At 48.3% G+C, this 57,198-nt stretch carries 58 protein-coding genes; 9 read left to right on the plus strand and 49 right to left on the minus strand.

Going from position 1 to position 57,198, the window contains the following annotated elements:
* Positions 1-125: 125 nt before the first annotated feature.
* The 3 genes from H6A27_RS07625 to H6A27_RS07635 form a co-directional block, all read right to left on the minus strand.
* A complete protein-coding gene (locus tag H6A27_RS07625) occupies positions 126-1,115 on the minus strand; it encodes a hypothetical protein (protein WP_204508188.1) in 990 nt (329 codons plus the stop codon).
* A gap of 110 nt (positions 1,116-1,225) precedes the next feature.
* Positions 1,226-2,332, minus strand: coding sequence for a tyrosine-type recombinase/integrase (locus H6A27_RS07630; RefSeq protein ID WP_204508190.1), 1,107 nt, complete (start codon positions 2,330-2,332; stop codon positions 1,226-1,228).
* 131 nt (positions 2,333-2,463) lie between these two features.
* On the minus strand, positions 2,464-3,075 hold the full coding sequence (locus tag H6A27_RS07635; protein ID WP_087397883.1) for a TetR/AcrR family transcriptional regulator: 612 nt from the start codon (positions 3,073-3,075) through the stop codon (positions 2,464-2,466).
* Positions 3,076-3,286: 211 nt separating this feature from the next.
* Between H6A27_RS07635 and H6A27_RS07640 the strand changes: the two genes are divergently transcribed.
* The 3 genes from H6A27_RS07640 (at position 3,287) to H6A27_RS07650 (ending at position 4,389) form a co-directional block, all read left to right on the plus strand.
* The gene (locus tag H6A27_RS07640; protein ID WP_204443188.1) at positions 3,287-3,457 is read left to right on the plus strand and encodes a hypothetical protein; all 171 of its coding nucleotides are present in this window, start codon (positions 3,287-3,289) and stop codon (positions 3,455-3,457) included.
* 162 nt (positions 3,458-3,619) lie between these two features.
* On the plus strand, positions 3,620-3,787 hold the full coding sequence (locus H6A27_RS07645) for a hypothetical protein (protein ID WP_013616539.1): 168 nt from the start codon (positions 3,620-3,622) through the stop codon (positions 3,785-3,787).
* Positions 3,788-3,789: 2 nt separating this feature from the next.
* Entirely contained in the window at positions 3,790-4,389 is a 600-nt protein-coding gene (locus tag H6A27_RS07650; RefSeq protein WP_204508192.1) for a GNAT family N-acetyltransferase, read from the plus strand.
* A 59-nt stretch (positions 4,390-4,448) separates the two neighbouring features.
* On the opposite strand, the gene H6A27_RS07655 is transcribed toward H6A27_RS07650, so the two are convergent.
* From H6A27_RS07655 to H6A27_RS07805, 31 genes are all read right to left on the minus strand, one after another.
* Positions 4,449-4,985, minus strand: a complete 537-nt coding sequence (locus tag H6A27_RS07655; protein ID WP_072545029.1) for a glycoside hydrolase family protein — start codon at positions 4,983-4,985, stop codon at positions 4,449-4,451.
* Positions 4,982-7,168 carry a type IV secretory system conjugative DNA transfer family protein gene (locus tag H6A27_RS07660; RefSeq protein ID WP_013616542.1) on the minus strand — a complete coding sequence of 729 codons (2,187 nt, stop codon included), beginning with the start codon at positions 7,166-7,168 and terminating at the stop codon, positions 4,982-4,984. Before H6A27_RS07660 ends, H6A27_RS07655 begins: the two co-directional genes overlap by 4 nt.
* A 15-nt stretch (positions 7,169-7,183) precedes the next feature.
* A complete protein-coding gene (locus tag H6A27_RS07665; protein WP_087397879.1) occupies positions 7,184-7,915 on the minus strand; it encodes a DNA-directed RNA polymerase subunit alpha C-terminal domain-containing protein in 732 nt (243 codons plus the stop codon).
* Between the two features lie 13 nt (positions 7,916-7,928).
* Positions 7,929-8,591, minus strand: coding sequence for an Lcl C-terminal domain-containing protein (locus H6A27_RS07670; RefSeq protein WP_013616544.1), 663 nt, complete (start codon positions 8,589-8,591; stop codon positions 7,929-7,931).
* Positions 8,592-8,625: 34 nt separating this feature from the next.
* Complete coding sequence (locus H6A27_RS07675; protein ID WP_013616545.1) at positions 8,626-9,165, minus strand: hypothetical protein; 540 nt, start codon at positions 9,163-9,165, stop codon at positions 8,626-8,628.
* 43 nt (positions 9,166-9,208) lie between these two features.
* Positions 9,209-10,045 carry a conjugative transposon protein TraN gene (traN, locus tag H6A27_RS07680; protein ID WP_418793546.1) on the minus strand — a complete coding sequence of 279 codons (837 nt, stop codon included), beginning with the start codon at positions 10,043-10,045 and terminating at the stop codon, positions 9,209-9,211.
* 27 nt (positions 10,046-10,072) lie between these two features.
* Entirely contained in the window at positions 10,073-10,861 is a 789-nt protein-coding gene (locus H6A27_RS07685; RefSeq protein ID WP_072545033.1) for a DNA-methyltransferase, read from the minus strand.
* An 11-nt stretch (positions 10,862-10,872) separates the two neighbouring features.
* A complete protein-coding gene (gene traM, locus H6A27_RS07690) occupies positions 10,873-12,018 on the minus strand; it encodes a conjugative transposon protein TraM (RefSeq protein ID WP_204508194.1) in 1,146 nt (381 codons plus the stop codon).
* Positions 12,019-12,020: 2 nt separating this feature from the next.
* Positions 12,021-12,377: a hypothetical protein gene (locus H6A27_RS07695; protein ID WP_072545037.1), complete on the minus strand. Its 357-nt coding sequence runs from the start codon at positions 12,375-12,377 to the stop codon at positions 12,021-12,023.
* A 13-nt stretch (positions 12,378-12,390) separates the two neighbouring features.
* Positions 12,391-13,005, minus strand: a complete 615-nt coding sequence (traK, locus tag H6A27_RS07700; RefSeq protein WP_013616550.1) for a conjugative transposon protein TraK — start codon at positions 13,003-13,005, stop codon at positions 12,391-12,393.
* The gene (locus H6A27_RS07705; RefSeq protein WP_013616551.1) at positions 12,996-13,406 is read right to left on the minus strand and encodes a hypothetical protein; all 411 of its coding nucleotides are present in this window, start codon (positions 13,404-13,406) and stop codon (positions 12,996-12,998) included. The genes traK and H6A27_RS07705 overlap by 10 nt, the downstream gene beginning before the upstream one ends.
* Positions 13,407-13,456: 50 nt before the next feature.
* Positions 13,457-14,590 carry a hypothetical protein gene (locus H6A27_RS07710; protein WP_087397877.1) on the minus strand — a complete coding sequence of 378 codons (1,134 nt, stop codon included), beginning with the start codon at positions 14,588-14,590 and terminating at the stop codon, positions 13,457-13,459.
* Positions 14,591-14,603: 13 nt separating this feature from the next.
* A complete protein-coding gene (locus H6A27_RS07715; protein WP_041584190.1) occupies positions 14,604-15,368 on the minus strand; it encodes a DUF5045 domain-containing protein in 765 nt (254 codons plus the stop codon).
* A gap of 24 nt (positions 15,369-15,392) precedes the next feature.
* Positions 15,393-16,118 (minus strand): hypothetical protein, encoded by a 726-nt coding sequence (locus H6A27_RS07720; RefSeq protein ID WP_072545041.1) that lies wholly within the window; start codon positions 16,116-16,118, stop codon positions 15,393-15,395.
* Positions 16,115-18,652 (minus strand): hypothetical protein, encoded by a 2,538-nt coding sequence (locus tag H6A27_RS07725; protein WP_204508256.1) that lies wholly within the window; start codon positions 18,650-18,652, stop codon positions 16,115-16,117. Before H6A27_RS07725 ends, H6A27_RS07720 begins: the two co-directional genes overlap by 4 nt.
* A gap of 6 nt (positions 18,653-18,658) precedes the next feature.
* Positions 18,659-21,379, minus strand: coding sequence for a TraG/VirB4 family ATPase (locus tag H6A27_RS07730; protein ID WP_087397875.1), 2,721 nt, complete (start codon positions 21,377-21,379; stop codon positions 18,659-18,661).
* Positions 21,380-21,489: 110 nt separating this feature from the next.
* Positions 21,490-21,786 carry a DUF4133 domain-containing protein gene (locus tag H6A27_RS07735; RefSeq protein WP_022040909.1) on the minus strand — a complete coding sequence of 99 codons (297 nt, stop codon included), beginning with the start codon at positions 21,784-21,786 and terminating at the stop codon, positions 21,490-21,492.
* A 12-nt stretch (positions 21,787-21,798) separates the two neighbouring features.
* The gene (locus tag H6A27_RS07740) at positions 21,799-22,107 is read right to left on the minus strand and encodes a DUF4134 domain-containing protein (RefSeq protein WP_371325555.1); all 309 of its coding nucleotides are present in this window, start codon (positions 22,105-22,107) and stop codon (positions 21,799-21,801) included.
* A 108-nt stretch (positions 22,108-22,215) separates the two neighbouring features.
* Positions 22,216-22,542 (minus strand): DUF4134 domain-containing protein, encoded by a 327-nt coding sequence (locus H6A27_RS07745; RefSeq protein ID WP_013616559.1) that lies wholly within the window; start codon positions 22,540-22,542, stop codon positions 22,216-22,218.
* Between the two features lie 2 nt (positions 22,543-22,544).
* Positions 22,545-22,985 carry a hypothetical protein gene (locus H6A27_RS07750; protein ID WP_022040908.1) on the minus strand — a complete coding sequence of 147 codons (441 nt, stop codon included), beginning with the start codon at positions 22,983-22,985 and terminating at the stop codon, positions 22,545-22,547.
* 243 nt (positions 22,986-23,228) lie between these two features.
* Positions 23,229-24,116, minus strand: a complete 888-nt coding sequence (locus tag H6A27_RS07755; protein ID WP_021947366.1) for a toprim domain-containing protein — start codon at positions 24,114-24,116, stop codon at positions 23,229-23,231.
* 59 nt (positions 24,117-24,175) lie between these two features.
* Positions 24,176-25,252, minus strand: a complete 1,077-nt coding sequence (locus H6A27_RS07760; protein WP_021947367.1) for an AAA family ATPase — start codon at positions 25,250-25,252, stop codon at positions 24,176-24,178.
* A complete protein-coding gene (locus H6A27_RS07765; RefSeq protein ID WP_021947368.1) occupies positions 25,233-25,691 on the minus strand; it encodes a helix-turn-helix domain-containing protein in 459 nt (152 codons plus the stop codon). Before H6A27_RS07765 ends, H6A27_RS07760 begins: the two co-directional genes overlap by 20 nt.
* Positions 25,688-26,092, minus strand: coding sequence for a helix-turn-helix domain-containing protein (locus tag H6A27_RS07770; protein ID WP_021947369.1), 405 nt, complete (start codon positions 26,090-26,092; stop codon positions 25,688-25,690). The genes H6A27_RS07765 and H6A27_RS07770 overlap by 4 nt, the downstream gene beginning before the upstream one ends.
* Positions 26,093-26,245: 153 nt before the next feature.
* Entirely contained in the window at positions 26,246-27,028 is a 783-nt protein-coding gene (locus H6A27_RS07775; RefSeq protein ID WP_022040906.1) for a hypothetical protein, read from the minus strand.
* A gap of 65 nt (positions 27,029-27,093) precedes the next feature.
* Positions 27,094-28,617 carry a hypothetical protein gene (locus H6A27_RS07780; RefSeq protein ID WP_021947371.1) on the minus strand — a complete coding sequence of 508 codons (1,524 nt, stop codon included), beginning with the start codon at positions 28,615-28,617 and terminating at the stop codon, positions 27,094-27,096.
* Positions 28,618-28,630: 13 nt separating this feature from the next.
* The gene (locus tag H6A27_RS07785) at positions 28,631-29,788 is read right to left on the minus strand and encodes a site-specific integrase (RefSeq protein WP_021947372.1); all 1,158 of its coding nucleotides are present in this window, start codon (positions 29,786-29,788) and stop codon (positions 28,631-28,633) included.
* Between the two features lie 228 nt (positions 29,789-30,016).
* Positions 30,017-31,453 (minus strand): tRNA uridine-5-carboxymethylaminomethyl(34) synthesis GTPase MnmE, encoded by a 1,437-nt coding sequence (gene mnmE / locus H6A27_RS07790; protein ID WP_204508196.1) that lies wholly within the window; start codon positions 31,451-31,453, stop codon positions 30,017-30,019.
* A 10-nt stretch (positions 31,454-31,463) separates the two neighbouring features.
* Complete coding sequence (locus H6A27_RS07795) at positions 31,464-31,949, minus strand: GAF domain-containing protein (protein ID WP_204508198.1); 486 nt, start codon at positions 31,947-31,949, stop codon at positions 31,464-31,466.
* A complete protein-coding gene (locus H6A27_RS07800; RefSeq protein WP_204508199.1) occupies positions 31,949-32,827 on the minus strand; it encodes a nucleoside phosphorylase in 879 nt (292 codons plus the stop codon). Before H6A27_RS07800 ends, H6A27_RS07795 begins: the two co-directional genes overlap by 1 nt.
* Positions 32,828-32,833: 6 nt before the next feature.
* Positions 32,834-34,255: a tetratricopeptide repeat protein gene (locus tag H6A27_RS07805; protein WP_204508201.1), complete on the minus strand. Its 1,422-nt coding sequence runs from the start codon at positions 34,253-34,255 to the stop codon at positions 32,834-32,836.
* A 209-nt stretch (positions 34,256-34,464) separates the two neighbouring features.
* On the opposite strand from H6A27_RS07805, the gene H6A27_RS07810 reads away from it, so the two are divergent.
* On the plus strand, positions 34,465-35,214 hold the full coding sequence (locus tag H6A27_RS07810; protein WP_204508203.1) for a PP-loop family protein: 750 nt from the start codon (positions 34,465-34,467) through the stop codon (positions 35,212-35,214).
* Positions 35,215-35,244: 30 nt separating this feature from the next.
* On the plus strand, positions 35,245-35,616 hold the full coding sequence (locus H6A27_RS07815; RefSeq protein WP_204402231.1) for a DMT family protein: 372 nt from the start codon (positions 35,245-35,247) through the stop codon (positions 35,614-35,616).
* Between the two features lie 85 nt (positions 35,617-35,701).
* On the opposite strand, the gene H6A27_RS07820 is transcribed toward H6A27_RS07815, so the two are convergent.
* The 6 genes from H6A27_RS07820 to H6A27_RS07845 all read right to left on the minus strand — a co-directional run bounded on the left by H6A27_RS07820 (position 35,702) and on the right by H6A27_RS07845 (position 44,665).
* Positions 35,702-36,787, minus strand: coding sequence for a DUF4858 domain-containing protein (locus H6A27_RS07820; RefSeq protein ID WP_239469613.1), 1,086 nt, complete (start codon positions 36,785-36,787; stop codon positions 35,702-35,704).
* 18 nt (positions 36,788-36,805) lie between these two features.
* Entirely contained in the window at positions 36,806-37,333 is a 528-nt protein-coding gene (locus tag H6A27_RS07825) for a C40 family peptidase (protein WP_204508205.1), read from the minus strand.
* Positions 37,334-37,526: 193 nt separating this feature from the next.
* On the minus strand, positions 37,527-40,337 hold the full coding sequence (locus H6A27_RS07830) for a M16 family metallopeptidase (RefSeq protein ID WP_204508206.1): 2,811 nt from the start codon (positions 40,335-40,337) through the stop codon (positions 37,527-37,529).
* Positions 40,338-40,357: 20 nt separating this feature from the next.
* Positions 40,358-41,293 (minus strand): thioredoxin-disulfide reductase, encoded by a 936-nt coding sequence (gene trxB, locus H6A27_RS07835; RefSeq protein WP_204508207.1) that lies wholly within the window; start codon positions 41,291-41,293, stop codon positions 40,358-40,360.
* Positions 41,294-41,382: 89 nt separating this feature from the next.
* Entirely contained in the window at positions 41,383-41,985 is a 603-nt protein-coding gene (gene lolA1, locus H6A27_RS07840) for an outer membrane lipoprotein periplasmic chaperone LolA1 (protein WP_204508209.1), read from the minus strand.
* A 22-nt stretch (positions 41,986-42,007) separates the two neighbouring features.
* Positions 42,008-44,665, minus strand: a complete 2,658-nt coding sequence (locus tag H6A27_RS07845; protein ID WP_204508214.1) for an FtsK/SpoIIIE family DNA translocase — start codon at positions 44,663-44,665, stop codon at positions 42,008-42,010.
* A gap of 169 nt (positions 44,666-44,834) precedes the next feature.
* On the opposite strand from H6A27_RS07845, the gene H6A27_RS07850 reads away from it, so the two are divergent.
* From H6A27_RS07850 to H6A27_RS07860, 3 genes are read left to right on the plus strand one after another with little or no spacing between them, the layout of a single operon-like run.
* Entirely contained in the window at positions 44,835-45,365 is a 531-nt protein-coding gene (locus tag H6A27_RS07850; RefSeq protein WP_204508215.1) for a DUF5063 domain-containing protein, read from the plus strand.
* Between the two features lie 12 nt (positions 45,366-45,377).
* Complete coding sequence (locus tag H6A27_RS07855) at positions 45,378-45,962, plus strand: 3'-5' exonuclease (RefSeq protein ID WP_204508216.1); 585 nt, start codon at positions 45,378-45,380, stop codon at positions 45,960-45,962.
* Positions 45,963-46,007: 45 nt separating this feature from the next.
* Positions 46,008-47,189 carry a class I SAM-dependent rRNA methyltransferase gene (locus H6A27_RS07860; protein WP_204508217.1) on the plus strand — a complete coding sequence of 394 codons (1,182 nt, stop codon included), beginning with the start codon at positions 46,008-46,010 and terminating at the stop codon, positions 47,187-47,189.
* A gap of 44 nt (positions 47,190-47,233) precedes the next feature.
* On the opposite strand, the gene H6A27_RS07865 is transcribed toward H6A27_RS07860, so the two are convergent.
* The 6 genes from H6A27_RS07865 to H6A27_RS07890 form a co-directional block, all read right to left on the minus strand.
* Positions 47,234-47,455 carry a hypothetical protein gene (locus H6A27_RS07865; RefSeq protein ID WP_204508218.1) on the minus strand — a complete coding sequence of 74 codons (222 nt, stop codon included), beginning with the start codon at positions 47,453-47,455 and terminating at the stop codon, positions 47,234-47,236.
* A gap of 4 nt (positions 47,456-47,459) precedes the next feature.
* Positions 47,460-47,942, minus strand: a complete 483-nt coding sequence (locus tag H6A27_RS07870; RefSeq protein WP_204508220.1) for a DUF3990 domain-containing protein — start codon at positions 47,940-47,942, stop codon at positions 47,460-47,462.
* Entirely contained in the window at positions 47,939-48,163 is a 225-nt protein-coding gene (locus tag H6A27_RS07875; protein WP_204508222.1) for a DUF3791 domain-containing protein, read from the minus strand. The genes H6A27_RS07870 and H6A27_RS07875 overlap by 4 nt, the downstream gene beginning before the upstream one ends.
* A 112-nt stretch (positions 48,164-48,275) precedes the next feature.
* Entirely contained in the window at positions 48,276-49,841 is a 1,566-nt protein-coding gene (locus H6A27_RS07880; RefSeq protein WP_204508224.1) for an ATP-binding protein, read from the minus strand.
* 153 nt (positions 49,842-49,994) lie between these two features.
* Complete coding sequence (locus H6A27_RS07885; protein ID WP_239469615.1) at positions 49,995-51,362, minus strand: DUF5723 family protein; 1,368 nt, start codon at positions 51,360-51,362, stop codon at positions 49,995-49,997.
* 21 nt (positions 51,363-51,383) lie between these two features.
* A complete protein-coding gene (locus H6A27_RS07890) occupies positions 51,384-53,108 on the minus strand; it encodes a hypothetical protein (RefSeq protein ID WP_204508226.1) in 1,725 nt (574 codons plus the stop codon).
* Between the two features lie 224 nt (positions 53,109-53,332).
* On the opposite strand from H6A27_RS07890, the gene H6A27_RS07895 reads away from it, so the two are divergent.
* A complete protein-coding gene (locus tag H6A27_RS07895; RefSeq protein ID WP_204508227.1) occupies positions 53,333-53,728 on the plus strand; it encodes a hypothetical protein in 396 nt (131 codons plus the stop codon).
* Between the two features lie 120 nt (positions 53,729-53,848).
* Here the strand turns inward: H6A27_RS07895 and H6A27_RS07900 are convergent, their stop codons facing one another.
* The 3 genes from H6A27_RS07900 to H6A27_RS07910 are packed head-to-tail and all read right to left on the minus strand — an operon-like array spanning position 53,849 to position 57,099.
* Positions 53,849-55,105, minus strand: coding sequence for a nucleotide sugar dehydrogenase (locus H6A27_RS07900; RefSeq protein ID WP_204508234.1), 1,257 nt, complete (start codon positions 55,103-55,105; stop codon positions 53,849-53,851).
* A 51-nt stretch (positions 55,106-55,156) separates the two neighbouring features.
* Positions 55,157-55,801 carry a hypothetical protein gene (locus H6A27_RS07905; RefSeq protein ID WP_204508235.1) on the minus strand — a complete coding sequence of 215 codons (645 nt, stop codon included), beginning with the start codon at positions 55,799-55,801 and terminating at the stop codon, positions 55,157-55,159.
* Positions 55,801-57,099 carry an AAA family ATPase gene (locus tag H6A27_RS07910; protein ID WP_204508237.1) on the minus strand — a complete coding sequence of 433 codons (1,299 nt, stop codon included), beginning with the start codon at positions 57,097-57,099 and terminating at the stop codon, positions 55,801-55,803. The genes H6A27_RS07905 and H6A27_RS07910 overlap by 1 nt, the downstream gene beginning before the upstream one ends.
* Positions 57,100-57,198: the final 99 nt, after the last annotated feature.

Raw genomic sequence — 57,198 nt, forward strand, 5'->3', positions numbered from 1 at the left:
CAGCGTAACAATCCGACATCATTTGAAAGTTAAATTCATCCCAATGGTTATGAACAAGTATTTCCTTTATTGCAGTAGGTATATTCATATATAATTGTATCTAATGGTTTGAAAAGGAACTCCGTTTAGGGGTTATCTTTTCTTGTTAGGTATCTGTAATTAAAACCTTTGTTCAAATTACATTTTTGTAGCATTCTATCCATTTTTTCATTTTCGACATTATTCTTTCTGAAATGGATATGGACTGATTGTATCTTAGGTAATTGAAGGAGCCTTTTAAAACTCTCAGTTGTTAGTCTCTGCAATTCCGTTGCACGGAAACAAACTAAATTATTCAATTCAAAGATTTGTTCAATACCATATTGTAAATTAGGACAACCATACAAATCTAATGCTTCTAAGTCTTTTAATATAGTCAGATTAGGAAGTGCTTGTATGTCATATATCCAATGTAATATCAATGCTTTCAAATAAATAAAACGAGAAATATATGAGAAGTCAGAGCATTTATTCTGCCTTTTCAGATAAAGGTATTCTATGTTAGGAAATTTATCGGGTAATACCTTTCCATTGATTAGTTTAGAATGTATCTCTAACATTCTAATATTAGCATTGTACTTCAATAATGAAGCGTCCAGTTCTTTGACAGACAGCACTTCTAATTTGGGTAATGTATTGATTATATCTGTTTGTCTCTTATTCAATCCAACGCTATCCCCAAGTCTGAGAAAACGTAAATTAGGTAAATTGCTGACAGCCTCTAATGATATGGTTTTAGCAAAATATCCCAAAATACTAAAGTGAGTTAGCAATTTTGTATTTGCCAAAAAATCCAAAGATTTTATTACCTGATAAGGTTGTTCATAGTTTACCACAAGAAGTTGTTTTATATTAGGCAAGTAAGTAATAATATCAAGATTATAAATCAACTTCTCATTTTTGCAGAAGTCGCTAAAATCACAATACAGAACAATCCTAAAATCCTTTGTTGAAAGTAATTCATTGATAGCTTCCAATTGGATTTTCTGATAACCTTGCTTACATGGGAAACAAAGTTCTGTCTCCGGTATAAGGCTTCTTAATTCAGTAATATCTTGTTCTCTAATTTCTATCATGACTTGAGATTTAATGATACCTAATTTGTTTATAAATACACCTGTAGGTATAGGATATTTCGATAACCGACACCCGGCAGGTGTGTTTCCTGATCTCTAATAGCCGCACCCTACGAATCATCCAGCGAATCAAGCGGATTTGGGATTTTAGCTTTGTGTGCATTCGATGTATGAAGATATATGGCTGTAGTCTTTATGTCGTTGTGTCCCAACAGTTCCTGTATCGTGTGCAAGTCTGTCCCTTGTTCCAAAAGGTGTGTGGCAAACGAGTGGCGGAGCATGTGTACATGCACTCGGTGCTTGATGCCCGCACGTTGTGCGGCTTCTTTCAGCACTTTCACCAATGCGCTTGCCGAGTACGGTTGTCCGGGCGTTTCGCCCTCAAACAGCCATTTCTTCGGTCGGTATTCATGGAAGTACCGCCGCAGCTCTTCCAGCAGTTTGGGCGAAAGCAGCGAGTAGCGGCATTTCTTGCCCTTACCCATGATACGCACGGACATCATTTCGCTGTTGATGTCTTTTGGTGTGAGGTTCAGCAATTCACTACGCCGCAATCCGGCTGAATAAACCAAGGAAATCATGCAGTGATGCTTGATGTTGGACAGTTGGTCGAGGATGCGTTTTATCTCGTTCTTGCTCAATACTTCCGGGACGGTCTTGTATTCTTTGGCTCGTGTGATGCCGCCGTAATACTGCCGTTTCCCGCCTTTCACCTGCTCGTAGTAGAACTTGATGGCGTTGATGCGCATATTCTGCTGTGAAACAGAAATTTTCTTTTCGTTTACAAGATAAAGAATGTACCTGTTGATGTCCGCCACTTTCAGGCGGTCGATGTTGCGCCCTTTGTGGTACTCCACGAAGTCGCTGAAATAAGCCCGGTAGGTCTTTATGGTGGATGGGCTGTAGCGTTTCTGTTCCAGCAGTTCCAGATAGCCTTCCGGCAGCGTGTATTCCCTCTTGGGTCTGGGATGCCGCACATATACCCGGCTGTAATCAATATAGGCATGGGGAGAATAGCGGTCGTAGAAATCCGACAGCTTGAAAACAGCAGCCGCCATGCAAGCGGAATCCTTGCCGGTCATTTCCACGCCTGTATCCTGGGCGAGCAGCAGGGGGATTGCCCCGTTTCCTGCATACTCTATCCGGACATAATCCACACCATCCTTTTCTTCCTTGTGAAGAACGATGCTTCCTCTTTGCCTCTGAGCCTTGTCCATGTCGTCGAAAGATTAATCATAAGCGCAAATATAGGAAAAGGATTGCAAAAACAAACCAGTTGGTCTGTTTTATTGTGTTAAAACACCTAATTTTAGATGATATGCGGGTGTGAGCGGGCGGAAAATCGGTTTCAGGCTTTCAACAAGGAGTAAATAAAATGCAGTTTCTTCCTCAGTTGCTTGATATTCAGACCTTGAAAAAATGATTGTTCAAAAGAGGTGCCGAAAAAGACTTGCCAGAACATTGAGGCCGTTTCTTCCACATCCAGGTCCTGACGCATTTCCCCGTTTTCTTTTGCCTTTTGGATGGCGGTTTCCCACAGCTGGAGATTCTGCTCGAATATGTTGGCCAGCTTTTTCTCTACATTCGGATAATATAATCGCACTTGCATCAGCAGATGGTAGTAGTAGAAATTGAAGCAGCACCCGTTGGGATTGTTGCCGTCGTTAAGCATGTGCACAAGGCGGTTCATGGTATTTTCCACACCCTCTACATATTGGTCGATAAACTCCGAAAACGAACCTCCCGTGAATTTGAACTTGTTTTCCAACTGCTGGGTGTTGAATACGTATTTGTCCACTACTGCAACAAACAGGTCAAGTTTGAGAGGGAAATAATAAATCAGTCCGGCTTTTGACAACCCACAGGCTTTGGCTATTTCCATTTGGCTTGCTTTTTCGTAATTCATTTTGGCGAATACCCGTAATGCATTTTCCAATACTTCTTCCTTGTTGGTAAACATACTTCTTCTGTTATTTTGCTTTCTGTAACAAAGATATGTATTTGAAACCATCTCACAATGGTTTTAATCTTTTTTTTGTATGGCTGATTATCGTTTTTTTGGAGTATGATTAAAAAAAAAGTCTCGGCACACATCTTTCTATTTGCAAAACTCGAATCTGCCTTTCGATATGCGGAGTAATGATAGTTGGCCCGCTCATGACAGTTTTCCCATGATTCTGGAAAATAGAAACAAACCGGATGTGGACGGATATTGTTCCCCCGATTTCCTTCCGGTTCAAAGATATGGAGGCTGCGGGTATGATAAGAAAAGAGGGAACAGAATATTTGCACCTCCACAGGAAGAAAAAGATGGTAATCCCATCATGCTGTCCATCCATTGATGGATAGGCAAACATATTCTTCATGTTCACATTCTTTTGTATAGTAATGAATTAAACAGATATGGCGCATTTTGTATTGAATCAAACGTTTAAACGGTTAAAGTCAGCATACTTTTTTGTGGAATAATAATAAAGTAGTACCTTTGCATAAAATATACGATTATGGCCATAACGATTAAGAACATCCCGGTTTTGGAAGGTGCTACGGCAGAGGATTTTGTGCGTAGTGCTGACAAGAATGCTGTAAAGGCAACGCCCCGTTTGTCGGCTACAGCCAAGAAACGGTTACAGAAAGTATTAGAGAAATCCCGTTCATTCCGTTTCAATTAAGCATGGACGAGATTTCCTTGTATGATGATTGCGTCATGCTTGCCTGCAATAAAGAGGTGCGTGATAATTGTCTCCCTTTCAGTTGTGGCGTGGACGACCTTGATGATTTTTTTTTCAATGATGCCGATTTGTATGCGGAAGAATTGTTGGGGAAGACTTATTGTTGGGTGACGACGGAAGCCCCGCACCGTATTGTGGCGTTGTTCACATTGTCGAATGACAGTATCAAGACCAAGCTGATGCCCTCCAATGACAAAAACCGCTTCCAACGCAACATCGTCAATCCCAAGAGAGGACGCAGCTACCCGGCCGTGTTGATTGGCAGATTGGGGGTTAATCGTGATTTTCAAAACTCACCGAGCCATGTCGGTCGACAGTTGATGTCTTTTATCAAGGACTGGTTCCGACATGAGGACAACAAGACCGGATGCCGCTTTATCGTGGTGGATGCCTACAATGAGGACAAGGTGCTTCGCTATTATGAAAAAAATGGCTTTGTCCCCCTGTACAAGGCAGAGGAAATAGAAAAGCAATACTATGATATTCCGCAGGACGAGCATCTGAAAACCCGCTTGCTGTATTTTGATTTGAAAAAGAAATAGAGCACCTTGGCGGATATGGTTTCCGATGTCCTTACTGGAAAAAGGTTTCAGCGACACGCCTATTTCTCAAAAAGCAGCATATATTCCACCTTCCTTCTTTTCTCTATGCTCGGAATTACCCGGCCTTTGTAACACCGGAAAGAAATGTACTCCTTGTAAATGTCCCTGTTCCCAGCCTCCAGCTTTTGTATGAGCCTGCTTTTGGGCAGGTCTTTGCTGCCTAACAGACGGTAGGCTCCCACTTGGTAGGCGAGGCAGGAAAGCAGGGTCGAATCACGCCCGAACCGGCGGAACAGGCGGCACAGCTTCATCAGGTCGGCCCGCAGGATGGAATCGCCCTGCGCCCGGGTGATGTTGTTGGTAAGCCGCTCGCCGGGGAGCACATGGTGTCCCCAGCCCACATAGGGCCAGTGCTTCTTCTCGCCATGCCAGCCTTCATGGTATTTCGTGCATAGGATGGCCCTCTCCAGCGGAGGAAGCCGGTACAGGGACAGAGCGGCGGATGGTGTTCCTCCTCCGTGCTTTCCCTGCCCGTACAGGGCCGCCGCTGCGCACAGGAGCAGCACGACGGCCGTTGTCGTTCTTGCATGTCTCATTTCGCCCCCCGTTTGTTCAACACGTCCTTTATCATCTCCTTTACGTCCTGGCCTACCTGCACGAAGTTCTTGTACAGGATGCGCTCCCGTTCCTCCCTCGACGGGAAGGTGTAGAACTTCGGCAGGGGCACATACCCGGCTTCCTCTTTCTTTATCTCCCTCATGTCGAAGTCGGTCTTGCAGAAGAATTTCGTGGTCTTGAACTCCTCCGCTTCCTGTATGTTCATCGAGCCGCCTGCACCGGTCTTGGTCTTGGTGAAGTCCCTCGCCGTCTGGCCGCAGATCCAGCCGGTTGCCATGTCGGAGATTTTCGAGGCGGGCACCAGGCTGTCCATGTTCTCGTTGAGATTGATGGAGGTCTTGTCGCGGTCTATGGTTACGCCCTTCTTTATCTGTACCACCTTGCCGAAGATGTCGTTGCTCAGCCATTCCAGGGTCTCCTTGCTTCGGGCAGAACCGCTCACCACGTTGCCTACGGTGGTGATGATTTTCTCCATGCCCACCTTGCCGTAGTCGGCTTCCAGCTGCGGCAGTTCCTGAAAGCCCAATGCCACGCTCACCTTGTTGCTTCGGGCCGTTCCTATCAGGCGGTCTATCTTGTGGAAGTACAGGGTCGGAAGCTCGTCCACGATGATGCTCACGGGGATGTTCTTGCCTTGTCCGGTGTTCACACGGGTTACAAGGCGGTTCAGGATAAGGGCGTTCAGGGCGCCGATGATGCTCTCCATTTCCGGGTCGTTGGCGATGAGCAGGTAGCTCGGATTCTTCGGGTCGCTCACTTTCAGGTCGAAGTCGTCACCGTCCTTGTGGAATATCCAGTACGATTCCTTGGTCGCCAGGCGCGAGGTATAGACACGCAACGTTCCAATCATACCTTCCAACTGTTCCATCGCTTTGTTCTTGAAGGCGGTCTGGAACGGACCGAGCAGCGGTGCCACCTCGTTGTCGGTCTCCAATACTTCGAAGATGGTCTGGTAGCTCTCATTCAGGAACGACAGGATGTGCGGCATGTCGCTGTACTTGCCCAACCAGTAGGCGGGTTCCACAATGTTCCCGTCCTTGCGGTCGCGCACTACGCCCGTCGGCTTCCAGAACTTCGTCTCCGGGTCCTGCCGCTTCTCCGCATACAGCTTGTTTCCGTCCTTGTCGTAAGGCTCTTTCTCGTAGTTCACGAAGAAGTAGATACATGCGGCGAGGAAGTTCACCGCCGAAGTCTGGAAGAACTGGTCGCTGCCGCCGCCTCCCTCTTTCTTGCCTTTCTGCAGGGATTCCAGCAGGGTTTCCGCCGTCTCGCTCGCCGCTGCAAGGTTGTTGATGTACTTCGACTGGATGGGGTTCACCCTCCGGCTGTATTCCACATCCACGAAGTTGATGATGTTGAACTTGCAGCCTTGTGGCAGCTTGCCCAGCTTCTGGTTCTTCCTGTAATGATAGTACAGCTTGGTCGCCAAAGTGGGGAACTTATAGTCATACACGACCATCACGAAGCCCTTGGCGGAATGTTGCCTGATGAACGGCTCGATGATGGAGAAGGTCTTTCCGCTTCCCGGCGTGCCGACCACCCATGTACCTCTGAAAGGGTTGCTGATGTTCACCCAACCCTTACGGAACTTGCCCTTGTAGTAATAGCGCATCGGAATGTTCACGCTGTAGTTGTTCTCCACTTTTTCCTCACATTGTTCGAAGCTCTCGTTCTCGAAGTTGAAGCGGTCTTTCATCAGCCCGTCCTTGATGTATTTCGAGATATTGTCAAGTGCCACATGAACCAGTATCACGCCTGCAAGGGAGGCTGCCATATAGAGGATGATGTGTACGGGCAGCGTGTACAGCTGCATCCCCATCGGGTGGCCGAACAGCCATACGGAGAGGACGAGCAGCGCAAGGCCCGCCGTCAGGGGCAGGACGACCTGACGCTTGGCGTTGAACTCCAGATGTTTCTTGTTCCGCGTGCCGATACAGGTGATGCAGATCAGCAGGACGGTCGCCAGCTTGCTGTACACGAGATGCCCGTCGCTGTATATCGCCCACCGCTTGATACGTCCGTGCAGGTCGGCGAGGATGCCGCCCCAGTCCCCGAATACGGAGGGGTCGAAGGCATACTCGAAAAACTCCAGCAGCACGGACACATAGACCGCCGCGCGGAATATCCGGTAAAATCCCTGTAACTCCTTGCTTTCTTCCATAAGCCTGTCTGTCTTTTAGTCCGTTTTTCTGCGATACCAGCGGTTATCCACCCGGATAACGTCCATGTCAAGATATGCGCCGTTCTCGTTCAGTTTGGTCTTTATCCGCTCGACGGTTGCCGGGCCGATTCCCCATATTTCCATGAGGTACTGCTCGTCACGACGCACCAGGTCGCCTACATATCTTAACCCGTATGCGGCGAGGTGGTTCTGCGCCGATGGCTGGATGCCCAAGCTGAATAGCGGCTGCGAGAGGTAAGGTATTTCTTCCGCCGGTTTGTTCTCCACGGCAATCTCCAAGCCTTCCTTGATTCTTCTCAGGGTGTCGATGCGCTGCTCCAGCTCGACGACGGCCTGTCCGTCCTGCACTATGGCATTCCGCAGGCGGGCTGCCTTCTCCGTCAGGTCGGCATTGCTCCGCATCAGTTCGTCGTGGGTTCTCGCCAGGGACAGGTTCTCCCGGTCAAGCTCGTCCCGTCTGTATTCCAGCGAATCGACGGTATCCTGCAGTTGCCCTGCACGGTATTGCAGGGCGGAACATTTTTCATTGTCGGAGGCTATTTCACCCGACAGGGTTTCCAATCTCCTGACCTGAAGCTCAAGGCTGTCGTGGATAGAAAGAAGTGTATCCGCAAGTTCGTTCATCCGCTGGCGGCGGGATTTTCCCCGTGCGCATCGGTAAAGGATGACCAGTGCCGATACCATCAGCACCAGTCCGATAAGCATAGTAATATCCAATGTTTCCATATTGTTGTTATTTTTAGTTGTTCAAGGTAATGATGGGCCTTATCCGGTGTGCCTGTGTCTTCGGGGTCTCCTGCATGGCTCCGCTGCCTATCGAGTAGAGCCACGCTTTGGCGGTCTGTTGCCCCTCTACTTCCGTCGAGGTCCAGTACCAGCAGTCGCCTGTGCTGTCTGTGGGCAAGATGTCTCCGCCGCATTTTTCCAGTACGGGATTGACGACCTCCCGTGCCGCATACAGCAGGCGCATCTCCGCCACCGAGGGGATGTATGCGCTCTGTCCGTAGCACCACAGGTCGAATACCGCTTCCGCCATCGGCGAGGCGGTCTCCCGGGTGTCATATAGGGCAAAGGTGTTCGTGTTCCCGTCGAACGCTTCCGTGTCGGCGGATGTTCCTTGCTCCACGCCCAGAGTGTCCGCAAAGGCTTTGGGAGCGATGTCCCACAGATAGACGGCACGACCGTTCTCTTCTGTGTCGCCGTGCTTGCCGGTGTCGAATACGATGGCCACGGCCCGCTTGCCGGAAGTTTGGTACAACTCGTAGGAAAGGACCGTGCCGTCGTCGCAGAGGACATGTCCGGGCCGTACCGTCATGTCCGGAGTCTCGATGTGTGCGTCGCAGGCGGCCAGAGTTAAGACTGCCGCCACCGCAATGATGATATGTATCTTGTTTATTGTCATCTGTTCATATTTTTATTTTCCCTCATTTCATCAGTTATTTTACCGGCAGTTTCACGCCGAGCACGACACCTGCCCGCAGCAGGTCGGCTCCCTTTATCATCACGTCGCCCTTCGCCTGCCAGAAGAACACCCATCCCGACCGCAGCACATAGTTGTGTTCGTAGCCGAGGTGGATGCCGCCGAGGAATCTCTTCGTGTCACTGCCGCCCGATGCCCCGATGCGCAGGTTGCCGTAGTGGTTCCTGCCGCGTACCACGCAGGGCTTGTAGGCCACGCCGAAGCCGTAGGTGCGGTAGTTCCGCCAGAACGATTCCGGGCAGATATGCCCGCACGTCTCACAGTCTTTCCATTGCAGGTAGCCGTTAGCGAAGAACTCCCAGGCATTGTTGTAGTTCGTCTCATGTTCGTAGGCAAGGGTCAGATCCATGCCGTTCCGGTACAGCAGCCCGGCTCCGAGCGAGAGCCGTCCGGTGTTCCGCTGTGCCGAAGCTGTTACAGACAAGGTGAACACGGCCACCGCCAAGGCAAGCAGTCTGTTTCTTGTCCTTCCCTTATTTTTCAATGCTTCACTCATCATTTCCAATTCTTAATTCGTCACTCTTAATTCTTCATTGACATCATTCCTCCTCCAATAGCGATTGGTCAAACGAATCGGCGGCAAGCACGTCCTCGTAGTCGATGTGCAGGCTGATGTTGCGCCCGCTGATCTGTTTCTCCGTCATCTCGATGGTCAGCACCTTGTCGTTGGGGAAGGTCATCTTCTTGACGACTATCACATTGCGGTAGCCCCGCTTGAATGATTTTCCCGGTTCCAGCACCATTGCCGGAGTCAGCTCAATGACCTGCGAATTGGTTGCTTTCGACACCTTCTTGTCAGCGAGCTTCACACGGATTTCATCGATGTCAAACCGGATATGGGTCTTGTTCTCTATCGAGAAGTCGATGAAGAAGTAGTCGCCGGCCGCATAGATGTTGTTCAGCCGCATGGTCAGGCGGTGTGCCTTGCTCGCCACGTTCCGTATCTTGGCCGGGGAGTTCCAGATGCGTCTGGCCAGTCCGGTCATCTCCGCTGTGGACATGGAGACGGTGGGATTGTGGTAGGCTTCCCGTTCCGCAGGCAGTATCTCCTTGTCGGTCACGGCTTCCTTCAGCCGGGTAGTATAGAGTAGCGCGTACTGCGTGCGGTAGCGTTCCGTCACGATGGTGACGATGGCGAGCACTTCGCCGTCCTCGTGTCCGGCCTCCTTGGGCTTCAGGCGGATAATGTTGTCCAATGGCTGGTCACCCGCCACCTTGTCGGTGGAGATGTCCACCAGTCGGACGGGTTCCGATGCCGTGATGACGGTCGTCACCTGCTCGTTCACGGTGAGCAGCTCCATTTCCTCGTAGGTTTTCTGGGCTTTTGCCTCGTATGCGGCGCACAGTCCGGCCGCAAGGAGAAACAGGCCCGTCATTCGATGTCTGTTCATGTCTATGCTTTTTTATTGTTTATTCCCGTTGTTCATTCTTTCCCTCTGTTCGCCTTCCTCCCGTATTCGCTGCTCGGCAATTTCGCAATAACTCTTGTCGATTTCGAAGCCGATGTAGTGCCGGCCTGTCCGCAGGGCGGCGATGGCGGTCGTCCCGGAGCCGATGCAGTTGTCCAACACGAGGTCGCCCTCGTCTGTGTAGGTCCGTATCAGGTATTCTATCAGGGCTACTGGCTTCTGTGTGGGGTGGTAGAAGGCTCCCTTGCAGTGTTCCTTGGGTACGGATACTACCGATGTCGGGTATTTGTCATCGGCTATGCGCACTGGGGCGAGCTTCATGCCACCGTAGCAGCGGTTGGTGAAACCTTCCGTCTTGCGGCGGTCATGGTTCCGTTTTTCGGGCGGGCACGGGGTCATCTGTGGGTGGTACACCGGCAGTTTCCGGTAGAACACCACGATGTCCTCATGCTGGCGCATGGGCATCCGGTTGGCGTTCAGGTGGCCGCTCACCCTGTCCTTGTGCCAGACGAGGTTGTATCTCCACAGCTTGGGCTGTGACAATACCAGTTCCGCCGTGAACATGCCTTGTGCGAACAGGATGATGGGGCTGTCCGGCTTGGTGATTCTCAGGTACTGCTCCCATAAGGGTGCAAGCGGGATTTTTTGGTCCCACCGGGCAGCCCCGTTCTGCCGGTTCAGCACGCCGTAAGGCAGATCCGCAATCACGGCATCGACGCTTCGGTCGGCTATCTGCTTCATCCCTTCCAGGCAGTCCATGTGGTATATCTTGTCTTGCTCCATTTTCGTCTTGTCTATTGTTTCTGGTTTCCGTTTACTAAATACACGAAGGTGCCGTACTTCAGTTTGACCTTGTTCTTCTTGATGGCCTTGCTGATGGCGTTGCTCGTTTTCTGGTAGGCGTTCTGCACGGCCTGCATTCCCCATTGGGCGAGGTTGTTGCCATAGCCGCCGGTGTTCATGCTCAGGTTGCCCGACATGGCGCTGCTGGCCACGTCCTTGCTCGTCTCCCGGAACTGGCTTTCCGGCACATACAGTCCTTCCAGCCCGTCGGTGTCGTACAGCGAGAGGCTGACCTTGACCAGCTTGTCACCCACGAGGATGCTGCTGATGCTGCCTTTCACCCTTCCGGAGGAAAAGCCGCTGACCGTGGCATACAGGTAGGTGCCCTTTCGGAGGGTGCTTCCGTCTATCTCCACATCGTCCAGCAGGCGCAGACGCACACGCGAGCCGTCCACGGCCTTGATGTCCTCGTCGATGATGGCCTGGATGAGCCTGGGCTCTTGGCTGCTCCGGTCAAGTGTGTGGAAGTAGTCCGAGGATGCCTTGGCTTTCTTCACCACCTCGCTGGCCTTGTCATTCTCACCGGGAGTTTTCACGGCACGGCTGTCCTCGTCGATGCGGCCCTCTGCCTGCGGTTCCACTGGTGGTACCTCTGTTTGGGCCGTGTCCTCTTTTGCCGGCGGGGTCACTTCCTGCTGTCCGCGCAGCCTGGCTTCGGCAAGGGCTTTCTCCAGTTCCGCGAGGGCTTCTTCTTCCCGTTTCTTGGCGTCGGCAGCTTCCGCCGCCATACTCTTTTCCTGTTCGAGTTCTCCGAGCAGGGCGATGTCGTCATCGGTGTATTTCGATTCATATTCTTCCTTGTTTTCATCGGGTTCGTCCCTTTCAATGTTGTCCACGGCGGTATAGTCCTGTATCCGGCCCCATGATTTTGTCATGTTCTCGTACTTGCTGCCTATGCCGTCCCCGTTCTTAAGGGTGGCTTCCGGAAGTTCCGGGTTCAGGAACTCGGTGGTCTGCAGCGTGGTGTCCTGCACTTCGGCCTTTTCGGTGCGGAACAGGTCGAAGATGAAGTACGACGCGCCGAGCAGCGGCAGGTAGAGGATGGCCGGAAGCATGTACTTCGGTTGCCTGAAATTGATTTTCTCCAATATGCTCATCGTCATTGTTCTTTTGGTGGTTGTACATACAGCTCGGATGACCGGTGCCTTTCCCGCAGGATGCTGTCCTGCATCTCGGTGGCTGTCCGCTTTACGGGTTGACGGTGGTACACGACGGTCAGCCGGTAGATGTTCCATGCCAGCCCTGCGGCGACGAAGGCAAATACGATGACAAGGAAAAGGGTGCGGTGCACGTTGGCAAAGCCCTGCACCTTGGCGGCCGCCTTGTCTATCCGGGTCGCCTTGGCGAACCTGCGCCCGGCATTCACCTCCCGCTCGTAGCGTTCCTTGTATTTCGGGTCGTTCCTGTCCGGCATCTTCTCGCCGAGCAGCATGCGTCTGAATCCTTTGATGTTCATGGTCGTTCCTCCTTTAATAGTTGTTCTTTGTCTTCTGCTCGATGTCCTTGTTCAGCAGCGTGCGCCAGTTCACGATGAGCAGCCCGTGCGGGTTGTTCTCCGTGCGCGGCACCCGTTTGAGCTGTCCGGCTGTGACCAGTTCGCGCATCAGGATGTTGCTCCGGCGTTCGATGCGCTGCCGTCCGTAGTAGGTGAACTCCATTTTGGCTGCATCGAATCGGATGCTGTCGCAGAAGATGGAGAACACCGCGCTCGTTCCGAGAATGTTGCTGTAGAAACCTTTCTCTTTGAGCGTATTATATTGTGCCAGTCCGGTCTCGTCCACCAGGTACATGGCCTTCTCCATCGTGTAACGGATGTACTTGTCATCCGGCGCAAGGGTGAAAAAGTAATGGTGGAACATTTCGACATGGCTCTTGGCCTCGACATCGAGCGTTTCGTCCATCGTGGTCTGGCTGACTAATATCGGCACGTTGCCGTCCAGCACATAGACTTTCTTGTGCGCGTCCGCGACCATTGTCCGGGCAGTCCAGATGCTCGACACGCTGATGATGACGCATCCCACAAGGAAAGCCGTGCAGACGATGCCTGTCAGCCTGATTTTGTTCTCCAGATTCTTTATGACCATTGCCTGCCTCTTTTTTCGCTGTTCAACCTACGTACATATTCGTCATGCAGCATGGGGATGATGCAGTCCTGCAGCTCGTCCAGCAGAGGGTCGAAATGTTCGGAGAAGACATGGGTGTAATGCCCCTGCATGAACACATGCACGAACACCCACCAGATGCCGCGTCTGCGCTTGTGCGGGTTCCTGCAAAGCCTTGCCAGATGCAGGCGGTAGGCGAGGTATTCCACAAGGGGCGAGATGTACCGGTCGTCACACTCGAAACCTTCGTCGAGTTCCTCGTACTTCCGGTCAAGCGTATGGTTCTCCGGCACTTCCGTAATCTCTTCCTGCATCCGTTTCTCGGCATACCGGCGGAAATTCTCGTCCGCCAGCCATTTCTCGATTCTTTTCTTGGTTTTCATATCCTTTTTGTTTTATGATTGATGATAGTTCTTAATGGGTCAGAGTTTCCTTATCGCGTCATGGTTCCGATGGCGCCCGTGGCTGTCATCTTCGCCTGTTGTGCCACGCCCTCACCGAAGTTACGGGTCGAGAAGGCGGTGTCTCCCTCCGGTATCATCCATGCGGCCAAATCCGGCACAAGGTTCAGGCATTTCAATGCCACGATGCTCGCCGCCATCAGGTAGCCGGCGGAGAAGAACGAGTTCTGCAGGTAGGCGGCCATCGTCTGCTCGCTCGCCGTTATCGCCGTCAGGTTCTCCACCTGGATGCACAGCACGATGTCGAACAGGAGCAATACGTAGAAGCCCACGAAGTAGAGCATCGCCCCGTAGAAGTGTACCGTCAGATACCTCGTGAGCCACTTCGCCCACGCGCCTTCCCATTTGGGCAGCAGGCTGAAAGCCCACTGTATTGGCCCGAATATCGTCAGCATCCCCAGCAGGATCTGCTGGCAGTATATCGTCGCCCACCACCCGATACGGAACACCACAAGGGCGATGAGCATGATGATTTTGTCGATGCCCACGACGATGCCGGAGGTCAGCGAGGTGAACCACAGCTTGGCCGCGTCTTTCTCCATGCTGGTCACTTCGTCCACGCCGGTCTGTTCCATCGTGGCCTCTATCAGGTTCGGGTCGGATGTTCCGGTATGGGCCACGTCCGCCTGCGCCTGTAGGCTGGTGTACATCGTGTCCCTGACAAAGATGAGTTCCTGCGCTTCCTCGAACTTGTCGCTGATTTGCGCGGCTTCCGCCTGATAGAGGTCGTGGGTGTACGAGCCGATGCAGTTCGGGATGTAGGACAGGAAGTCCAGGAAGCACCAGTTGCTGCCGCTGCCTGCCATGCCCGTATCTGCCGGAGGATACCACCAGCACAGCACAAGCGACACAGCCAGCGGTCTGAACAGTTTCATTATGTCCAGAGGCTCGTGCTTGACCATCATCTTGTAGGCCATGCCCGCCGTCATGATGATGGCGAACAGGGCGGCGAGTGCCATGCACATCTGCAGGATCCACCAGAACGGGCCTTGTGCACCGGTAAACGTGGCGTCGGTCAGAAACTCGTTGGTCTGAAAGATGACATCATCTATTTCCTCTTCCAGAAGGTCTATGCCGAAATTCGATAGGATATTTCCGTCTGCCATTTCCGTTTCTTTTTTAGTTCCTGTTCACGGTTTCTTCTCCGTCGCTTCCTCCGCTGCCGCCACCCGTCTGCGAGCCACGCACGGCAAACCGGGATTCGTTCCACCGCTCCACGGCATCGCGCAGGATGCTTCCTTTGTCGATAGGCTGTGCTTCTTCTGCGTTCAGCAGTCCCTCCGTCACGGTGGCGTTCTGTTTCCGTGCGAGGTAGAGGATGAGCGTCCCGTTCTGCCGGGCCACATCCTCGCTGATGCGCAGGTACTCTTTCTTCCGCTGGGCGTTGGGCATGTAGGCATCCTTGGTGGCGTTGATGGCGCACTGGTACACCTGATAATATTCTTCCCAGCGTTCCCGTTCGTCCGGCGTGCCGCCACACAGGAGAATGCGGTCGATGTTGCGCCGGAAGCGTTCCATCTGTCCGTTCACCTTGTCGCCCTCGGCAAGCCAGGCCAGGTCCACCTGCCTGTCGGCCACGTTCAATGCCTCGACAGCGGCCCGTTTGACCAGTGCCGAGTCGATGGCTTCCGCCTCGTCCGTCTGGTTGTAGAGGTTCACTCCGGCCAGCGTCCGGAACGACAGCTTGTTCTTCGCCGCCGCCGTCTTCTTGTACTTGTTGTGCAGCAGCGTGTAGTAGATTTCCGGGGTGAATGCCCCGGTGCCGGTTTCCATCACGGTAATCTGGTTCTGCTTGGGCGAGTCGTGGTTGTAGGTCACATACTGCGCATGGGCGGCATGTGCCGTCAGGACTGCCGCCGCAAGAAGTGTCATTGTTCGTTTCATGTGCATATCCTTTTCCTTTTTTCGTTAATAATCCAGTCTTCCGGCACCGCGCCAGCGGCCAAAGGCTCCGTCGATGATTTCCTGACGGCTGCGTGCCTGGTATATCTTTTCTTTCCAGTAGCCGATGCGTACCTGTATGTATCGCCATGTCTCCATATAGGCACGGTTCAGGTGCCGCTCGATGTCGTCGAGAGAGCCGTTGATGGCTTCCATGACCATCAGCAGGTCGGAAGTCGAGCAGGCAGCCGCTCCGGTGGCGTACAGCACAAGGTCGTTGAGCGACTTGTACAACTGTTCCCCGTCATTGGCGATGTCTTCTATCGCTTTCTTGTTTATCGTGAGTATCAGGAGGTCTTCCGGCTCGGCCTTTCCGCGCTTCAGCACCTTGTCGTTGAACTCGGTCAGCATCTCCTTGTAATCGCCGATGCGGTCGCTCACAGTCGTATAGGTGTCCTTGGCGTTCAGCACCGTCCGCAGGGACTGGTACATCACGTCGATGACATCAAAGGCGCGTGTGTACCGGTCAAGGTCCACGTTCAGCTCCTTGTATTCCACGGTAGCGTCCTTGCTGTACTCATGCAGCAGCTTGTTGCTGTATTCCAGGGTGGAACGTGCCAGCAGCAGGCTGCGCTGTTTCTTGTGGTCGTTGATGTAGGCTTCCACCGATACGATGTCGAAAGTCCATTGGGCTTTGGCGACATACGGCAGAAGAGCCAGCAGCAGGAAGGTCAAAGTCAGTCTCTGTCTCATCTTACGTCCTCCTTTCTGCCGTTCCCGTTGCGCAGGTTACGGGCATTTTCCACCCACCGTTCGTGGCATTCTTCCACAAGCGTGAGCCTGCGTCCTTCATCCGTGTCCAGTTCGGGCAGCACATCCTTCAACAGGTCGATGATGCTGTACTTGTAATGCATCATCTTCTCCAGCGACACGAGGTCGGCGTAGATTCTCGTGAGGCGGGTGTCCACCTCACGGGCGATTTCAAGGCGGTCGCTCGACCATAGCAGGTGGTACACATCGCCCGTAGGCGTGTCTTCCATCGGCGGCGTACTGGCATATTCGGTAGTAATCTTGCAGGAGGGGTATTCCCTCGCTATCTCCGCGATACGGTCGTTCACTTGCTTGGCCTTTTCCGCGTCCGACAGGTTCGGGTCGAGCGTCAGAACATCGGCCACATGGGTGTCGGTGTATTCCGTGGTCAGTTCCCATGTTATCTGCAGGATGGCACGGTGTATCTTGATGCCGAGGAAGTATTTGGGCTTCCTCGCGATCGGAAGGGTCGCCTTGAAGGTGATGACGCCGTTGATGTCCGTCATGGTGGCCTTGCGCACGAAGGTGTAACCGTTCCATGCTCCGCCGTCCTGCCACGTCAGGTTGTAGGCGGTCTTGCAGTCCTGCATGATGGCCGGGATGCGGTAGTAGTCGTCCGTCGCCACGGCATTGTCGCCGGCAGCCTCCGATTTTGCGTTTTCGTAGTCTGCCAGTTTTTGCTGCCACTCAGCCAATTCGCTCTTCAGTTCCTGTAGCCGGGTCTGGTTCGCATTATACTGCTGGCGGTAAGCGGCGGCATCTTCCACGCTCGATTCGGAGATTTTCTTCAATAGGGCGGCATTCTCATCCTCCAGAGCCTTTATCTGCGACTGGAGGGCGGCGACCTGGTTCTCGGCTTCCTGTACCATCCCGTCCAGTTCCGAGGTGTCCAGTTCATTGTCCGTCACGGTGGTCTGCATGGCGCAGTCTTTTGAATGGCTGTTCAGCGAACTGCCGCACTTGCGGCATTTGTATTGGGTCGAACCCTGTCCGAGGGTCGCGCCGTCGGAACAGGTCACGCTGATGGTCACGCTCTCACAGCCCTGCAGTTTGGCGGCGTCCGTCGCCTGGTAGTAGTTCCGGGCGTCGGAGGCGATGTAATAGGTATAGCCTTCCTCGTTCTCGTTGATTTCCGACAGGCGGGCGTTGAGCTGCGCCTTGAAGGTGTTCAGGTCCATCGAATAAGAGTCAAATACATCCTCATAGATGACTTCCTCCCGGTTCCAGCTCTGGGTCACGTGGATTTCGTAGGCGTATGCTTTTTTGGTCTGTTTCCCGCCACGGCTGATGATGTAGGCCTTCTGGCTGTAACGGATGGAGTAAGTGAAGCCGTCGTTTTGGTTGTTCAACTGCTGCACCCGGTCGCGCGACCATCCGGCATACCGCTCCGAGTTGGAGAGGGCCTGCTCGCGCTGCGAGGCGTTGGGATAGAACCCGGCGTCGGTGGTCTCGAAACGGGTCCATTCGCCGCCGTTCAGGATGCTGTTGTCGTCCGTGGGCGGATAATAGTCGCACAGCGACACGCTGCCTTGTTCCCGGCGGGCGATGTACCACCGCTGGGTGTAGTAATTCCCGGCGGCTTCGTCCATGTAGTCGGTAATCCACGAGGTCAGGTCGTAGTTGCTGAAGTCGAACAGCCCGGCCACATTCTCCGGACCGCCCACCATGTCGAGCAGGAGCCGTCCGGCATCCTGTTCCGCAGCTTCGTACAAGTAGCTGTAATGGTCATACAGGTGGAATATCTCTTCCACCTTGCCGTTCATCAGGTCATGGAACGAGCTGGTCTGCAGCAGGGCGTCGCCGATATTCCCGATGCCCGCCGTGGCCAGCCCCACACCCATGTTGTACAAATTGTCGAGGTCGCTCTGCAGGTTTTCTTTCGTGAAGTTGCCCGGTATGCGGGCCAGGTCGTCCAGCATCCGCTGCCAGTCAATGTTTCCCAGTTCGCTGAGCCGCAGCAGGGAGGCGAACTCTTCCTTGATTTCGAGAAAAGCCACGTCGGAAAAAGTCAGCGTGCTGTTGGTCACGATGCTCTCGAACTGCATGCACAGGCTCTTGGTGTCGTCGCACACTTTCATCAGGTAGCTGCCCCAGTAGAGGGCTGTCTGCGGGGATTGCAGCATCATCTTGGCCACCACCCAGATCTTCGGAATGATTTTCCGGGCAACCATGTTGTAGATGCGGCGATAATAGTAGTTCTCCGTGCTGCTGCTCCAGATGCCGAGTTCGGACAGGGCCTTGTGTTCAAGGAATTTCGACGAGAAGATGCCGGCGGCGGCGACCTCTGCAGCCGTGTAGTGCTTGAGGATGTCGTCCACCTGCTCCCGGTAATAGCTCTCGGCGACCGTCTCCGTACCGAAGGCGGCGGCCATCGCCGCCACGGTGCGTGTGTCGTAGTTCACGCTGTAATACTGGGCGTGGACATGCTGCACGGTGGCGAGCGACAAGAGCATTAGTATGAACGACAGCCGTTTCATGGTCATTTATTGCTGATTGTTTTTATCCCTCTTTTTCAGATTCAACACATGCCCCGCCGCATTCACCTTCTGGGCGAAAGGTAGGGACTTGCTTATGCCGCTGGCATCCCAGTCGCGGCAGTAGGCTTCGATGGCTTCCTGGTGGCTGCAACGGAGTTCTTTCTTGTACAGTTTCAACGCTTCCTTCTCCGCGCGTTCGGTGGTGTAGGTCATATAGCATTCGTGCGGCTCCTCCACGCCGTACACGCCGCTGGTCGAACCACGCCGGATGAAGACCTCGCGGAAGAAGCTGCGCCCTTCCTTGTTTTCCAACCTGTTGATGGTGAATATCTTCTTGCAGTCCACATCCGTCAGTCCGAGAATGGCCTTGATGCTGTCGAACCGTTCCTTGAACTTGCTCTGGTCGAGCAGCATCACCACATCGGAGTTGTTGATGATGGCTTCCTTTACTATCTCGCTGCCGATGATGTCCTGTATCTCCTGCGTCACCACGCCCACCGAGGCCCAGAACTTTCTTGCGGTCTTGTACATGAACTTGATGTATTCGGCCATGAGCGGCGAGGCGATGGCCTTCCACGCTTCCTCTATCACAAGGACTTTCCGGTTCTTCTTGATGCGCATCTTCTGCAGGAACACGTCCATGATGATAAGCGTTACGATGGGAAACAGTTTCTTATTTTCCTTGATGGCATCTACTTCGAAGACAATGAACGTTTCCGAGAACAGGGTAGTGTCCACGTTCTCGTTCAATATTTTGTCGTAGTTTCCGCCCTTGTAGAACGGCTGTATCATGTAGGTATATTTGTCGTAGTCTATCTCCGTGATGTTGTTTTCCAGACAGATAAGTTCCAACCGTTCACAGGAGTATTCATAGAAGGTATTGAACGACAGCGAGTTTACTTTCAAGGCTTTCCGCCGTTCCTCCAGCAGGCGTATCTTGCTGTCCACCTTTTGTTCCAGTTCCGGCAGGTTCTCTGCATTCCATCTGCCTTTCCGCTTCTCGGCGGCTATCAAGGTCTTGTGCAGGTTCTCGCGCTGCACGGGGTCGTAACCGTCGAAGCCGTAGAAGTAAGCGTCGTAATAGTCCGTCACCATCTGCTCTACGATGCGGAACTCCAGTTCCGTGATTTTCGTGTCCGACCCTTTCCATATCAGTAAAATCAAGTTTTTCAGGAAGTCTATCTTTTCGATATTCAGTTCTGCCTGGGTGATGTTGAAAGGGTTCATGGTGATGGGCTTTTCCTCTGTATAGCTGATGTACTTGCCGCCCAGATACTCGCATAATCCCTCGTATGAATTACCCGTATCAACCATCACCACGTCCGTGCCCTGCTCATGGAGCTGGCGCACCACGCTGTTCATGTGGAACGACTTGCCGCTGCCCGAAGGCCCCAGGCAAAAGAAGTTCGAGTTGTCCGTCAGCTTGTTCTTTCCCTCCTTTCCGGTGATGTCGATGGCCACCGGCACGCCTTGGCGGTCGGTGTAGTAGATTTTCAGCGGCGTTTCCTCGCTGTGCTGGATATGTTCCTTATACATCAGGCACATGGCTGCGTCGCTCAGGGTCAGGAAACGGTCGTAGTCCTCGTTCAGGGCATAGCAGTTGCCGGGAAAAGAGGCGACGAACAGTTCCAGTTGGTTATAGGCGTGCTTGCTGATGTGGATGCCCATGCGACCGAAGGCATTCTCCAGATAATTGGTGCATTTCTGTATGTCTGTGTCGGCAGATACCCCTACAACAAGATTGAAATGGCTGTACACGAGCATCTTGCTCTCCCTGGCAACTATCTCCTGCACACGCTTGATGTCCTCCACGGCCATCTGGTTGCCGGGATTGGGGATACTTGCGTGACGGTTCTTCTTTTTGTCAAGCGCCGCCAGTTCCCGCTTTTGGTTGGGCAGGAAGATGATCTGGTTATAGATCACCGTCTCGGCTTCCGGTATGCTGTCGATGACGGACAGCAGGTCAACGGGCATCTCCGCATTGTTCACCTCTATATTGGTATAGGGCCTGACGAGCGAAGGCAGCGCGGCACAGTCCACATCCACGAGGCTGTACACTTTGCAACGCTTGCCGCCCATCGAGACCGTCTCATCGTCCACCTTGAAGTTGGTCATCGAGACAATCCTGTCCTTGAAGTTCATGGCGAAGTAGCGGTCAACGAACGCATTCGCCTGGGGCTTATCCAGGAACTCCGCCTGTATGCCTGCATCGTGCAGTTGGTCATGCACCTTGCGTATCTTCACGAGGAAGTCGCGCCACTTCTTGCCGTCGAAAGAGAATAGGCTGCTTTTCTTTGATTCCTGCGTAATGGTCAGGTAGCATACGCTGTCCGTGTACATCCGGCCTTTGAAGTACCGGAAATAGGCGGAGGATAGGAACTCGTGCCGGTCGCCCGTCACATCCTCGAACTGCTTGCGCACGAACACGTCCTGCTTGTGTATCGCATAGCCTTCGCCCAGCGTCTGTGCGACGGCGGTGAGCAGGCTTGTGAACTCGTAGTAGCTGTCGATGTTGGCCGAATACTTCTGCACGGGGTTCTCCATCCGCAGGACGGCCGAGTATTCCCCGGTCTTGGTGTACAGCACCCCGATGCCGTTCACGTCCTCCACGGTGAAATAGATGTCCTGGAAGATGCGCTTGCGCTTGCCGCCCGTGCCAAAAGCATGGACCGAAATGGCCATGCCCGCACAGAGGGCGATGAAAATCAGTATGATGTACAGTGTCATTGTCGGTTGCTTTCTGCTTAAGTAAGGGCAGACTCGCCTGTTCCAAAGCGGGCCTGCCCGGGTTCAACATTCAATAGGCCACGCGCTCTCCGTCATGGCTTTTTCTTTTTTCATATCTTCTTCGAGCGGGCATAGACATACACTCCTTTCCGGTTCTTCTTGGTGTGAAGGCCTTTCCTTTGCTTGAGGATGATGAGCGAGATGCCCGCAGACAGGATGACGGCCAATACCACCAGTCCGGCCACGAAACCGGCAAGGCAGTAGGCAATGACGAAACCGACAATGGCTCCGCCTGCCGAACCCGCCGCCCAGTAGATATACCGTCCTTGTATGCCCATGAACTCAAGGGGCCGCTGAAGCCCCTTGAACAACGGGTAGTCCGGATAGCGTTCGTCCCTGCCTTTCATCGCGTCTCCTTTTTAGCCGCCGATACCGAAAAACAGCGGAAGTGCCTGTGCCGCCGCAATCAGGAAGATGCAGGCGCCCACGACCATCATGATTTTCTTCTTGACATCCTGCTCTTCGTTGTTCATCGCGATATAGACGCTGATGGCGCCCACGATGGCCACGACTCCGGCGATAGCATAGCACAGCTTCACCATGATGGGTACATACTTGGCGATTTCCTCCGCCACGGTGGTCAGGGCGTTGGTTCCGGCCGTGTAGTCGCCTGCGGTGTTCTGCGCCATCAGTGCGGCAGGCCCCGACACTAACAGAATGGCGAGCATCGCAACCTTGTACAATACTGCGCCTACGATTCTTTTCATTGCATTCTTTAACTTCTTCATTCTCGTTACTTTTAGTGATTACTATCATTGATATTCTGAATCTCTTTTCTATATGCGGTAGCCGAAAAAGGCCGGGAATACGATGGAGGCGCCTATGATGAACATGCATGCCCCGAACAGCATCAGGATGGATTTCACGATGCCGTCCTCTCCCGTGTTCCATTTGATATAGATCTGGAGCGCGGATATGACGGCCAGCACGGAGGCGACCGCATAACAGATGTAAAGGACGTACATCATCATCGTCACCACGAAGTCGTGCATGGTGGCAAGCGCATCCGCTCCCCATGAATAGTTTACGGCTCCGCTCTTGGCGAAGGCGAAGCAGGGAACCGTGAGCATCAGCAAGGCGCATACTGTCTTCTTCGTTTTCATCGCTAAATTTTGTCCATCGGTTTCCACGCCATTGCGGGACGGTTCTCCAGACGGCCGCCGGAAACTATCGCCTTGTACATATCGTCCGCTGTGAATGCCTCTGACAGGTAAGGGGTACTGTCCTCCATTTTCGCCTCGGCTTCGGCCTTCATACGGGCAAACCGCTCTTCGGCCGATTCCTTGTCTGTGTCTGCCGCGCCGTCCTGTATGGAAGTGCCGGAATTATCAAATGCGGTCTCGTACTTCTCCGTCCCGACGTTGAATCCGGTCTCGCTTTCCGTCACCGCCACGCTGTCCTGCCCGTTATCGGGGTCGATTTCAAAGACTTCCTCGTCCGTCCTGCCCTGGCTTCTCTTTCGGTACAGGTCCCTGGCGATGTTGGCCGCATAGTAAACGACGTAGATTGCCGTCAGAATGATTGCGAATATAAAGTATGATTTCATATCCTAATATGAATTTTATTTTGTATTCAAAATTTGATTTGCAAAGAAAATCCATCTGTTCTATATTAAGAAATAATTGAAATACAAATTGCTGCTTCCTTAATAAGATTTATGGTATTTCTAAAAATCATACTCTAAAATCATATTCTGACAGCTGTTTCATACTTGAAAATGCGCATTGGCAGACAAAAAAAAGAAGCCCTCCGTCAGGAGAGCTTCATAAATTCTGACACGCTGGCCGGGTCAGCGTCTTTTGCCTCTTAAATAGTCGTTCAGGTCTTTGTAGCCGTCGTACCGGTAGGCTTCGTTGTTGACTTTCCCGGTGAACAGCATGGCGATGGTTTCCACAGTTTTCTGTCCGGCAAGGTCATTGTCGAGGTAGCAATGGATGAACGGATATTCTTGCAAGTGTCCCAATGCCTTTTTAAGGTTGTTTACGGAGTTCATCACGAGATGGTCGCAAGGAACTTCAAGGCATATCTCCCTGTCTCCGGCCTGCCGCAGGGTCATATAGGAGAGAAAGTCCATGAATCCTTCGAAGACGCACACGTGGCCCTGCGTCTCGCCGTGCGTATGGCTTATCAGCGAAACATCCTTATTCTTCAGGCAGCCCTTGTAGTAAGGGTTGCGCACTTCATAGCCTCCTGACAGATTACAGAATGCCAGTCCGAAATAGTGTCGCTTGCGCAACTCATAATGCACTTCCTTGCAGAATATCTTTCCGATGTCGGCATCGATCATCCGGGAATGGAGGTACGACAGCAGCGCATGGTGTCGTAGCGGCACCACCCTTATATCCTTCATTTCCGCTTCCACCGGCCGGAGCATCACCGCCGGAAGCCGAACCCTCGGCAGTTCATTGGTTCCGGTGTGCCGTTCGATGCAGGCCAGCACCTCGCTTACACTGTCCGTTCCGTACAGGTGCTTGCCCAGTTCCACGAGGTCGCCCCCGGTAGCCGCCCCGAAGTCATACCATTCATTGAGCCGGTCGTTCACCTTGAACGACGGCGTCTTTTCTTCCCTGAAAGGGGAAAGATACCAGTATTGTCCCCCGCGCGCATTCTTCGGCTCATGGCCGAGAAGTCGCAGGTAGTCCACAATCCGTATTTGTTTCGCTTCCGATATGTTCATGTGCATCCTGTGTTTAGTATGGTTTCTTTATATATACCCGCAAACTAAACCGATACGGCTCAGATGCTGAAATTCTCGTTGTAACGGTATTCCCGGCCATTCTTTTGTATCGCGTTATGTTGAATCAGGAACTTACACAGATTGACCAGGGTATTTCTTCCTCTGGTGTAACCGATGCTGTCATATCCCTTTTTTAGTGCGTCAAGCAATGCCTGATAGCCAAATGAGGTGTTGTCGGAAAAGGCGACTTCCAAAGCAGAACGGTGTAGCTGTTCTGTCATGTCAAGGTATGAAGACAGCCTGTCTTTCTTGTTCATCTTAAATTGATAGTCTTTTACCAAATGGGGAAGCGAGTCTTCTCCGATTTCAAAGGCAAATGGTACAAACTCTTTATCCCTGATATGCATAGCTCTTACTTCACTGATTCTTCCGTTTTCTATATTTTTGGAGATTTGCAAGATGGTTTCAGCTTTATTATTCAATTCGGTACCGATATGCCCCCTGGTATTGTCATCTCCTTTATTCAGGTGGAGTACCGTATGGATGTGAAGCTCGTAATAGCTTGACCATCTCATCAGCTCATTAATAATATCAAGTGACTCGCTTGGACTGTTGATGTCATGGATTAAGTCGCGTATTCCATCTATGATAACCAGCCCGATATTTTTTTCTTCATGGAGGGCCCATTTGATGATGTCCCTGCGTTGGTCGGGAGTGTATTCGCGGAGAACAAAAAACTCAATGCGGTCATTCTCCTGGTCTATGGGCATACCTGCCAGTTTCAGTATTCTTTGAAGTACCTTATGACAGTGGCATTTGCTCTGTTCCGTATCAATATAAAGGATACGGTTCTTGCACGGAGGCAAGTCAGCTTTGTATTTCAATACCTCTCTTCCGGAAAGCGCCGATGCGACTATGGCGCTTACATTGAAGGTCTTTTTGCTTTTAGGTTTCCCCGTGGATGCACTGAAATTGCCTAATGTGGCTATGGTCACACCGTCAATCTGGACAATCTCTTGAGGGAAATCGTATTGTTCTGTGACATTGAGCCGGATATATTTCAGCAGCGACTTGTATTTCGCCTCGTCTATTCTGTGCGTATCCGGAAACATAAAATTAGATCTTTCCGTTTCCATCTCTTCTTGTTCTGCGTTTACGTTTGTTGTTGTTTTCAAGGCGATACGACATAACATTGGCCTGTTTGTCGATTTCTTCGTAGGAGAAACATGGATTACGTCTTATCCAGTCGTTCAGGTCGTCCCGGAGTACGAATATGTTCTTGCCGTTGGGCTTGTAAACGGTAAGTTCCTTGGTGGATGTCAGCTTATAGACAAAGCTCTTGGATACTTGCAGATACGCTGCAACTTCGTCTATGTTCAGAAAATCCTTTGCCGCATATGCTATCTTTTCCACGTTTTTCAGATGAGCCAGCAGTTCGTCCAGCTTGGCGAAACGTTGCAGGTAGTTCTCTACTCTTAATATTTCCCTCTGAAAGCCCTCCAATGTATTTCCCTCAATGAAGACACTTAGCCTTTCAATGCGGGATAGTATGATGTCCATGTCATTCTTTTTCATAATACGTTGTTTTTAATTGCCATTTCCTGATGGGGTTTCACTTGATTTCTCAAAGCCCAGTCGCACAACTCTTTCCTGTTGAAATAGACGAGTTTGCCGTTGGGCTTGTAATGGGGGATTTGTTTGGAGGCGGTCAGCTTGTAGATGTAGCTCTCTGACAGCCCCAGATAGGCGGATGCCTCGGAAATGGTCAGCACTTCTTTGGTAATCCACATGCGCTCCTTTATCTGACGGACAAAATTCTCTATATTGGGAATTTTATCGACTTCGCCGATTCGCTGCTCCAAGGATTGGATACGTTCGATGGGTTTCTCGGATGTCATTTTGGAAACCATGTTTTCCATCTGTCTGATATATCGGAAAACTGGACTGCTTCCACTGTTTGTTCTTCGTTGTTTCATTTATTGCTAAAATTAAATTTGACAATAGAAGGTTTGCCCTCCGCAGTTATTGATTACGGAGGGCAAAGTTATGGACAGCTTCCTGATGAGCATGTTGATAGTGTTGAGTGTCAACGTTTCTATCAACACGACTCTCAACAAATTTGCTTTCTTTTAGTCTATTTCTTTGTCTTTGATTAGCTTTATGTACCGGTCTATTGTCGCGAAGAATTTCTTTTCAGAGATACTCGGTTGTATGTCCTTTATCCTGTTAAGGGTAGAGGATAGGTCATGCTGATTGAGAAATTTCTTACCGGAAGAACTTCTGACAAGCTGCTTTTTGGCAATGACCGATTGCCAGTCATACGGTATGATGTCGTGCATGGCGAGTTTGTCAAGTAGCAACACCAACCGTGTGTTGTTTTTCGATGTGACCGGATTTAACATGGCTCTCTCATATCGGGTGATGACATCGTTCACATCCAGTTGTTCTATAAACAGGCCGACCTCATTGACAAGCTGTACAATGAGGCCGATTGTGTCTTTGTCAATCAATGGCTCATAGGAATCTGGCAAAGGGGGCTGTTCTGATTGACGGCTGTTTTGGAAACTTTGTATCCGGGATTTTGTTTGGAGATGTTCGGATGTATTGAATGTATCGAGCAATTTTTTAATTTGGGTTTCGTCTAAGGTGGACTGACTGAAGTATTGGCATACCAGCTTTTCATGGTTTTCCAATAGCTCTGAAACAATGCAATAATTCTTCTGATGTTCATTCTTGCTCCAAGCGTCAGTAGCATCGTGGTATTGCGTCGAATGAATAAAGTCAAGCATGAAGCGCCTGTAACATTTTCTGTGAGTTAGGACTTCAGCTTTATAAACTTCATGGGCTTGATAGACCAACCGGAATAACCCTTGTTCACCGGTTTGCGCAGGAGTCTTTCCGGCTCCGCGCATCGCTCTTTTCAAAAAGAGAGAGGAGCAAAGTTAAATTCTTTGTCATTGCTTGATTGAATTTGATGTTAGGTAATATATGCTTTAGCCTTTCTATCGGAGGCTGTTGCTTCCTTTTTTATTGTACAACTATTATACTCATCAGCAATTCTTTTCAATTCTATGTCATAGGTATCCAGTTTCCCTTTACTTATGATCGACCGGAAATTGCATCTTAGGCTTTCCCGGTTTATGGGCTTGCCTTCTCGAATTTGAAAGCAGTTGGCGCATTTTGTCCAAAAGTCAAAAGGATTATCTGCTCTGAATGACAAATAAACGAAGTACATGAGTGATACCTGACTTTTTATCCATAATACAGGCCGGGTAAATACCGTTTCATCAAAAATTCCCATGAATATATCAATTGAAGTGGTTGGCGAAATATATCCGCCATTGATGAGCCCTGAAAATACCGCTTGTTTCTTTTCTTCGCTTTTGTCTGAATAGAACACCTCTTTGCCAATGTGGATAATCCGCCCTTTATTTTCCACTTTTTCTTTTGCGGTTTCTTCAATATGGTTAAATTCTTCACAGATGGCTTTTAGTCTGGTGTCAAATCTATCCATCCACCCTAAGCGTTTAATCGAGCTGTAACCTGACTTAAAACATGCTATATGGGGAGCTTTTCCGTTGATTAGAAAACATTTTCCGCCTTTTACCCATAAATTCTTCTTGTTCCATTTGCCAAAAGCCAAATATAAAAAATATGCCAGCAAGCGTTGCTCCTTAATCCATTCGACAGGTTTTACAAACTTCGCTTTGTCAAAAATCCCATTAAAGACATCGAGCGTTGTATCAGGAGCAATATACTTGTATTTTATCAGCTCGTTGTACATCTTGGTTATATCTTCTGGACTTTGTGGGGTATAGAAGGTCTCAATCCCACACGATGACTCTAAGGGCGAAAAGTCCACTTCTGGATAAAGGGATTTCGCGTATTCGTAGAATTTGGTCCTGTATTTAGGGATACTGCATGTGCTGATTCTATACGAGGTAGTATGGCTCCATTGTTTCTCGAAATCTACATAAATTCGTGGAAATTTGCATATAGAAGATACTGCAAATGCAATGACTCTCAGTTGTAGTGTTTTTGTATCTGGAGTTGGCTGGAAATGATTGTCCAACAGTCCGGCATCAACGGCTCTTTGCAAAAGGGTTGCTACTTGCTCATTGGCCAGCGTCTCTACCAAATCCTTGTATTGGCCTTTTTCTTCACGCTGATACTGCCTGCATATTTCAAATAATGACTGTAACCTTTTAATAGAATCAATAAGTAGTGTCACGCAAGCAGTAGGAGTTATGTCTTCCTTGTGTTTTGCCAGATACTTTTTTATTTCGTCTGTATATCCTATGCTTGTAATTTGCCGTGCAAGGGAAGGGGATGGCTCTTGGCTTATATATTGCTGTATGTCTGCCGTCCATTCCGCTAACATTAATAACTGAGGTGTAAGAAAAGAAAAATCCAGAATAGTGTCTATGTCTATCCCATATTTTAATTCTCCCAGAATCTTGTTTATCTTGGCTACTTTTATAACGAAATCTTGTCTTGTCATAAATCAAATGCTGTTAACCGATTTCCGGAATAAGTGATACTGCGTTCTGCTTGTTCTTATCAAGAACCTTGGCATATATTTGTGTCGTGGAAAGTTCTTTGTGCCCGAGCAGTTTTGATACAGTATAGATGTCCGTGCCCAAGTCGAGCATCAGGACTGCGAAGGTATGGCGCCCGCAATGGAATGTTAAATTTTTCTTTATTCCTGCAGTCATGCTCCATCGTTGCAACTCTACGGATGTCCAGGAGCCGTATGTGAATCCGGTAAAAACAGGATCTTCTGGATTTCCTCTTTCTCCAAGATATTTTTCCGCTTGAGGTGAAATATCCAAATATTCCTGGCCGCCGGTCTTTTTCTGTTTGAAGATAATTCTTGTGAACTCACCAAATTTTTGCACGTCTCCCCACAAGAGTTTTTGGATGTCGGATTTACGCAATCCAGTCAGGCAGGAAAAGAGGAACGCACGTTTAAGTACGGGATAGCGGCACGGCGTTTCCGCTAATTTTCTGACTTCCTCTAATGTCAGATAATCACGCTTGACCTCTGCATCTTTGAACCCTTCAATTCCGCGTAATGGATTGACGGCAATAATCCTTTCATCATAAGCATGGTTGATACAGGCGCTAAGTTTTCTGAAATAGGACGCTTTCGAATTTTGAGACAGACCTTGAAACACATCACGTTCTCTGCGCGGCCCCCTGCGTTTGTGTGTGTCCTTTTCAACACTTTCTAAGAAATCTTTGAACCCCAAAATAAATTCTGGTGTAACATCTCTGAAAGTTGTTTTCTCATCGCAGTACAGCTCCAGATAACGCAAGCAACTTTGCCAGTTGCCATAGTTGCCTCTTGTATCTGGAGTATTCCGTTCTTTAACCATGTTACGGTAATATTCCAGGAATGGAGTATCCTCCTTGAATTGATGAGTGAATGTATATTCCCCGTTTTGAATCTCAATTAAACGCTTTGATTTAATTGCTTGAGCCGTTGCTAAAGTCTGTCGGTTCTGTTCCCGCTCGATAGGTGTTTTTGCTTCTATCAAGTATAATTTCAGGTATTCTTTGTGACGCTTCCCGTTTCTATATATGTCAAGATACAGGCTGATGTTTCCATTGCTCAGCTTCTTCTCACGGAGCTTGACCGGTTCCTTTTGTGCGATAGTTTTCTTTGCCATGACTGTTTCCTGCTTTATTGGTTATTAAATTTTCCCTTTGTCGGGGGACAGTTTTTTGTCCCTCATTAATGGTCTGGGGGACAAACTGGGGACAAAAATAAGGAAAAAATATGTAATAACGCAGAAAACATGAAGAAAAAGAGAAAATACATATATCTTGAAAAGTGCCTGATAATACGCATTTTACAGATATATATTTTCTCTTTTTATGATTTTCTTTTCTTTATATCACTTTCCGATGCAAAAATTCTTAAATATATTCCCAAGCACCTCATCGTTCGTTATCTCTCCGCCTACGATTTCAGCTAAGTGGAACAGACATTCACGTAAATCCTGGCTCACTAAGTCGCCGGATAAGCCTATTGACATGCCCTCCTGTACGCGGTGGATTGCTTCAAGAGCATGCGAGAGGGCTTCGTAGTGACGGACGTTGCTTACCACCACATCGTTTTGAGTCACTTCGGGCAGTGCGGCAGCTTTTACAAGGAGTTTCTGCAATTCTGTTATTCCTTCACGTTGCTTTGCGGCAATGGAAATCATTTCATAATTCATACCGGAATCTGCTGATGTTAAGATGGTTGCTCCGGACGGCTCCTTCAGACAATCAGACTGCTCAGCATTATTTACCATATCGCATTTGTTCATTACCAAGATGAGTTTTTTGCCCTCGCATCGTGGAATAACCTTGTCCTTCAACGCGTTTATCTGTGTCTCAGCTTCAGTGCTGTCTATCACCCACAGAACTATCGAAGCCTGGTCCAGTTTCTGGAAACTGCGTTCTATGCCTATGCTTTCTATGGTGTCCGATGTCTCGCGTATTCCGGCTGTATCAATAAAACGGAAAAGAATTCCTTTTATGTTCATCGTGTCTTCTATCACGTCGCGGGTAGTACCGTGAATGTCGCTCACTATAGCACGTTCTTCGTTCAGCAGCGCATTGAGCAGGGTAGATTTACCTGCATTAGTCTCGCCGATTATTGCCACAGGAATACCGTTCTTTATCGCGTTTCCCACGCTGAATGACTGTACAAGGCCGTTTATCACTCCTTCCACCTGTGACGCTATTTGGGACAATTCGCTACGGTCGGCAAATTCCAGTTCCTCATGGTCGCTGAAATCCAGTTCCAGTTCCATAAGGGAGGTGAGATGCAATAGTTTTTCCCTTAACTGCGACAGTTCACGGCTGAATCCTCCGCGCATCTGGTTCATTGCCATGCGGTGCGATGCTGCCGATGTTGATGCTATAAGGTCTGCTACGGCTTCTGCCTGGCTTAGGTCCATCTTGCCGTTCAGGAATGCCCTCTGTGTGAATTCTCCCGGTCCTGCGGCACGACAGCCGTTCTTTATCAACAGTTGCATTACCTGTTGCAGTATATATGATGAGCCATGACATGAAATTTCCGTTGAGTCTTCACCTGTATATGAATGTGGTCCGCGGAAAAGACTTACCAATACCTCATCTACTATCTCACTGTTTTCTCCGTTGATGTGTCCGAAAGTCAGTGTATATGGTTTGCGCCCGGATAGGGTAGGACCACTTGCCGGAGTGAATATCTTGTCCGTTATGGTTATTGCTTCCTTTCCTGACACTCTGATTGTCCCTATCGCTCCTCCCTGTGCCGTCGCTATGGCACATATTGTGTCATCTGTGTATAGAATGTTCATCTTTATTGAATCAGTATAAATTTTTTACTATCATTTCCACGACCTTTTCCAAGTATATGCGGTCTGTATCGTCGAAAGTGTTCAGTTCGTCACTGTCTATGTCCAGAACTCCTACTACGTTCCCGTCGCTTATCATCGGTACTACTATTTCCGAGCGCGACAGCGAGCTGCAGGCTATGTGTCCCGGAAACTTGTCCACGTCCGCCACCACCTGTGTCTTTGCTTCAGCCCATGCCGTACCGCAAACTCCTCTGCCTTTTCTGATGCGATAGCAAGCCACAGAGCCCTGAAACGGACCGAGATGGAGTTCTCCATTGTCTATAAGATAAAATCCTGTCCAGAAGAAGCCGAATGCCTCCTTAAGTGCCGCCGTAGTGTTGGCTAATACACTGATGATGTTTTTCTCGTCCTCTATCAGACGTGAGTATTGTTCAATGAAGCGTAAGTATTTTTCCTCTTTGCTGATATTCTTTTCCTGTACGAAACTTTCTTCCATTATATTCTTTCCAAAACAAGTTTAATCAAATCGTCTATCTGGTTTTTATATCCCGTGTCGGCTTCCTTTGCTACGCGGTTGGCTATCACCATACATACTGTCGTGGCTTTGTGTCCCATGAGTCTTGCCAGTCCTGCAAGTGCCGAGCTTTCCATCTCGAAATTGGTTATCCTGCGTCCGTCGTATTCGAAACTTTCTATTTTCTCGTTCTGGTGCGGATCTGCCAGCGGTACACGCAGTTTCCTTCCCTGCGGACCGAAGAAACCGCCGCAAGCCACCGTGATGCCTCTCACCATGTCTCCGCCTGCTATGCGCTCTACCATTTCCTCGTTGGCGTGAATGGCATATGGGGCAGGGGAGCACATATTTCCTGACCATCCGAGGTGATTAAGTAATGCCCGTTCCAGTGGCAGGTCGCACACGGCGTTCCGTCCTTCATAGAAGTTCAGCAGTCCGTCGAATCCTACTGATATTTCCGAGCAGATGAATGTTCCCACGGGAGTGTTTGGCTGCAATCCTCCGCATGTCCCTATTCTCACCAGTTCCAGCGATTTCAGCTCATCCTTCTCGTATCTTGTCCTGAAGTCTATGTTCGCAAGGGCGTCCAGCTCGTTCATCACTATGTCGATATTGTCGCATCCTATGCCTGTCGAGACCACGGTTATCCTCTTGCCTTTGTATGTGCCGGTTATGGTTCTGAATTCCCTGTTTTCCACCTCACATTCTTTGCTGTCGAAGTGCGATGCCACCGTTGCCACACGTCCGGGGTCTCCCACCAATATTACCTTCCCTGCCAGCTGTTCCGGTTTCAGATGCAGATGGAACACCGATCCGTCTTCATTTATAATCAGTTCCGAAGGAGCAAAATATTCTTTCATAGGCGTTTATTTAAGTTCGATGTTTCTTATCTCGGTTGTCATTCCGTCAATTTCGGTTCTTAGGTCTTTCACCCTTTTTTCCTTGTCCAGTATGCCTGGTGCCATGGAATCCTTTGATGCCTTGTCCGACTTGGAATATTTCTCCCTCAATTGCCCGAGTTCCTTTTCCAAGGCATTCAGGTCGTCCTGTTTCTTGCTCATTTCCCGGAACAGTTCTTTTGCCTTGGGCTTTCTGAAGTCGTCCGGCGATGTGTATATCCTGTTGTCGTTCACTATGAAAGTGAAGTCAGTCTTCTTATGCTTGTTTTCTGAAGCGTACATCACCTTTGCGAGTCTTTGCCTTGCCTTTGCCACGATGTTGTTGTCCGTCTGCGTAAGGGCTATATTGTCGAGTTTAGCCAGCGAAATCATTTTGCCGGCGTCCATGGCATCATAGTCGTATGTTGTTTTCGATTCGTTTGGGACGAACACATACACACACACTTTTCCTTCCGGCTGATACCTGTCCGAGGCGAACCATCCTAATTCGTTGTAATCGTCTATGGCATACATGTAGTCGTTGAAAGTGGAGTTGAAGGGATAGCCTATATTGTCAGGTCTGAAATACGAGTTTTCTTCCGAGTCCGTACGGGTGATGAATATGTCGTATCCTCCCATACTGTCATCTCCCTTTGCGGCGAAATAAAGCGTTGTTCCGTCCGAATCCATGAATGGGAAGTTCAGTTCCGCCATATCCTCGTTTATGCCTTTCAGCTTTTGAGGAGTGCTCCAACTATCAATCAGTTTCATGCTTGCATACAGTTTGCAGATTCCTTCCTCGTCTTTTTCCGACAGCAGTTTCTTGTCGCCCATCTCGTTCACGAATTCTATTGTCATATTGTCAATGTTCGTGGCTGTATCATTAGTCATTGTCAGAGTTCCGGCCTGTTCGCTCAGCTTGTAAGCGTCAAGGATATTCTGTTTGTCAACCACAAAGCTGTCTATCACGGCGATGTTTTCCACGCTTCTTATCATGCGTTCTCCTTTTCTGTACTTCGTCATCAGTTCTTCGGCTTCTGCGGTATCCCTTTTTTTCTTTTCCAGCCAGTAGATATGCTCCTCAAGGTTTTCTATCGCGTCGTCAAACCTGTACATGTCGTAGTATGCCTTGCTCACGTAGAGGTAAGCGTTGATTACTTTTCTTGCCGCGCTTTTTTCGAGGTAGGGCAGTCCTTCCTCCATTTCCCCGGTCTCGTAACAGCATGCCCCGTACCAGAAATTGTAATTGGCGTTCGACGGCGATTGTTTCACCAGTCTCTGGAATACAGGTTTGGCTTTCTCGAATTCGCCTTGTATGAACCATTTTTGAGCCTGGCTCAGTGTCTGTGCTCCCGCCCCGGCAGAAAACATCAACAGTGCTATTGCTGTAAGTTTTATTTTTATGTTCATAATGTCTTTAGTGTATTTTTCCTTCTCTTGCTCTTATATTCTACAAATATACGCATAATATCCGAAAGCCGGTATTTATCTTATATTATTTAGTACATTACAGTAGCGCATTTTTTTATAAATTATGGAATGTCCGCAAAAAAAACGGCTGACAAGACCGAATAAAGACATTTTATCAGTACCTTTGCACCCGCTTTTTAAAACTATATATGGTAAAACAGACAGAAGAGGACAAGATATTATACAGGATAAACAAGCGTTTCCTGAAGGGAATAGTCGATTACGGCCTTATTGACGACGGCGACAAGATTCTTGTAGGTTTGTCCGGAGGAAAGGACTCCATGGCTCTGCTTGAGCTGCTTGCCATGCGTTCGAGGATATTCAAGCCGCGTTTCTCGGTGATGGCGGTGCATGTGGAGATGAGCAACATCGAATACAAGTCGGACACTACGTATCTGCGCGAGTTCGCCCGCTCGCTCGGTGTGGAGCTCGTGACTTACACCACCTCGTTCGACCCTACTACGGACACACGCAAGTCGCCATGCTTCCTGTGTTCGTGGAACAGGCGTAAGGCTCTGTTTACCGTGGCCAAGGAATACGGGTGCAACAAGATAGCCTTAGGCCATCACATGGACGATATTCTTGAGACTTTGCTCATGAACATGACGTTTCAGGGAGCAGTCAGCACTATGCCTCCTTCGTTGGTAATGCGCAAGTTTGATATGACGATAATACGGCCGATGTGTCTGCTGCACGAATCGGATTTGGTTGATATGGCTCGTATCCGCGGTTACCGTAAGCAGATAAAGAACTGTCCTTATGAGAAGGATTCTCACCGTTCGGACATGAAAGAGGTGCTGCGCCGTCTGGAGGAAATGAATCCGGAGGCAAAGTACAGTCTGTGGAGCAGTATGGGCAACATACAGGAGGATATGCTGCCGAAAACAATTAATAAATAGATGACGACTAAAAACTAAAAAACTCACAATATGTTATCACATGGAATTTTCTCGGTATTATTGCTGATTTTGTCAAATATTTTTATGACATTCGCATGGTACGGCCATCTGAAGATGCGTGAATACAGCTGGTTCGAATCCTTGCCTTTGATTGGTGTTATAGCCTTCAGCTGGGCTATAGCTTTTTTCGAGTATTGTCTGCAGGTTCCTGCCAACCGTTTAGGTTTCCGCGAGAGTGGCGGACCTTTCGACATCATGCAGCTTAAGGTCATTCAGGAGGTAATCACTCTCGTGGTGTTTACCATCTTCTCTGTAATAGCCTTCAAGATGGAGCTGAAGTGGAATCATCTTGCTGCTTTCTGTTGCCTTATTTTAGCGGTGTATTTCATATTCAAGAAATGAGCAGTAAAACGCCGCCGTGTTTCAGTCAAAACACGGTGGCGTTTTGTTCAAGATGTGCCGGCATTTTTTTTGCCGTTCCCGCGGCTTATTCCAGTCCGAATCTCATTTTCCTTATTCTCTCTTCTTCCGCACGTTTCGCGGCTTCACGCTCTTCCTTCTTGCGCATGTAGTTGTATATGCTGTCCATACTGCCCGGCAGTTCGTCCAGCATCTTCTGTTCCTTGGCTTTCAGCTCGTCTTCCTCATCTTTCAGTCTTTTTGCTGCCCTGGCTTTCCTGACGTTCCATCTGAAGTTCCTTTTCACCCTGTCGGGGCTTCTGTCCTTGTCGGCTTCCTCGTTGGCTTTTTCCAGATATTCTTTTCTCAGTGAGTCTCTTCTGATAGCCGTCACCTTCTCTATCTCAGCCCTTGCCGAGTCCGAAAGGATAGGGAAGTCGCCTATGATGGCTGTATCTTTTCCCGCCCTGCTGTAGTCGAATACTGGCGACGTCATGCCGCTGTAGAATGTGGGGAATTTCAGGCTGTCCGCCTTTGTAGGCTGATATGTCTGATAAATCTTCCATGCGTTGGCATGCTTCCTGTTATGTTTTAGCATTCTGCCTCTTTGGGTGAGATTATCGTATATCAATCCCATGAAATCCAGACCTCCTATAGTTATTCCGGCTCCCCGAATCCTTATTCCGTCGCTTATGCTTCCTGCCGATGGGGATATGTTTGCTCCATAATTCTCCTTATAGCCGCTGAAAGGATTGAAGATCCACGTGATTTGGTAGTCTTTCTGTTTTTTCCCGAACACCATGACGTCATACACTGGGTCTTCGCCGAACTTGGTCCAGATGGAGTAGGGCAGCATCCTTATGTATCCGGTGGGTTTCCTCACTTTTGTGGTGTCCGTAAGGCTTTTGGGTACGGCGAGGTCTGCCTTGAATTTCATCCACGATTTCTCCAGAGGAGCTTCAAGCGGTTTGTTCTCCTCGTCGTTGAAATCCTGCATAAAGTCGAACTTTATCAGTTTTATGGCTTCCTCGTTCAGCTTCAGCTCGCTTTCATGGTTGTTTCCCTTGAAATCTTTCTTGAAGTCTGTGTTCAGTTGTTGTGCCAGCATATTATTGGCTGCCATCAGCATACCGGCAATTATTACCGGAATATGTATTCTGCAATTATCCTCCATCTCTCACTCTCGCCAAAATCATTTCACTCTTCCACCCTGTAGCCAGTGATTGTCGTAATATTTCTCGTTCAGGCTGCTTACCACCACACCCACACTGCTCGACGCGTGTACGAACCTGCCGTCCTTCAGATAAATCCCCACGTGCGATGCCGTCCTTTTCTTCTTTCCGTTGTGGAAGAATACCAGGTCGCCTTCCTTGAGGTTTCTTTTGGCCACTTTCCTGCAGTCTCTGTCTCTCTGCTCTTCCGAGCTACGGCTCAGTTTCTTCCTGTACACCTTTCTGTATATAGCCGATGTAAGTCCCGAGCAGTCCACTCCTTTTTTCGTCCTGCCTCCATATCTGTAGGGTGTACCTATCCAGTCGGCCGCCTCAATATAGAGTCTGTGGTTGTCGTTCATCTCAATGTCCATGTCCAGCGTTATGGCAGCTGCTGCAAGTTCTCTGAAATCGTAGTTCATTTTGTGTGTGCCGCACGATGAAAGGGCAATTGCTGCCACACACGCTGCAGTCCATCGTGATATCTTATGATAAGAAAGTGTTGTCATGTCCTATTATGGTTTGCCGTCGTAATACAAATGTAGTCAATTGTTCATTACTGCAAGTTCTCCTTTTGCACTATTTAGTTACTATTTAACATTATTCTGACAATGTATGGTTTTATTATATATAAAAGAAGAGACGATATACCCGAAATCCGTAGTATATCGTCTCCGTATAGTAAGAGTTAGTTCCCAAACCTCATTTCACCTGCGAGCTCATGCTTACCTCAATCATGTTCTTCTGTCCGAAGAAATCATTTGCGAAGTTCTTCAGGTCGCTGATTGAAATCTCGTTTACCGTAGTTTCGTATCCGGTATTCATATCAACGCCTTCCCACAGCATTCTGTTCAGTATGCCCATCCAGTAAGAGTTCTCTTTCTGGTTCTGCTGATATGTCTTGAGCATGTATTCTTTCACCTTGCCCAGGTCTTCTGCCTTAGGACCTTGAGCTATGAAGTCGCTGATACCCTTGTTGATGAGTTCCACCATCTGAGGTCTGCGTTCAGGATCGGTGTCGAAATATATCTGGAACACTCCCTCGGCTTCAGGGTATTTGCTTATTGAACCGCTGCATGACACTCCGTATGTACCTCCGGCATCTTCTCTCACGGTCTGTGTGTAAAGGATGTTGAGCAACTGTCCCAACATGCTCATCATGACAACGTTTTTCTGGTCGTACACGCATTTTCCGCTTGCCACCATAAGTACTGACGATTTGGCTGTTTCCAGCTCTCTTGTGAAGTTGTTCTCGTACAGTCCCTTTCTGATGTCTGGAGTTACGTCGCGGAATTTCTCGTCGCGATTTATTGACGGCAGACTGCCAAGGTATTTCTCAATCAGAGGTGTTGCCACAGCTTCGTCTATGTTGCCCACCATGATGAAAGTAAAGTCGCTGGCATCGGCAAAACGGTCCTTATAGAGTTCCATTACCTTGCTGTAGTCTATCTTGTCCAAAGTCTCAGCCTTTATGCTGATGGCTCTTGGATGTCTGTTGTATAGTGCCACATTGATTGAGTCGCTGAATGCGGTGTTAGGGTCGGCTTCTGCGTTTGCCAGTGCCGCCTTGTTTCTGCTGATGAACGAAGTGAAAGCGTCCTGGTCCATTCTTGGCGCTGTAAATCTCAGGTATGTCAGCTGCAGCATAGTCTCCATATCCTTAGGCGAGCATGAGCCGCTGATGCCTTCGGTAAGGCTGTTCACGTATGCCGATGCCGACGCCATCTTTCCTGCCAGTACCTTGTCGAGGTCCACATTGCTGAAGTTGCCTAAACCGCCAAGGCTTACTACCTGGTCTATCAGTCTGAACTGGATGGCGTCCTTGTCGTCGAACATTGATGTGCCGCCGGTGCTGAATGCCTGCATTCTCACCTCGTCAGCCTTGAAGTCTGTCTTTTTCAGTACCACCTTCACTCCGTTGCCCAGTGTGAGTATCTTGCTTCCGAAAGGTCCTTCTTCTGTTTTCACCACCTTACCTCCGGCAGGCAGTTCCTTCATCAGAGGCTCGTCCGAAACCTTGTCAACGTAAGCTTCAAGTTTGGCTGCCTTCACCTTGTCTATCACGGCTTTAAGCTCGGCTTCGGTAGGATATTTCATTCCTTCCTTCTCAGGGCAGAACACACTCAGCACGATATTCTTTTCTCCGATAATCTGTTTTACCACCTGGTTGATTGCATCTACAGGAATGTTAGGCACAATCTGGTTCATTATCGCATATTCGTTCTCTATGCCCGGGATAGGTTCGTTGTCGATGAAGTGTCTCACGTATTCGTTCACATACTGTGAGTTTCTCATCTTCTCCCTTTCGTTGTAAGCCGATTCCAGACTTCTCAGATAGTCGGCCTTCGCTCTGGCATATTCGCTTGCTGTAAAGCCGAACTGTCTTACTCTCTCTATCTCTGTCATCAGTGCCTCTGTAGAAGTCAGGATACCGTCTTCCTTGGCTACTGCAAGACCTATGAAAGCTCCTTTGGTCTTAGCCAGCAGATAGTTTCCGTCCTCGGCAAATGCCTGTATGAACGGAGGATTAGGTTTCTGTGTCATCTCGCTCAGACGCGCGTTTAGCATATTGCCTATCATGGAGTTCATGTAGTTCATCACAAGATAACCCATGTTGTTCTTCTGGTCGTTAGGCACTACGTCGTGCTTGTGGAACAGATATATTACCGGTACCTGCTGTTCCTTGTCCTTCGCTACGGCTATCAGCGGTTCGTCATTGTCAGGCACAGGGAAATATACTCTCTCCGCCGCGTTTTCAGGCATCTCGATAGGGGAGAACATCTTCTTGATTTTCTCTTCCACCTTATCGACGTCTATATCGCCCACTACGATGATACCCTGCTGGTCGGGTCTGTACCATTTCTCGTAATAGTCTTTAAGCGCCTGGTACGGGAAGTTGTCAACCACTTCCATTGTTCCTATAGGCAGACGGTAGGCGTACTTGCTGTCCTTGTACATTACGGGGAACACTTTTTCGTACATACGCATCATGGCTCCTGTACGTGTTCTCCATTCCTCGTGGATAACCTTGCGTTCCTTGTCTATCTCCTCATGGTCCAGAGTAAGGTCGTTAGCCCAGTCGTGCAGAATGAGCAGGCATGAGTCCACTACCGTCTCTCTCGTCACAGGCACGTTTGAGATATTGTACACAGTCTCGTCTATCGAAGTATAGGCATTGAGGTTAGCTCCGAACTTCACGCCTATTGACTCCAGATATTCTCTAAGCAGGTTTCCCGGATAGTTTGTGGTACCGTTGAAACACATGTGCTCCAGGAAGTGGGCAAGACCTCTCTGGTCGTCTTCTTCCAGTATAGAGCCAACCTTCTGAGCTATGTAGAAGTCAGCCTGGTTTTCAGGCAATTCGTTGTGTCTGATGTAATAAGTAAGTCCGTTTTCAAGTTTTCCTATACGTACATTTGGGTCAGTAGGTACAGGAGGCATCTGCTGTGCGAAGCCTGATGCCACACCGCATACGAATATTATCATAGCGGCGGATTTTTTCAATAAATTCATGTTGTATAGTTTTTAGTCCTTCATTTATTCAAGAATCTTTCCGCTTCAATAGCCGCCTTACATCCGCTTCCGGCAGCAGTTATGGCCTGGCGGTAGTGAGGGTCAGCCACATCGCCTGCAGCAAACACTCCCGGTACTCCGGTACATGGTGTATTACCTTCGGTGATGATGTATCCCACCTCGTCAGTCTTTACCCACGGCTTGAAGATGTCAGAGTTTGGTTTATGACCTATGGCAAGGAAGAATCCGTCGATAGCCACATCGTATCTTTCTTCGTCGGCTTCGCCCATTCTCTTCACCACGTGCATGCCTTCCACGCCGTTGTCGCCGTACAGACCCACTGCGTTGTGTTCAAACAGTACCTTTATTTTCGGATGGTTCATCACTCTTTCCTGCATAATCTGCGAAGCTCTCAGGAATGGTTTTCTCACTACCAGATAAACTTCGCTGGCAAGACTTGCCAGGTAAATGGCTTCCTCGCATGCAGTGTCACCACCGCCTACAACAGCCACTTTCTTCTTTCTGTAGAAGAAACCGTCGCAAGTGGCACATGCGCTTACGCCCATACCGGCGTATTTCTTTTCGTCCTCCAGACCGAGATATTTTGCTGTAGCTCCGGTAGATATAATCACCGCATCGGCTGTGATTTCCTTTTCTCCGTCCACCTCGAATGTGTAAGGAGCCTTGCTCAGGTCTGCCTTTGTAACTATTCCGTTTCTTATGTCTGCACCGAATTTTTCAGCCTGTTTTCTCAAGTCGTCCATCAGTACCGGACCTGTCACACCTTCCGGGTAGCCGGGGAAGTTTTCCACTTCAGTTGTGGTAGTCAACTGTCCTCCTGGTTGGAGTCCTTCATAAAGTACAGGGTTGAGATTTGCTCTTCCTGTATATATTGCGGCAGTATATCCTGCCGGTCCTGATCCTATAATCAGGCACTTAACGTGTTCTGTAGCCATAATGTTGAGTTTTTTTGTTGGTTATATAGTTAGTATTATAGTAATATAGTAATATAGTAGTAAAGAAGGTAAAGTAAGTAGGGGGGGCTTTATCTCAAGTCTATTATTTCTGCGTTGGGATACTCCTTCGGGTTGAATCTGAAGAATGTGTCAGTCAGATTTTGTGTCTTGTATTCTTTCACCTTGAACTCCTGTGTGTCGCCCTGACTGTTTTCCAGTCTCACATACACGGGATGCTTTTTACTGTCCACAGCGATACTGATTTTCTTTATGTCCTGTTTCTTTTCCGGGGTGAGTATTACCTCTTCACATCTCATGCCGTTTATGTTTTTTGTTCCGGCGTAAGTATAGTTGAATCCGTTTTTATACATGCCTATCATGGCATACGGATTGATGGCCTGTATCTCTTCAGCTGTAGGCGATGATACATTCACTTCCTCATTGTCCTCCACATAGCTCCATAGTGTCTCTCCGTCGAACCAGCTCTTTATGCCGCCGCAATCCAGTACGAACTTGTCGCCTTTCAGTGCAATAGTTCCTTTCAGCGTACCGTCGAACACTATAGTCGTGCCTGCCGACTTACTGTATTCGGCCGACATACCGTCAAGTACCTCTCTTGCCCTTGCATCCTTCTGTGCAAAAGCCTGTAGTGGCAGTATTATCATTAATATAAGCAGTATATGGTATTTCATTTTTTTTCCAGGCTTTTAGTTGTTAGTTATTTCCTCTCAGCTGGCTCATCCTCATCTGCAAGTCATTCTCGTCTATACACAGCACGTCTCTTGCCTTACTGCCGTTTGCAGGACCTACTATACCGGCTCTTTCCAGCTGGTCCATGATGCGTCCGGCTCTGTTATAGCCCAACGAGAGTTTCCTCTGTATAAGCGATGTAGAGCCCTGCTGATGATATATAATCAGTCTTGCCGCCTCTTCAAACATAGGGTCCAGCCTGTTCATGTCCACATCTGCCGCACCGCTTGGTTCGGCATTCTCGTCCACATATTCAGGAAGCTCGAACGCGGTAGGGTAGCCCTGCTGTCTGCTGATATATTCCGATATTCTTTCCACCTCAGGAGTGTCCACAAATGCGCACTGTACACGTACAGGGTCATTGCCCTGCAGATAAAGCATATCACCCTTACCGATAAGTTGCTGTGCTCCCGGACGGTCAAGAATAGTTCTTGAGTCCATCATTGACGCCACTCTGAACGCCACACGCGCAGGGAAGTTGGCCTTGATGGTACCGGTGATGATGTTCGTCGTAGGTCTCTGTGTAGCTATTATGGCGTGAATACCTACGGCACGTGCCAACTGGGCTATACGGCATATAGGCAGTTCCACCTCCTTGCCCGCAGTCATAATCAGGTCGCCGAACTCATCTATTATTATCACTATATACGGCATGAACTTGTGTCCGTTGGCAGGATTAAGCTGACGGTTTATGAACTTCGCGTTATACTCCTTGATGTTTCTGCATCCGGCCTTCTTAAGCAAGTCGTATCTGGTGTCCATTTCCACACAGAGCGAGTTCAGTGTCTGTACCACTTTGGTAACATCTGTAATGATTGCATCCTCAGCGTCAGGCAGTTTTGCCAGGAAATGTTTCTCTATAGGAGCGTATATGGCGAATTCCACCTTCTTAGGGTCTATAATCACGAATTTCAGTTCGCTCGGATGTTTCTTGTATAGCAGTGATGTCACGATGGCATTCAGTCCCACGGACTTACCCTGACCTGTAGCACCTGCCACAAGCATGTGCGGAGCCTTTGCCAGGTCCACCATGAACACCTCGTTCGTGATAGTCTTGCCCAAGGCGATAGGCAGCTCGTACGTACTCTCCTGGAATTTCTTGCTGGACAGTACAGAACTCATGGGAACGATTTTCGGACTTGCGTTAGGCACTTCTATACCTATGGTTCCCTTACCGGGAATAGGGGCTATGATACGTATTCCCAAAGCCGAGAGGCTCAGTGCTATATCATCCTCAAGATTTCTGATTTTCGATATTCTCACGCCTTCGGCAGGAGTGATTTCATAAAGAGTGACAGTAGGACCGACATTGGCTTTGATAGACGAAATCTCTATACCGAAGCTTCTCAGTACCTGGATAATCCTGTTCTTGTTGGCGGTCTGCTCTTCCATGTCGATGCTTGGTCCGTCGTCGGGATAAGTCTTAAGCAGGTCCAATGTGGGAAACTTGTACATCTCCAGGTCGAGTCTTGGATTGTACGGCACGTTCAGGTCGCCTCTTACCTTTTCCTCTTCCTTAGTCTCTTCTATTTCGAAAGCAGGTTCCTCGTCATCAGCTATTGCGTTATGCGATGCTGTTTCGGCTCCAACTGTTCTTTTTTCGTCAAGAGGTTCATCATCCAGTGGCAGTTCAATACCGTTGTCAGCATAGTTCACGTCGTCTGTATATACTTCCTCAGCGTAAATGTCAGGCTCGTTTTCATCCTCTCTGACATCATCTTCGGCTGCTGTGGCATCTTCTTCCTCATCTTCATTTTCTTTCTCTCCGTCATCATTCTTTTTGCCGAAAAGCTTGCCCAATATACCGCCGGGCATCAGCCTTTCCGACCATTTCTTCTTCTCATTCTTGGCCGGTTCTTCCGTTTTGTCCTCAGGCTCTTCGTCGGCAACATCCTCCTTTACCTGCTCCTTCACTACCGGAACCTCTTCCCCGGCAGATTCAGTGGCTATATTCTCATCGGCCTCATTTCCGGCTATGTCATCACCTGTATTCTTCCTCTTGAAATCCGGATGTATCACTTTTCTCACCAAGTTCATGGTCTGTCTTCTGATAGCCACACCTATTACTATACCGCAGAACAGCAGAAGCAGTATCAGTCCCGGCACACCTATGTACGATTCTATCCACATCGCCGCGTTATATCCGTGCATACCTCCCGGGTAGATGAACGAGTTTTCAAACACATTGCCTGATGCGAACCCTAATGTCACCGACAGCCAGTACATGATACACATACATCCCAGGAACCATTTCCAGACAGTAAAGTTATATGCCTTCATCAGCTTGGTTCCCGCTATAAGCAACACCACAACAATCAGATATGCCGGAATACCGAAACATCTGTTTATCAGGAATTCAGCCAGCCTGGCTCCTGCAGGTCCCGTATGGTTCTGCACCACTTCAGTCTCGCCGAGCGAGTTTACAGCCGTCACACTCTGGTCTGCTCCTCCTGCCGAGAGGAATGATGTGAATGCAAGAAACATATACACGCCGAACATGAGGCATAACAGTCCGCCTACAAAATGCCCTGTTTCTCCATTCAGGGCCGATTTGATTTTCTTGCCGTTATCTTTTGGTTCTATATCCGTTGTTTTCTTTTTATTATCCTTTTTTGTACTCATAACATATATCTATTTGTTTCCATTTTTTAAAATAGTTATGCAAAGATAATACAATCGCCATGAAAACAGTAATCAAACAACAATAAAAACAGAAAAAATTCATACCTTTGCGAAGAAGAGAAGGTAGAGAAGGTAAAGAAGTAATTTATTGTAAACATATAAAATATTCATGAAATCATCAAATCAACCAATTTTCGATGCAAACACAGTCGAGTTCGTCACTGTAGCCGCCGAATTCTGCGGTTTCCTTGAACGTACTCCCGAAATGCAGCCGTCAGAGTTTGTCGACCGTTCGCTCAAGCTCCTCCCGCTGCTTTATCTGAAAGCGTCATTGCTTCCCGATTGCGAACCCCTCGACGACATCGAGCCTGAGACATTCGTCACAGAGACCGATTACGAACATCTCCGCAGCCTAATAGCCGCCCAGCTCGGTCCTGACGATGACTATCTTGAGGTTTTCCTTGATGACATGGCGTTCAGCGACACACCTATAAAGCAGAATATATCCGAAGGCCTTGCCGATATATACCAGCCGCTGAAAGATTTCGTGTGTGTATATAGCCTGGGACTTGACAGAACAATGAACGATGCCCTATGGCGATGCCGCGAACAGTTTGCCGCATACTGGGGACGTACGCTTGTCAATGTAATGCGGGCCCTGCATAATGTAAAGTATCACTCGGATGAGCCGGTTGAGTAAAAGCGTATCGACATGACAGAATATCAACCCACTATAGACAAGAAACTGATATCCGAAATGCCCAAAGAGGTTTTCCCCGGACGTATTATCATTATCTATACCGAGGAAGATGCCCGTAAGGCTGTATCTTACCTTAACAGGTGTCCGGTTGTAGGTGTCGATACGGAGACCCGCCCATCATTCAAGAAAGGCAAGATAAACAAGGTCGCCCTCCTTCAGATATCTACCGTTGACACATGCTTCCTGTTCAGACTAAACCGCATAGGAATACCGGATTTCCTGGAAGAGTTTCTCCAGAACGACACCCTTAAGATAGGGCTTTCGCTCCGCGACGATTTCAGTATGCTCCGTAGGGCAAACAACAAGGACCCTAAGGTAGGCAACTGGATTGAGCTTCAGGACTATGTGCAGCGCTTCGGCATCAACGAGAAAAGTCTCCAGAAAATCTATGCGATACTTTTCGGAAAGAAGATATCCAAGAACCAGCGCCTTTCCAACTGGGAAGCCGATACCCTTACCGAGGCACAGCAGCTATATGCCGCCACCGATGCATGGGCGACATTGAGAATATATAAGGAACTCAATATGAGTTTGTAAGTTTGTAAGTTTACAGCAACAAACTCAAAAACTCAAAAACTCAACATGAACAAAGTATATCTAAAACCCAAAAAAGAAGAGTCTCTTCTCCGTTTCCACCCCTGGGTATTCTCAGGAGCCATAGCACGTGTGGAAGGTAATCCTGAAGAAGGAGAAGTAGTAGAAGTTTATACGTCCGACAAACAGTACATAGCTACCGGACATTATCAGATAGGCAGTATAGCCGTGCGTGTCCTTTCGTTCAAGAAAGAAGAAATTAACCACGATTTCTGGGTACGCCGTCTCACTGTAGCGCGCGACCTGCGTAAGGCACTCCGCCTTATCGGTACGGAAAACAACAATGCCTGCCGCCTTGTACATGGCGAAGGCGATAATCTTCCCGGTCTTATCATCGACCTCTACTACCATACAGCCGTCATGCAGGCCCATTCGGCAGGTATGCATATCTATCGTCATGAGATAGCGGAAGCCCTCAAGGAAGTGATGGGCGATACAGTACAGAACATATATTACAAGAGCGAGACCACCCTGCCGTTCAAAGCCGATCTTGAATCAACGGAGAATGGTTTCCTTCTTGGAGGCAGCACGGAGAATGTTGCAAAGGAAAACGGACTTCTCTTCCATGTCGATTGGCTGAAAGGTCAGAAGACAGGTTTCTTTGTCGATCAGCGTGAGAATCGTGCCTTGCTTGAGCACTACGCTCTCGGCCGTAACGTCCTCAACATGTTCTGCTATACTGGAGGCTTCTCTTTCTACGCTATGCGTGGTGGCGCGCGTCTTGTACATTCCGTTGACAGCTCGGCCAAGGCTATCGACCTCACCCGCGCCAATGTGGAACTCAATTTCCCCGGCGACAATCGTCATGAGGCATACGCCGAAGATGCCTTCAAGTATCTCGACCGTATGGGAGGGGAGTACGACCTCATCATCCTCGACCCGCCTGCATTCGCCAAGCATCGTGGAGCTTTGCGTAATGCCCTTCGCGGTTACACCAAGCTTAATGCCAAGGCATTCGAGAAAATCCGTCCGGGAGGTATTCTCTTCACCTTCTCCTGCTCTCAGGTAGTAAGCAAGCAGGACTTCCGCAATGCCGTGTTCACTGCGGCTGCCCAGAGCGGACGTAGCGTACGCATCATGCACCAGCTCACCCAGCCGGCCGATCATCCTGTAAATATCTACCATCCTGAAGGCGAATACCTCAAGGGACTGGTACTATATGTAGAATAAAAAAAACTCCCCAAATCGGGGAGTTTTTTTTATTCTACATATAGTTAAATCCGCAGCTCACTTTTCAGCTCTTCATATAAGTCTATAGGACCCAAATGCCAATATTTAGTAGTTTCCGTCGAAAGTTTTTTGTAGAGATTCGAACGGTAAATACGGTTCAGACACTCCTGCAGCGTGAAACCATAGTCATCATGCAGGTATTCCACCAGCCAGCTTATTTTTCCTGGTATCAGCAAGTGAAGATTACTTTGATCAATTTGGAACATATCGTTAATTTATTCTAATTGCTTCAATAAAATTCAAGGTTCTCAGTGCTCTCTCCGTGTGGAAAAGATATTGGTCAACAAGCTTGTATGTCTTAAGTTCACGGATTAGCGTTTCAACACTTATAGCTCCTGACTCATATAGACCGAACTGAAGATAAACCTTGTCATTGGCTACCGGTCCATACACGATGTCATAATCGTGAGTAAAACCTTTCCTTGTTCTGTTTGCCATGACAAACTCAGCCCACTCCTTACTTGGTTCGGTGAAAATAAGGCTTTTTAGTTCCGACAATTTCGTTTCATCAAACTCATATATATTCACATATCCACATTCAGAGTGCTTTTCAATCATACGTCTCTCCACCCATTCTTTTGATTGTTTTTCCGAGGTTGTGGTATAAAAGCCCTCACCATAATCTAGTTTACGGTTAGGCTGGAGTATCATAGGATACTTCACTACCTCTAAACTGCCGTGATATATCTTCATCCTTTCTTGTCCTTTCTAATTGCTATAAACTCGTCTATCTCATCTATCAGCCATTGGCGACCTTGAGTGTGAAGCGGTTCAAAGCATTTGTTGAGATAATCAGTCACTCCATACTTCGTGAACACGTCAAGAACCTCCTCACCGCTCATTCCTTTGTCTGCTGCGTATTCTTCAATACAGAATGCTATGAATAGGGCAATGTCTTTTTCCTTCTTATTCATGGTAATACAAAAATCTTCAGAACATCAGAAATTCTTTAATGTCACAAAAATAATCTAAAAACAGAGAACAGCAAAAAAAATGCGCATATAGTGAACAAGTATATACAAGTTACTATCTCACTTCAAACTCCGCTATGGTACCCGTCTCCGATGAAAAAGAAGCCCCGACCTTATAGACTTTGCGTTTGTCAGCGGCATATTCACCGGCATAACCCCTCTCTTCAATCTGATGCAGTGCTTCCTCTGCTGTGCCGTCCAGCTTAAACTCGAAGATATAAACATAGTCTGGAGTCTCAACTATGCAGTCCACTCTTCCGCAACTCTGAACCTTCTCCGTATATACCGTATATACACTTATCAGGCGCATAATCAGATAGAACGTATAGTGGAAGTAGCGTTCTCTCTCGCGTTCGTTTTCCTTGCGGCGCATGGTGTATGGAATGCTTGCCAGGAAGGAAGTCAGCCCTTCGCGGAAATCGTCTAATCTGCCTTCTTCCAGTTGCGACACGGCATCGTCAATCCATGAGCCTACACTTTCGCGTGTATTGAAATATCCGGCAGCCACAAGCGACAGGAATCCTTTCTTCACCTCATTATTAGGATAATCAATCAGGAACTTGTTGCGTCTCATGTCAAAATCCTTGATTGTCAGATATCCGCTCTGATAAATCATAGGTAGCGGCTTTTCCACCGTGGCCTTGTAGTCGATGAACTCCTCCGGGGCATAATATCTGCCAGTTATCTCGTTCATGTTCTCATCCCAGTGTGCCAGCAGACGGAGCAGATAAGTAGGGGTACCGCTTTTGAACCAGTAGTCGTTCATGCGCTTTGACTTCATGACGTTGAGCATGCTGAACGGATTATACACATCCGTCATTTTGTCGCTGAAGTGATAGCCGTCGTACTGTGCCTTCAGCCTGCTCTTCATCTCGTCGTACGAGTAGCCGTATTCTCCGGCCATTTCCATTATGTCCTCATTCAAATAAGCTTCCATCTCCTCTGTGGTAATCCCGCACAAGGTTTCATAGTCCCTTGACATGCTTATGTCATCCGGCTGGTTGAAACCGCTGAACACGCTCACCTGCGAGAACTTGGTCACTCCCGTAAGTAACACGAACTGCAGATGTTCGTCCGCTCCCTTGAACACGGAATAGAATCCTTTCAGGATGTTGCGGTGCTCCTCCTCCAGACTCTTGTCCACATCCAGCACGTCCAGTATGGGCTTGTCGTATTCGTCCACCAGAACCACAGCACGCAGCCCCGTCCGCTTGTGGGCAGCTTCCAGCACGCTTATGAACCTGTCACCCAGGTCAAGTCCTTCTTCAGGAATCCTCACCTCATATTTCTCTTCCCAGTCTCCAATCAGAGCGTTCAGCTTCTGCCACAGTGTCCTTCTGATGGTGAAGTTCGTCGAATTGAAGTCTATATGAAACACCGGATACACCTTCCAGTCCTTTTCCAGCGCATCAATCTTCAACCCCCTGAACAGCTCCTTCCTGCCCAGGTAGTAGTTCTTCAGAGTCGACACAAGCAGACTCTTACCGAAACGTCGCGGACGGCTCAGAAAATAAATTTTTCCTTCATGCGTCAGGCGGTAAACAATATCAGTCTTGTCGATATACAGATAACCATCCTCAATTATCTGGTCCAAACTTTGCATTCCAATAGGGTATTTCATGTCGGTCAATTAAAGTTCAGGAAATATACACTAAAATATTAGCTTTACCAATAAATTCTACACAAAAATAATCTAAAAACAGAGAACAACAAAAAAAAATTGCTCCTCGAAATCGGGGAGCAATTTTTTTTATCCGTTTATGGAGTTGTTTTTTTAGAAAGTCACGTTAAATCCGCAACTGAAGCTTGCGTTAGCGTTGTTCACCGGAATAAACTGAGGATTAACCTTTCCAACCAAACAATCCATTCCTAAAAAGATGCTGAATCCTTTCGGGTGTAAGTTCAGAATCCATCCTGCGGAAGTTCCGAAGCTTGACACAGCCACATTCACACCACCTTCAAGCCAGCTCAGAGGCGATACATTTGCCGAGAGTCTTCCTTCCGACCATGTATATGGGCCGTTGAATCTGGTAGTAGAGAGCAGACCGAACGAAAGCTTGTCATACATAGGCAGTGCATATTCCGCACCCACCACCAGAGTAGCGGCAAGAGCCTTGCTCAGACTACCTCCCGTGCTTCTTCTGTGCAGGTTGGCATAGTCTTCAAATTCATCACCAAGAGCATCCAGCTGGTTCTCCAGCTTGTTGTCCTCGTCGCTGAACGAAAGGTTTTCGAAACCGTCGAATCTCCAAGGCTCGTTGTTGGTCGAAGCGTAAGTATTGTTGCTCCATCCAATGAATCCCAAGTCCTTGATTGCAGCCGATACGGTAAGGTTGTCTATCACCTCGTATGTCGCGCCAAGGTCGATACCAAGACCGAAACCGCTCAATCCAGGGCTGTCATATTCTATATTGTCGAAGTCCACCAGTCCACCGTCCTTTTCAGGAACAGTCATACCTTTAGCGGCGATGTTCATTTCTCCGTTGGCCGATACAACCCATTCATTTTCGCTCAGTGTCACGTGAGTGTTCTTCAGAGACATGTCGGCATACATACCGCCTAAGAGGAATTTCACTTTCGCGCCCACTCTCAGTTTGTCGTTAATCTGTCTTGAGTGTCCCAAAGCCACTTCCACATAGTTTGCGCTCGACATTCCCATGTCACCCATGTCATACACAGTAGTCGGACCGCTCTGTCCCACCTTCATCAGCTCCAGCATATCCTTCGGAATGTTCACCGAAGTATGCGATCTCAGTCCTATATCGATTGTGTTGAAACCACCCCATGCTCTGAATCCTGCCGACAGTATAGACATATCCAGGTTCATTGCCAACTTATTGTTTGTGCTTAGTCCGTTCAGGAACTCGTCAGCGCTGATGCTGCTGTTCATGAAGGTAGTCAGTCCGCCGTTGGCAGTAGGATAGAGGAAGTTTCCGAGTCCGATGTTACCCCTTGTACCTATGTTGATATTTCCCAGCACAGGTACGCTCACATACGCCTTGTCGCTTTGCAATGCCGGGTTCAACTGATGTTTGAAAAGATATCCGTCCAGGAAGTATCCCGAGCTGAGAGCCTGTGCCGACATTCCTGTTGCTGCGCACACCATAGTCGCAGCCATCATATATTTAGTTATATTTTTCATTGTTTCTCCTCATTTTAAATATTACAACTCCATAGTGATACCACCTTTAAGCTTCAGTTTCAGATCAGTAATCTTGATGTACTGGTTTTCGTTCAGGCACACACCGCTTGTTTCCCCGCTTCCTGTAGCAGTCACAGTCAGTTTCAGTCCGTCCAGACCCTTCATGCTTCCGTCTGTAGTAGTAACCGTAAATTTCACATCGCTTGTAGCACCTGCCTTGATGTCCATGTCAATATTCACCACCACGTTATTCAGTACGTTGCCTGCGTTGTCCACAGCCACTGCGCTCAACTTCACTCCCAGAGGCAGCTGGTTGTTTACGCTCATTGTAGCCTCTATTTCGTTGAATTCAATGTCTTCCAGGTCGCTTCCCCATCCGTCCATTGTTTCTGTGTACACAATGTTTGTACCTTCCGAGAACATCAGCGGAGTATTGATTTCGTAAGCAGTCGACATTTTATAGTTTTTGTTAGCCTGTACAGTCACAGGAGTTTCAGGCACAGTCACCTCTACGTTTTCCACTTCAATCAATTCAGGTATTTTTGTTATCAGGTTATGCAGATCTTCCACAATCACCTTGCTGTCAGCCACAATGTCGGCATCCACGTTTGCATTCTGATGTATGCAGATAACATAATTTTCGCAGTTTGCCGGTATCTCAATGCCCTCGATATCTACACTATTCATCACCGCACCCGTTTTCATCGGAATCAGTGTTGCTCCGAATGTCACCGGTATCGGGCTAGGGTTAGTCACAGTGAAGAACAGTCTCGGGTCAGTCAGCTCAATGGCTGCCTCCTCGTCGTTCAGGAAGTCAGGAAGTTCTGCCACCTCTATCGGGTCTATAGTGATGTCGATTTCCGGATCAACAACTGCGCTCACTTCTTCCACAGTTATTTCGTTCGATTCGATATCAATTTTGATGCTGGCAGATGCACCGCTGTTCATCGAACCGTTCAGCGAGATATTACCTTTCAGTGCGATATCCCCGTTCAGTTTGATTACGTTGTTGTCCTTCACGTCATCTTTGAAAATATACTCTGCACCGGCCTTTTCGAAGTCTATTTTAGTAATGTTGATAGGAATCTTCACGTCGTCGCTGAAGCTCTGTCCTTCACCGCTTTTCAGTGTCAGGATTCTTCCTTCTGTAACTTCCCAGTCAGTTGCCGAAGTCTCAATAGTCATGAATTCAGGGAACACCACCTCGAAGTCGCTCAGTTTCGCGGTGATGTTCGATGTACCTGTCTTTTTCAGTTTGATCACCACGCTTGTGTTCACGCAGCTTGTATTCACGTACACAGGTTTCTTCAGTACAGAAGTAACGCCGTCCGAGTTGATGTCCAGTGCGATGTTCTGTTCTATAGCGACATTAGTGGCAGGAATATCCATGCTTCCGCCGGTATTATTGCTCACACCGTCTATTTCCACTCCTGTAAATCCTCCGGCAGTCTCAATTGTCACTTCAGGTATTTCGATGTCGTTGCTGTTTTCACCGCCACCCTGTTTCAGCATATAGTTGCCGTTGTTGTCAGCCTGTACAGCGCTTCCTTCTTCTATTTCCAGCAGGTCCTTCAGCATCATATTGTCCGTGCTGCTGCCCGGAACAGTAAGGTCTCCCCCCACAGTAATAGTCTTGTCAATCTCCTTGTCCAGGTCGTATGCGTCATCCACCTGACACGAATTCAGACCAATCAGTCCCAGGGCACATACGCCCACGACTGCATGATTCTTAAAATTTCTCTTCATACGTCAAATTTGTTAATAAATAAGTCATTAAATTTAGTGTGGTAATGTTTATTGATATACAAAATTTTAACCTCTTTACCTTGTTTCTGTGCAAAGATATGAAAAATCCACCATTTTTTCAGAAAAAAAGCACCATAAAATTTCGCTTTATTGTGAAAATATATATAACTTTGGGAATCTGAGGAATCGAAATTACATTTACTTTAATTTTAAAAACCGGAGTTATGAAGAAGTTATTATTTATTCTGGCATTCTTTATGCCTTTCATTGCGTTCACATCATGTTCAAAAGATGAAGTTTCATCAACCGACGATCTTGCCGGAACAAAGTGGGAAGGAAATATCGGTCTTGGCGATCTTGTAATTGCCACTCTTCGTTTGAATTTTCAGGAGACCACATTCACAGCTTCTGTAAGGATGGATTTGAATGGCGACGGTCAGATAAGCGACAATGAAGAAGAAGTATCCACAGGTACATATACAGTAGATGGCAACTACATCTACCTCACCATCGAGGGAGAGACAGAGAAGGCAGAGCTTCGCGACGGTAAGATAATTCTCAAGGTTACCGACTGGGATGGCGAGAGCATTCCTATGGAGTTTATACTGGAACAGGTATGATAATCAAAAAACAAAAAATCAGACAGTAAAAAACATTTCTCGGATTAAATCAATAAGGGCGGCCACCACATCATCGCGGTGACCGCCCTTAATTATTAATTATTAATTTTTAATTGCTTCCTAGTCTCTTCTGAACACATCCCTCGTATACACCTTCTCCTTCACGTCGTCAAGCACTGCATCATATCTGTTCGCTATGATGGCGCCGCTCATGCGCTTGAAGTCCTCCAGGCTGTTCACCACCTTCGAGCCGAAGAAAGTAGTTCCGTCCTCCAGCGTAGGTTCGTAGATTATTACCGTTGCCCCCTTCGCCTTTATTCGCTTCATCACCCCCTGTATGGAACTCTGTCGGAAGTTGTCGCTGTTCGATTTCATTGTCAGTCTGTAAACCCCTATGATCACGTTCTTCTCCACATCCATGTCCCACTGCGAGTTGGCAGAGTAGTATCCCGCCATTTTCAGCACCTGGTCCGCTATGAAGTCCTTCCTTGTGCGGTTCGATTCCACAATGGCGTGAATCAGGTTCTCCGGCACGTCCGCATAGTTTGCCAGCAGCTGCTTCGTGTCCTTAGGCAGACAGTAGCCTCCGTATCCGAACGACGGATTGTTATAGTGGTTACCTATTCTCGGGTCAAGGCTTATACCGTTTATGATATCCACGGTGTTCAGCCCCTTCATCTCCGCATAAGTATCCAGCTCGTTGAAGTACGAAACCCTCAGCGCCAGATACGTGTTGGCAAACAGCTTCACCGCCTCCGCCTCCGTCAGTCCCATGTACAGAGTGTCGATATTCTCTTTTATCGCCCCCTCCTGCAGCAGCCCTGCAAAAGTCCTTGCCGCCTGCCTCAGTTCCTCCGCATGGTCGCACACAGAGTCTTTCGGACACCCCACAATTATACGGCTGGGGTAGAGGTTGTCATACAGCGCCTTGCTTTCCCTCAGGAACTCCGGCGAGAACAGCAGTTTCAGGTTCCTTCCGTACTTGCGGTACAGCCCCTCGCAGTACCCCACCGGTATCGTGCTCTTTATCACCATCACCGCTCCCGGGTTCACGCTGCGCACCAGGTCAATCACCTCCTCCACATGCGAAGTGTCAAAATAGTTCCTCACCGGATCATAGTTCGTAGGAGCCGCTATCACCACAAAGTCCGCGTCCCTGTATGCCGCCTCTCCGTCCAGAGTGGCAGTCAGGTCCAGTTCCTTTTCCGCCAGATATTTCTCTATATAGTCGTCCTGGATAGGAGAGATGCGGTTGTTTATTTTCTCCACCTTTTCCGCTATCACGTCCACAGCCGTCACCCTGTGATGCTGCGCCAGTAATGTTGCTATCGACAGTCCCACATACCCTGTTCCTGCTACTGCTATATTCTTTTTCATATTTCAACTCCCATTTATATAATGTTATTGATTTTAGATAATCCAACTGTTTTAACCGTGTTTTTTTATGAAATCATCAAATTTATTACATTGGATAAAGAATGTATTATCGGTTCCCAATTGACTTTTCAAATGATTATACATTGTTTCACTGCAAATCTTCTCCCAACTCGTAGAAGTACTTGCAAGCATAAACAATTGTTCTGCAAACGATTCAATAGGATTAATCCTAGGATTAATATCAGTTACCAGAATAAACAGTATCGGTACATCCTTGCTTATATTATTCTGACCTGAGATATTCTCGCATAGGATTATACTGTCAAGAAGTTTTTTCTGATAATCGTAGCTTGCCGATTGCCTGTCAATCTTATCTCTAAGAATATCCTCATCTTTCTCCGTTAAACTATTCTTCTTTAACAACTTCTGATTCTCCAGAAACTTTTTCCAGCCTTTAATTTCAACAAAACACAGTTTATTATTATATGTCAGTGCATCAACAGACGAATGTGATGATATTTTATGCGCTTTATCCCATTTTTCCTTTATACTGTCAAAATCAATTACCTGAGTCTGTTGTGGCTTACCGCAAAAGTTTCCGATACACGGCTTGTGTAATAAGCATAATGATACTGTTCCGTTATCAGAATATTTCAGGATGCAGTCAAAGACATATTTAGCCGAGTTCATATCCATTATAAGCCCATATTAATTATATCGTTCATTGGCTGAGCCAGTTTGAAGAAAATCTTGTTGAGATCTTCTGTATAATCATTCATTATACACGTACCGTTCTCCTGTTCATCAGCCATATAATAATTCACGAACTTTTCCATTTTCATTTTATTGGAGTAATATCTGATGGCCTGAATAAAATACGGACTATGCGAAGTAACAAGAATAGGAATACCTTTCGAAGCTTCCTCTACCAACATAGCCGCAAGCCTTATCTGCCATTCGGGATGAAGATGATTTTCGGGTTCGTCCCAAATAAGAATTTTTCTTTCATTTATCGATTCAACACCTTTCAGCATCTGCATTACGCCGAACGACTTTATACCGGAAGCCACATTTACCACCTGGAACTTCTTGTCATCCTTTATCCATAGAATATTCTTGCTGTCCTGGTCAAAACTGAAACATCCTCCTGTGATGTTGTTCATATATTCCGTTTCGTCAAAGGAAAAGAGTGAATCCATGATGCTGTATTTGAAACTTTCCAGTTTCTTGGCGAAATCCTTTATGTGATAGTTCACCAGTGGTTTGAATGACGCAAGCACTCCTCTTTCCTCTTCGTTGAAAGTCCTGGCAGAAGACAAAGCGTCAATTATATGCAAATACAGCGGCGACTCAATCAGGGTGATGTCGTCGAAGAAACATCCGTTACCGCCTCTCACTTCTTTGATATTATTATCCGACAGACTTACACTCAGTTCCTTACTTCCGCTTTCGTCAGAGAACACTATAGTTGATTGCTCTGTGTCATACGTACATACCGAATTCATGAATTCCGCCTTCAGAATTGCCTGCAGTTCCCGTTTCAGCATACCTTCATGAGTTCCGCTTTCTTTCATAAGGACTAATAATTCCGAGATAAGATTATTGACCACAGCTTTGTGTAATGGCTTGATTTCCGCTTCTTCCATAGCTGCGGATATTCTACTCAAGATTTCGAAAACAACTTTGCTCTGCGCTTTAATCAGTCTGGCAATTTGAATACTGGGATTCCTGCCGAAAATGTCTTTTTTAAGCGAAGTGCCGTATAACATGTCAAAGTCACTCAGACTTCTATATAGCGCTTTTACTTTCGTATTTATAGTGTCATCTATTGATTTTGAACTGTCCTTGCTGTTTGTCAGTGCTTTTATTATTGAGAACAACATCTTTCCCACAGTACTCTTACCTGAATCGTTTGTCCCGGCAATTACAGTAAGCCCATTAATCTTTATATCAGCCTTCCCTATTTTATTTATGTTTGATAATGAAAGTCTCATATCGAAAATATTAAATTATACACAAAAATAATCCAAAAACAGAGAATTACAAAACAAATGCGCATTTAAGTGAAAAAGTCTCCGACACCAAAATTAAGT

The sequence above is a fragment of the Bacteroides caecigallinarum genome, assembly GCF_016902295.1.
Lineage (GTDB): Bacteria > Bacteroidota > Bacteroidia > Bacteroidales > Bacteroidaceae > Phocaeicola > Phocaeicola caecigallinarum_A.

Bases quoted from the DNA above. Each gene is read 5' to 3' on its own strand.
- H6A27_RS07650 (WP_204508192.1), top strand. From the start codon at position 3,790: ATGGACGAGATTTCCTTGTATGATGATTGCGTCATGCTTGCCTGCAAT.
- H6A27_RS07880 (WP_204508224.1), bottom strand. From the start codon at position 49,841: ATGAAATACCCTATTGGAATGCAAAGTTTGGACCAGATAATTGAGGAT.
- H6A27_RS07765 (WP_021947368.1), bottom strand. From the start codon at position 25,691: ATGAAAAAGAATGACATGGACATCATACTATCCCGCATTGAAAGGCTA.
- H6A27_RS07685 (WP_072545033.1), bottom strand. From the start codon at position 10,861: ATGGAGCAAGACAAGATATACCACATGGACTGCCTGGAAGGGATGAAG.
- H6A27_RS07810 (WP_204508203.1), top strand. From the start codon at position 34,465: ATGGTAAAACAGACAGAAGAGGACAAGATATTATACAGGATAAACAAG.
- H6A27_RS07740 (WP_371325555.1), bottom strand. From the start codon at position 22,107: ATGCTCGCCATTCTGTTAGTGTCGGGGCCTGCCGCACTGATGGCGCAG.
- H6A27_RS07830 (WP_204508206.1), bottom strand. From the start codon at position 40,337: ATGAATTTATTGAAAAAATCCGCCGCTATGATAATATTCGTATGCGGT.
- H6A27_RS07735 (WP_022040909.1), bottom strand. From the start codon at position 21,786: ATGAAAGGCAGGGACGAACGCTATCCGGACTACCCGTTGTTCAAGGGG.
- lolA1 (WP_204508209.1), bottom strand. From the start codon at position 41,985: ATGAAATACCATATACTGCTTATATTAATGATAATACTGCCACTACAG.
- H6A27_RS07860 (WP_204508217.1), top strand. From the start codon at position 46,008: ATGAACAAAGTATATCTAAAACCCAAAAAAGAAGAGTCTCTTCTCCGT.
- traN (WP_418793546.1), bottom strand. From the start codon at position 10,045: ATGACGGGCCTGTTTCTCCTTGCGGCCGGACTGTGCGCCGCATACGAG.
- H6A27_RS07785 (WP_021947372.1), bottom strand. From the start codon at position 29,788: ATGGCAAAGAAAACTATCGCACAAAAGGAACCGGTCAAGCTCCGTGAG.
- H6A27_RS07820 (WP_239469613.1), bottom strand. From the start codon at position 36,787: ATGGAGGATAATTGCAGAATACATATTCCGGTAATAATTGCCGGTATG.
- H6A27_RS07865 (WP_204508218.1), bottom strand. From the start codon at position 47,455: ATGTTCCAAATTGATCAAAGTAATCTTCACTTGCTGATACCAGGAAAA.
- H6A27_RS07625 (WP_204508188.1), bottom strand. From the start codon at position 1,115: ATGATAGAAATTAGAGAACAAGATATTACTGAATTAAGAAGCCTTATA.
- H6A27_RS07815 (WP_204402231.1), top strand. From the start codon at position 35,245: ATGTTATCACATGGAATTTTCTCGGTATTATTGCTGATTTTGTCAAAT.
- H6A27_RS07795 (WP_204508198.1), bottom strand. From the start codon at position 31,949: ATGGAAGAAAGTTTCGTACAGGAAAAGAATATCAGCAAAGAGGAAAAA.
- H6A27_RS07885 (WP_239469615.1), bottom strand. From the start codon at position 51,362: ATGAAAAATATAACTAAATATATGATGGCTGCGACTATGGTGTGCGCA.
- H6A27_RS07775 (WP_022040906.1), bottom strand. From the start codon at position 27,028: ATGCGCGGAGCCGGAAAGACTCCTGCGCAAACCGGTGAACAAGGGTTA.
- H6A27_RS07825 (WP_204508205.1), bottom strand. From the start codon at position 37,333: ATGACAACACTTTCTTATCATAAGATATCACGATGGACTGCAGCGTGT.
- H6A27_RS07635 (WP_087397883.1), bottom strand. From the start codon at position 3,075: ATGTTTACCAACAAGGAAGAAGTATTGGAAAATGCATTACGGGTATTC.
- H6A27_RS07665 (WP_087397879.1), bottom strand. From the start codon at position 7,915: ATGGAAACATTGGATATTACTATGCTTATCGGACTGGTGCTGATGGTA.
- H6A27_RS07780 (WP_021947371.1), bottom strand. From the start codon at position 28,617: ATGACAAGACAAGATTTCGTTATAAAAGTAGCCAAGATAAACAAGATT.
- H6A27_RS07640 (WP_204443188.1), top strand. From the start codon at position 3,287: ATGATTCTGGAAAATAGAAACAAACCGGATGTGGACGGATATTGTTCC.
- H6A27_RS07730 (WP_087397875.1), bottom strand. From the start codon at position 21,379: ATGACACTGTACATCATACTGATTTTCATCGCCCTCTGTGCGGGCATG.
- H6A27_RS07695 (WP_072545037.1), bottom strand. From the start codon at position 12,377: ATGAACATCAAAGGATTCAGACGCATGCTGCTCGGCGAGAAGATGCCG.
- H6A27_RS07895 (WP_204508227.1), top strand. From the start codon at position 53,333: ATGAAGAAGTTATTATTTATTCTGGCATTCTTTATGCCTTTCATTGCG.
- H6A27_RS07750 (WP_022040908.1), bottom strand. From the start codon at position 22,985: ATGAAATCATACTTTATATTCGCAATCATTCTGACGGCAATCTACGTC.
- H6A27_RS07710 (WP_087397877.1), bottom strand. From the start codon at position 14,590: ATGGCAGACGGAAATATCCTATCGAATTTCGGCATAGACCTTCTGGAA.
- H6A27_RS07720 (WP_072545041.1), bottom strand. From the start codon at position 16,118: ATGAGACAGAGACTGACTTTGACCTTCCTGCTGCTGGCTCTTCTGCCG.
- H6A27_RS07705 (WP_013616551.1), bottom strand. From the start codon at position 13,406: ATGAAAACCAAGAAAAGAATCGAGAAATGGCTGGCGGACGAGAATTTC.
- H6A27_RS07890 (WP_204508226.1), bottom strand. From the start codon at position 53,108: ATGAAGAGAAATTTTAAGAATCATGCAGTCGTGGGCGTATGTGCCCTG.
- traM (WP_204508194.1), bottom strand. From the start codon at position 12,018: ATGAGCATATTGGAGAAAATCAATTTCAGGCAACCGAAGTACATGCTT.
- H6A27_RS07630 (WP_204508190.1), bottom strand. From the start codon at position 2,332: ATGGACAAGGCTCAGAGGCAAAGAGGAAGCATCGTTCTTCACAAGGAA.
- H6A27_RS07910 (WP_204508237.1), bottom strand. From the start codon at position 57,099: ATGAGACTTTCATTATCAAACATAAATAAAATAGGGAAGGCTGATATA.
- H6A27_RS07670 (WP_013616544.1), bottom strand. From the start codon at position 8,591: ATGACAATAAACAAGATACATATCATCATTGCGGTGGCGGCAGTCTTA.
- H6A27_RS07800 (WP_204508199.1), bottom strand. From the start codon at position 32,827: ATGAAAGAATATTTTGCTCCTTCGGAACTGATTATAAATGAAGACGGA.
- H6A27_RS07870 (WP_204508220.1), bottom strand. From the start codon at position 47,942: ATGAAGATATATCACGGCAGTTTAGAGGTAGTGAAGTATCCTATGATA.
- H6A27_RS07655 (WP_072545029.1), bottom strand. From the start codon at position 4,985: ATGAGACATGCAAGAACGACAACGGCCGTCGTGCTGCTCCTGTGCGCA.
- H6A27_RS07715 (WP_041584190.1), bottom strand. From the start codon at position 15,368: ATGAAACGAACAATGACACTTCTTGCGGCGGCAGTCCTGACGGCACAT.
- H6A27_RS07845 (WP_204508214.1), bottom strand. From the start codon at position 44,665: ATGAGTACAAAAAAGGATAATAAAAAGAAAACAACGGATATAGAACCA.
- H6A27_RS07725 (WP_204508256.1), bottom strand. From the start codon at position 18,652: ATGAAACGGCTGTCGTTCATACTAATGCTCTTGTCGCTCGCCACCGTG.
- H6A27_RS07850 (WP_204508215.1), top strand. From the start codon at position 44,835: ATGAAATCATCAAATCAACCAATTTTCGATGCAAACACAGTCGAGTTC.
- H6A27_RS07645 (WP_013616539.1), top strand. From the start codon at position 3,620: ATGGCCATAACGATTAAGAACATCCCGGTTTTGGAAGGTGCTACGGCA.
- H6A27_RS07805 (WP_204508201.1), bottom strand. From the start codon at position 34,255: ATGAACATAAAAATAAAACTTACAGCAATAGCACTGTTGATGTTTTCT.
- H6A27_RS07875 (WP_204508222.1), bottom strand. From the start codon at position 48,163: ATGAATAAGAAGGAAAAAGACATTGCCCTATTCATAGCATTCTGTATT.
- H6A27_RS07760 (WP_021947367.1), bottom strand. From the start codon at position 25,252: ATGGAAACGGAAAGATCTAATTTTATGTTTCCGGATACGCACAGAATA.
- H6A27_RS07755 (WP_021947366.1), bottom strand. From the start codon at position 24,116: ATGAACATATCGGAAGCGAAACAAATACGGATTGTGGACTACCTGCGA.
- H6A27_RS07900 (WP_204508234.1), bottom strand. From the start codon at position 55,105: ATGAAAAAGAATATAGCAGTAGCAGGAACAGGGTATGTGGGACTGTCG.
- mnmE (WP_204508196.1), bottom strand. From the start codon at position 31,453: ATGAACATTCTATACACAGATGACACAATATGTGCCATAGCGACGGCA.
- H6A27_RS07675 (WP_013616545.1), bottom strand. From the start codon at position 9,165: ATGAGTGAAGCATTGAAAAATAAGGGAAGGACAAGAAACAGACTGCTT.
- H6A27_RS07855 (WP_204508216.1), top strand. From the start codon at position 45,378: ATGACAGAATATCAACCCACTATAGACAAGAAACTGATATCCGAAATG.
- H6A27_RS07745 (WP_013616559.1), bottom strand. From the start codon at position 22,542: ATGAAAACGAAGAAGACAGTATGCGCCTTGCTGATGCTCACGGTTCCC.
- traK (WP_013616550.1), bottom strand. From the start codon at position 13,005: ATGGTCATAAAGAATCTGGAGAACAAAATCAGGCTGACAGGCATCGTC.
- H6A27_RS07770 (WP_021947369.1), bottom strand. From the start codon at position 26,092: ATGAAACAACGAAGAACAAACAGTGGAAGCAGTCCAGTTTTCCGATAT.
- H6A27_RS07905 (WP_204508235.1), bottom strand. From the start codon at position 55,801: ATGGATATGAACTCGGCTAAATATGTCTTTGACTGCATCCTGAAATAT.
- trxB (WP_204508207.1), bottom strand. From the start codon at position 41,293: ATGGCTACAGAACACGTTAAGTGCCTGATTATAGGATCAGGACCGGCA.
- H6A27_RS07660 (WP_013616542.1), bottom strand. From the start codon at position 7,168: ATGGAAGAAAGCAAGGAGTTACAGGGATTTTACCGGATATTCCGCGCG.